Source organism: Lentzea kentuckyensis (assembly GCF_002150765.1).
Taxonomy (GTDB): Bacteria; Actinomycetota; Actinomycetes; order Mycobacteriales; family Pseudonocardiaceae; genus Lentzea; species Lentzea kentuckyensis.
On record NZ_MUYM01000101.1, the window covers coordinates 1 to 57,671 of the forward strand.

A 57,671-nucleotide genomic window follows, 5' to 3' on the forward strand; every position below is an offset into this window, starting at 1 on the left:
ATTACATCGGCTCGTAACTGCAACCAACTTACAGATGCAGCATCGTGAGAGCGCGACCACCGGGGTCGCCTGTGCCCGCTGTCGCGGAAGTCCGTCCCTCCGGACCCGACAAAGCACTACTAGTCACTTCGATCCGGCGGCCACCAGCTTCGCGCTGATGGGTTCGAGCACGGTGACCAGCTCGTCGAGCTCGGCGGGCGACAGGGTTTCGTACGGCGGGGCGGCGAGCTCGTCGGTGAGGGCTTCGATGCGTTGCTGGAGCTCGCGTCCGGCTTCGGTGAACCGGCCGTCGATGACGAGTCCGCTCTCGCGCAAGCCGTCCATGACCTCGGCCAGCCGCTTCTTCGGCAGGTGGTGGATGCGCCCGAACGACTCCGGCGGGTGGATGCCCATCGCGATCGCGGAGAACACGTGCGCCTCGGTGCCGCCGATGCCCGCGCTGACGAGGGCGGCGATGTGCCCGTCACCGCGGTGTTCGCGCAGCATGTTCGCCGAGTGCCACAGCCGCGCGACCGGATCGCCCGGGACCGGAAGGCTGCGCAGTCCGGAGTACATGATCCGGCCCGCTGTGGGGGCGCTCGTCGCGGCTTTGGCGGTGAGGTCGGCGGCGCGCACCAGACCGGGGGAGTCGGCCACTTCCTCGCCGACGATCCGCCGCACAGAGGCCGCGCTACCCCGTTCGCGTGCGGCGAGGGACGCTTCCGGCGTGATCTTCTCCCACGCGCTCGGGATGTGCCGCGCGGCCTCTCCGTCGGCGAAGTTGTAGAACGCGGCGTGCACCACCTCCGCCGGCACTCGTCCGAGCGACGCGGCTCGGCTCGCGAAGTAGCCGTCCCAGTAGTTCGGGTGGCCGAGCGCCGCCAGCTCGTCGTTGCACTCGTCGGCGAAGAAGGTGACCAGGCAGATCGGTTCCAGGAGCTCGAACATCCGGCGGGCGATGTGGGTCATGGTCCACATCATGCCCGCCGGCGCTGGCCATGAACGGCGCTTTCGTGGACCCCAGGTCCACAAAAGCGCCGTTCATGGCCAGCGTTAGAGGCTCCAGACCTGGGGCGCCACGGTCACCGCGGCGGCCTGGTACGGCGGCAGCAGCCTGCCCTCGACCACGACCTCCAGCGGCCACTTCTCCTGCAGCACCACCCACAACCGCCCGGAGAGCCCGGCGAACGCGCCCAGCAGGTTCGCGTTCTCGTGCGCCTGCAACACGTACACCCACTTCGCGACGTCCGGCGCGCCGTCCAGCGGCTCCCGCCAGGCCCGGCGCAACCGGCGGCCGCCGTGGCGTGCCGCGTCGGCGGACAGCACGACGTCCGCCTTGCTCGGGTCCGGCGCCGACGCGGGCGCCTGCGCGCTGAAGCGGTAGGGGACCGGTGGCACGTCGTCGATGCTCGGGACCGCGGCGAGGTCGTCGCTGTTCGGATCGTCCAAAGTGGACGCGATGAGGTCGCGTTCCTCGGCCGTGATGCCGATGTTCTCGTACGCCATGGAGAGCAGCAGCGTCGCCTCGGCCTGCGCGGGCTCGCCACCGAAGTAGTCCTCGCGCACCGAACGCAGGGTGTCGTCGGCCAACCGGCCGGCGAGCCGCGCGCACACGTCGGTGACCGTCGCGTAGGTCTTCACGTCCATGGTGATCATTACTTCTTGTACGGGCCGAGATCGGTTTTGGTGACGTTACCCTGATCGTCCTGGACGATCCTGACGACACGGTCGCCCTTCGGACCCTCCCAGGTCCAGCTGCCGTCACCACCGGCGGCGGGGTTGCTGTAGCGCGGCGGGTTGCCCTGCGGAATGCCCTGCGGAGCCGGGGTGGGAGCGGGCGGGTTCAGGATCACGCCGGGGTTCGTCGCGTCGGGCGGGAACGACGTGCGGATCTCGCCGTTGGACAGCACCGTGGTCCGGACGAGCACACCGTCGACCGTGCCCTCGTAGTTGTAGGCCCACGCCGGGTCGCCGTTGGCGTCCTTGGTGGGCATGGGGCCCGCCACCGGCTGTCCCGACTGGGTGACCTGGTGCGCGGCGTCGAGGATCTTGGCCTCGTCCCAGGACTTCGGGAACTCCGTCTTGTTCGAGAACCCGGTACCCGCGAGGTGGCCGCCCTGTTTGCCGCCGTTGCCGTGGATGATGTGCTCTTCGGACTTGTCGCTGTGGTGGATGTCGTCGGCTTTGGGCGGCGTGGTCGGTTTGGCCGGCAACGGTTTCTTGGCCGATGGGGTGGGCTTGTTGCCCGGCTTGTTCGCCCAGGATGCGTTCGTCCACGGCCGGAGTCTAGTGCCGCGTCGCGGCTTAGTTCTGGCGCTTGCCCCGTGGATGAAGGGACCCTTCATCGACCTGAGGTGGATGAAGGGTCCCTTCATCCACAACCGGGAGCACAACTGAGCCGTGACAACCTACTGGGCACGGAAATGATCAGTCGTGGGTGTAATGGGAGAGTCGGGCCAGGTGGACGCGCGGGCTGCCGAACAACTGGCCGCTTCCGTGCGCCCGCTTGAAGTAGAGGTGCGCGTCGTGTTCCCAGGTGATCGCGATCCCGCCGTGCAGCTGCACCATCTCGCTGGCGACCTTGAACAACGCCTCGGAGCAGTAGACCTTCGCCACCGCCGCGGACACCTCGTCGGTCGCGGCTCTTGACGCCGACCTGGCCGTTTCCACCAGGACGTGCATGTCGGCCATGCGGTGCTTGAGTGCCTGGAACGAGCCGATGGGTTTGCCGAACTGGACCCGCGTTTTGGTGTACTCGACGGTGAGTTCGAGCGCCCGCGCGGCGGTGCCGACCTGTTCCGCGCTCAGGAAGGCCAGCGCGATATCGCGGACCTGCGGGGACCAGCGGCCGAGGCGGAGTGCCGGGGCGTTGTCGAGGGTGATCGTGGCCAGGCGACGGGTCGGGTCCATCGTCGGGGTGTGCTCGCGGCTGACTCCCGCTCGGCCGACCTCGTAGAGATCCTTGCCGTCGGTGACCAGCAGAACGTCCGCCAGGTCGCCGTCGAGGACGTACCTGGCGGTACCGGTGAGGTAGTCGCTGTAAGCGTTGACCTCGGGGTAGTCGAAGGCCTCGGTCACCGCGATCTCGGTGGCGTCCCAGGCGAGAGTGGCGATGGCGCCGTCCGCGATCCGTCGCAGCAACCGGCCGCTGTCGGGGACGGCAAGAAGTGCCTGGGCGGCAATGGCCGACGAGAGCAGCGGACCGGGTGTGAGGGTGCGGCCGAGTTCTTCCAGCGCGACAGCGGTTTCCTGTACGCCCGCGCCGGATCCGCCGTACTGCTCGGGGATCGGCAGCACACCGATGTCGCACAGCCTGGCCCACAACGCCTTGTCGTAACCGTGCGGGGTCTCGATGGCCGAGCGGATGTCCGAGTGCTTGGCGAGCAGACTGCGGACGGCGTCGCGGAGGGCCTCTTGTTCCGGTGTCACAACGCCTCCAGCACGCGCGCTCGGTGCATCGACGGGCTGCCCCACGCGGTGCGCAGGGCACGGGTCTGCAGCAGGAACCGGCTCAACTCGTGCTCGGCGGTGTAGCCGATCGCGCCGTGCACCTGCAGAGCGGTGCGGGCAGCCTGCCAGGCGGCGTCCGAGGCGGCGACCTTGGCGGCCGAGACGTCGCGGGTCGTCATGGTCACGGCGGCGCCGAACACCAGCGGGCGGGCCAGTTCGAGGCCGATCAGGACGTTCGCGAGATGGTGCTTCACGGCCTGGAACGAGCCGATGGGCTTGCCGAACTGGGTGCGCGCCAGGGCGTGGGCCGTGGTCATCTCCAGCATGGCGCGGCCCAAGCCGAGGAGCTGGGCGGAGCAGGTGAGGACGCCGAGGTCGAAGGCGTGCGCGGCCGGGACGCCGGTGGCGATCACCGGGCCGGCGGTGAGTTCGACGAGACGGCGGGTGGGGTCGATGGAGGTGAGTTCGGTGGTGGGGGAGGCTTCGCGGACGGTGTCGCCGTCGATCAGGAAGTAGCGGTCGGCCTCGACGGCGTGCGGCACGACAGGCGGGAACGCGACAGAACCAGGACCAACGCCCAAAGCCGGTAGCACTGCCAGCGACTCGATCAGGGGCCCGGCAACCGCGTGATGCCCCAGCTCCTCGAACACCACCACGAGGTCGACCGGGTCGGTCACCTCGTCCACCCCGAGCGCGGCCAGGTCCCGTTTCCCCGCCCCGAGAAACCCGTGCAGGACCCCGGCGAGGTCGGTCTGTTCGGCGGACAGCGTGAACATCATCGCGGCAGCCCCAGGATCCGTTCGGCGATCACGTTGCGCTGGATCTCGTTGGTCCCCGCGTAGATCGGGCCCGAGAGCGAGAACAGAAACCCGTCCTGCCAGCCGGGAGCGGCTTCCCCGAGCAGGTCGAGCGCCGTCTCGTGGATCGACACGTCCAGCTCGGACCAGAACACCTTGGTGACGCTCGCGGCCGGTCCGGACGGCGGGTTCGCCAGCGCTCCGAACGTGTGCAGCCGGTAGGCCTGCGCGCCGATCCACGCGTCCACGACCCGATCGCGCAACGCCGGATCCGGGTTCTTCCGGTACAGCTCGACCAACCGGCCGGCGGCGGCCACGAACCGGCCAGGACTGCGCAACGTCAGCCCGCGCTCGTTGCCGGCGGTGCTCATCGCGACCCGCCAACCGTCACCGACCTCGCCCACGACGTCCTGGTCGGGCACGAACACGTCGTCCAGGAAGATCTCGGCGAAACCGGGCTCACCGTCGAGCTGGTCGATCGGGCGGACGGTGACGCCGGACGCTCGCAGGTCGAACAGCAGGTAGGTCAGGCCGCGGTGACGTTCGCCCGGACCGGTGCGGAACAGCCCGAACGCGCGGTCCGCGAACGCCGCCCGCGAGCTCCACGTCTTCTGACCCCGCAACAGCCAGCCGCCGTCGGTCCGCACCGCCGTGCTGCGCAACGACGCCAGGTCGGACCCGGCTTCGGGCTCGGACCACGCCTGCGCCCACACCTCGTCGCCGCGTGCCATCGCGGGCAGGATCCGTGCGCGCTGTTCGTCGGTGCCGTGCGCGAACAACGTTGGTGCCAGCAGGAAGATGCCGTTCTGCGAGACCCGGCCCGGCGCGCCCGCCGCGTGGTACTCCTCCTCGAACACCAGCCACTGCAGCAACGACGCCTCCCTGCCACCGAACTCCCGAGGCCACGAGACCACCGACAGCTGGACGGAAGCCAGCAGGCGTTCCCACCCGCGGTGTTCCTCGAAGCCCGGCGCGGTGTCCATTGAGGACAGCGGCCGCACGTGTGTGGCCAGCCACGACCGCACCTCGGCCTGGAACTCCAGCGTCTCCGCGTCCAGGGAGAGATCCATCAGCTGGAGGCCTTCTTCATCGAACGGGCGTCCATGCCGCCCAACGCGTCCGTGCTGACCTCGGCGTTGTGCGCGTGCGCGAAGTGGTGCAGCCCGAACACCGAGTCCATCCCGGCGCGCAGGCCCATCAGGTCCTCGGACTGGTTGACCGCCTTCTTGGCCAGCGCGAGCCCGAACCGCGGCATCGCCGAGATCCGCCCAGCCAGCTGGAAAGTCGACTCCTCCAACTCCGCACGCGGAACGACCCGCGACACCATGCCCCACTCGTAGGCGCGCTGGGCGGAGAACCGGTCGCCGGTGAACAGCACCTCCTTCGCGGCGCGCGGGCCGAGCACCCACGGGTGCGCGAAGTACTCGACGCCCGGAATCCCCATGCGCACCACGGGATCGGCGAAGAACGCGTCCTCGGCGGCCACGATCAGGTCGCACACCCAGGCCAGCATCAGGCCACCCGCGACGCACGCGCCCTGCACCATCGCGATCGTCGGCTTCGGGATCTCCCGCCACCGCCGGCACATCCCGAGGTAGACCTCCATCTCGCGGGCGAACCGGAGGTCGCCGCCCTCGCGATCGACGTGGTCCCACCACATCACGGCCTTGCGTTCGAAGGAGACGTCGACGTCCCGGCCGGGTGAGCCGATGTCGTGGCCGGCGGAGAAGTGGTCCCCGGCACCGGCCAGCACGATCACCTTGACCTCGTCGTCGTCGACCGCGCGCGTGAAGGCCTCGTCCAACGCGTAGGTCATCGCCGAGTTCTGCGCGTTGCGGTACTCGGGGCGGTTCATGGTCACGACGGCGACCGCGTCCCGCCGCTCATACGAGACTGTCACGCGTTCTCCTTGCGCAGTTGGTGTTTGAGGACCTTGCCGCCGGCGTTGCGGGGGAGCACGGGGTGGAACTCGACCGAGCGCGGCACCTTGTAGTTCGCGAGCCGTCCCCGGCAGAACTCGATGATCTGGTCCTCGGTCAGCTCGAAACCGGGCAGCGTCACGACGTGCGCGACGCCGACCTCGCCGAGCCGTGCGTCGGCGACCCCGACGACGGCGGACTCCGCGATGCCCGGCAGCCGGGCGAGCGCCTGTTCGATCTCGGCGGGGTAGACGTTGAAGCCGCCGCAGATGTACATGTCCTTGAGCCGGTCGGTGATCGAGAGGTAACCGCGTTCGTCCACCCGCCCGACGTCGCCGGTGTGCAGCCAGCCGTCGGCGTCGATCGCCGCGGCGGTCGCCTCCGGATCGTCGAGGTACCCGAGCATCACGTTGGGCCCGCGCAACAACACCTCGTCCTGCTCGCCCAGCCGGAGCTCGAACTCCGCCATCGGACGCCCGCACGTGTGCGCGACGGTCTCCGGCGAGTCGCCGGGGCGGCACATGGTCGCGACGACGGCCTCGGTCAGCCCGTACGCGGTGAGCACGGTCAGCGACAGCTCGGACTGCATCCGTTCGATCATCGCCACCGGCACCACCGCCGCGCCGGTCACCGCGAGCCGCAGGCTGGACAGGTCGAACGAGCCGCGGTCGGGATGGTCGAGCAACGTCTGGAAGATCGTCGGTGGGCCGGGCAGCACGGTGATCCGTTCCCGTTCGATCAGCCGCATGGTCTCCACGACGTCGAACACCGGTTGCGGCACGATCGTCGCGCCGGTCAGCAGGCAGGCCAGGATCCCCGCCTTGTAACCGAAGGTGTGGAAGAAGGGGTTGACGATCAGATACCGGTCAGCCGAGGTCAGTTCACCGCACGCGGCCCACGCCTGCGCCACCCCGAGCGACTGCCGGTGCGCGCTCATCGCTCCCTTGCTGCGCCCGGTCGTGCCCGACGTGAACATCACGTCGCAGAGCTGGTCCGGCACGAGCTCCGGCAGTTCCACGGCGGCCGCGACCCAGTCGACGGGCAGTCGCACGACCTCGGGCAGCTCCGGCGACAACGCCTCCAGTTCCGCGAGCCGGTCACGCCCGAGGAACTCGCCTTCCACGATCAAGACGCGGGCCGCACTGCGCTGCAAGATGTCCAGCGTCTCCGCGGCGGTGAACCGGGTGTTGATCGGCACCAAAGCAGCGCCCGCGTGCAACGCCCCGAGCGCGGCGATCACCCAGTGACAGGAGTTGGGTGCGCACAAAGCGACCCGATCGCCCGGCCGCACGCCCATCCCCACGAGCGCCCGCGCGGCTGTGCGCACAGCCGCGCGCAACTCGGTGTAGGTGAGGCGAACCTCCCCGTCCACCAACGCTTCCGCGTCGATGTACGAAGCAGCAGCCCGGTCGAGCACGGCTGAAACCGTTTGCCTGCTTGGATCGTTGGCCACAGCGACCTCCAGAAGGCCTCCAAAGCAAGTGCTTGGTAGGTTAGAGTATGGCGCATGGAGTCCTTCCGGCGCGAGGTGCGGGAATGGTTGTCCGCCAACCTCGTCGGTGAGTTCGCTGAGCTGCGCGGCCTGGGTGGACCGGGCCGCGAGCACGAGGCGCTCGAGGAGCGGCTGCGGTGGCACCGGCACCTGGCGGCTCACGGCTGGACGTGCCTCGGCTGGCCCGGCGAGCGCAGCGTCGCCGAGCAGGTGATCTTCCACGAGGAGTACGCGGAGGCCGACGCGCCCGCGAAGGTCGACATCGTCGGCGAGGGCCTGCTCGGCCCGACGCTCATCGCGTTCGGCACACCAGAGCAGAAGGAACGGTTCCTGCCCAGGATCCGCAGCCTCGACGAGCTGTGGTGCCAGGGCTACTCCGAACCGAACGCGGGCTCCGACCTCGCGAACGTCCAGACGAAGGCACACCTCGACGGCGACCGGTGGGTGATCAACGGCCAGAAGATCTGGACGTCGAACGCGCACTACTCGGACTGGATCTTCGTCCTGTGCCGGACCGAACCGGGGTCGGAAAGGCACCAGGGACTCTCGTACCTGCTCGTGCCGATGGACCAGCCCGGCGTCGAGGTGCGGCCGATCCGCCAGCTCACCGGCACGTCCGAGTTCAACGAGGTCTTCTTCGACGGCGCGGTCACGGCCGCGGAGAACGTCGTCGGGCAGCCCGGCGAAGGCTGGAAGATCGCGATGGCCACGCTCGGGTTCGAGCGCGGCACCGCGATGCTCGGCCACCAGGTGAGCTTCCGCCGCCAGCTCGACGCGATCATGGCGAAGGCGCCGGACGACGAACGGCTCACCAGGGCGTGGATGGAGCTGCACGTCATGCGCTCGCACACGGTGAGAACCTTGAACGACGAGCCGGGACCGGAGGCGTCCGTGCTGAAGCTGTTCTGGGGAGGCTGGCACCGCCGGCTCGGCGAGCTCGCGATGGACGCGCTCGGCCCCGAGTCGATGATCGACGGCGCGGAGTGGCAGCGGATGTTCCTGTTCAGCCGCGCGGAGACGATCTACGGCGGCTCGGACGAGATCCAGCGCGAGATCATCGCCCACCGCATCCTGGGGCTGCCGCGATGAACGGCCACGACCTGCTCAAAGGCAAGATCGTCGTCGTGACGGCGGCCGCGGGCACCGGCATCGGCTCGGCCACCGCGAAACGCTGCCTCGAAGAGGGCGCGACGGTGATCATCAGCGACTGGCACGAGCGCCGCCTGAAGGAAACCCACGAGGCGCTCGGCACCGACCACGCGATCCCGTGCGACGTCACCAACGAGCAGCAGGTGCAGGCGCTCATCGACGAGACGGTCGAGCGGCACGGCCGGATCGACGTGATGGTCAACAACGCCGGCCTCGGCGGGGAGAAGTCGGTGCTGGACATGACCGACGACGAGTGGTCACGGGTCCTCGACGTGACGCTGAACGGCACCTTCCGCTGCACCAGGGCCGCACTACGCCAAATGGTCGTCCAACGAAGCGGTGTCGTCGTTAACAACTCCAGTGTGATCGGCTGGCGTGCCCAGAAGGGTCAAGCCCATTACGCGGCAGCGAAAGCCGGAGTCATGGCGCTCACCAGATGCGCCGCGATGGACGTCGCCGAGCACGGCATCCGGGTGAACGCGGTCGCTCCGAGCTTGGCGGCGCACCCGTTCCTCGCCAAGGTCACCAGTGAGGAGTTGCTGACCGAGCTGGCGTCCCGAGAGGCTTTCGGGCGCGCCGCCGAGCCCTGGGAGGTCGCGAATGTGATCGTGTTCCTCGCCAGCGACTACTCGTCGTACCTGACGGGTGAGGTCGTCTCGGTGAGCAGTCAGCACCCTTGAGGAAAGCGGGACCGATGAGCGGGAGAAGGGCCGAGCTGCTGGAGCTCGCCGCGCGGATGTTCGCCGAACGTGGCTACGGACAGACCACGGTCAGGGACATCGCGGACGCGGCGGGCATCCTGTCCGGCAGCCTCTACCACCACTTCGACTCGAAGGAGTCGATGGTGGACGAGATCCTGCGGACGTTCCTGGACGAGCTGTTCACCCGCTACCAGGAGATCGTCGACGCGGGCCTGGAGCCCAAGCAGACGTTGAAAGCGCTGGTCGTGGCGTCGTTCGAGGCGATCGACACCCGGCACGCCGCGGTCGCGATCTACCAGAACGAGTCCAAGCACCTCATGCCGCTGGAGCGGTTCTCCTACCTGGAGGACCGCAGTGTGGAGTTCCGCAAGCTGTGGACGGTGCTGCTGGAGGACGGCATGGGCGCGGGTGTGTTCCGCGCCGATCTCGACGTGGATCTCGCTTATCGGTTCATCCGCGACACGGTGTGGGTGGCCGTGCGGTGGTACCGGCCGGACGGCGGGCTGTCAGCGGAGGCGGTCGCCGATCAGTACCTCGCGATCTTGCTCGATGGCATTGCCACGGGACGGCAGCCGAAAAGGAAACCAGCACGGCCGAAGAAGTAGAGGAGGGCCCCTCGTGGCCGAGGCGTACATCATCGAGGCTGTGCGGACTCCGGTGGGCAGGCGCGGTGGCGAGCTCAGCCGCGTGCATCCCGCCGATCTCGGCGCGCACGTGATCACGGCGTTGCTCAACCGCGTGGACGTCGATCCGACGGACGTGGACGACGTGATCTTCGGGTGCGTGGACACGGTCGGACCGCAGGCGGGTGACATCGCGCGCACGTCCTGGCTGGCCGCGGGTTTCCCGGAGCAGGTGCCGGGCGTGACGGTCGACCGGCAGTGCGGGTCGAGCCAGCAGGCGCTGCACTTCGCGGCACAGGCGGTCATGAGCGGCACGGCCGACGTCGTGGTCGCGGGCGGCGTGCAGAACATGTCGCAGGTGCCGATCGGGTCGGCGATGACGGCCATGCCAGGAACAGGGAGCCCGTTCGAGGGGTGCGAGGGCTGGCAGCACCGCTACGGCGACGAGGAGGTCAACCAGTTCCGGGCGGCCGACCTGATCGCCGTGCGGTGGGACCTCTCACGGCGGGAGATGGAGGAGTTCGCGCTGCAGAGCCATCTGCGGGCGATCACCGCGATCAAGGAGGGCCGGTTCGATCGTGAGATCGCGCCGGTCAACGGGGTCGCGGCCGACGAGTGCCCGCGTCCGGACACCTCGGCGGAGAAGATGGCGGCGCTGCAACCGTTGCGGCCGGGTGGGCGGACGACCGCCGCGTTGTCGTCGCAGATCTCCGACGGCGCGTCGGCGGTGCTGGTCGTGTCGGAACGGGCGGTGCGCGAGCACAAGCTGACGCCGCGGGCTCGGGTGCACCACATGTCCGCGCGCGGTTCGGACCCGATCTACATGCTGACCGCGCCGATCCGGGCCACCCGGTACGCGTTGGACCGCGCTGGAATGTCCATTTCGGACATCGACCTGTTCGAGATCAACGAGGCGTTCGCGTCCGTGGCGCTGGCCTGGGCCAAGGAGCTCAAGATCGACCTGGGCAGGGTGAACGTCAACGGGGGAGCGCTGGCGCTGGGACATCCGATCGGGGCGACCGGGACGAAGCTGTTCACGACGTTGCTGCACGAGCTGGAACGGTCCGGTGGCCGGTACGGGCTGCAGACGATGTGCGAGGGCGGCGGTCAGGCGAACGTGACGATCATCGAACGTCTTTGAGCCGGTCGATGGCCTTTTCGGCGTCCTCGATGATGGTGTTGATCAACTCCGCGCACGTGGGCAGGTCGCCGAGCAGGCCGGCGACCTGACCGGACGCGAGCACGCCCGCGTCGGTCCTGCCCTCGACCAGGCCGGCGCGCAGCAGCATCGGCGTGTTCGCGGCCATGATCACCTGGGACCAGGTGAGGTCCTTGCCGTGCCGCATGGCCAGGCCCTCCTTGATCATCGCGCGCCAGGACAGTCCGGTGTGCTGCCGGAACCTGGCCGCGTTGGTGACCGCCCTCGTCAGGCTGCTGAGGCTGCCCGACTTCTCCAGGTGATCGACGAGGTCGGTGCGCAACACCCGGTGCGGCAGGCCGTCGACGCGGGTGGTGACGACCGTGCCGTTGAGATCCCGTTGCAGGTAAGCCTGTTTGACCGCGTCCGGGACCGTGCTCTCCTGGGTGAGCAGGAACCTCGTCCCCATCGCGATTCCGGCCGCGCCGTACGCGAGCGCGGCGGCGAGACCTCGGCCGTCGAAGAAGCCACCCGCGGCGATCACCGGGATGTCCACGGCGTCGAGCACGCTCGGCAGCAGCAGGGTCGTCGCCACGCCGCCGGTGTGACCGCCGCCCTCGCCGCCCTGCACGATCACCGCGTGGGCGCCCCACTTCGCGACCTTCTCCGCGTGCCGCGCCGCGCCGATCGACGGGATGACGACGACCCCGGCGTCGTTCAGCTTGGCGATCATGTCGGGTTTCGGGGCCAGCGCGAAGGAAGCGACCTTCACCTGTTCGCGGATCAGCAGGTCGACGCGCTCCGGTGCGTCCTGGGCGTCCGCGCGCAGGTTCACGCCGAACGGTTGTGACGTGCGGGAACGGGTCTCCTTGATGGCGGCTTCGAGTTCGGCGTAGGTCATGGTGGCCGACGCGAGGATGCCGAGCCCGCCCGCCTCGGCGGTCGCCGACACCAGGCGTGGCCCGGCGACCCAGCCCATGCCGGTCTGCACCACCGGATGCCGGACGCCGACCAGGTCGGTCAGCGCGGTCCTCACGACGGGACTTCCTTGTCCCGCTTGCTGTCCGGGTCGAGTTTCGTGCGGAGCAGCTCGAGTTCCTCGTCGGTCGGCAGCCGGGTTTCGGTGACGTCGTCGGCGACCAGCGGGAACGACGTCTGCTTCTGCACCTCGTCGACCGAGACACCCGGATGCACCGAGAGGATCCGCATCGAGTGGTCCGGCGTGTCGAAGCCGAGCACGGCGAGGTTCGTGACGACGCGGTGGATGTCGTGGAACGGCCCGACGGCGTGGTCGTAGCCGACGCCGGAGATCACGTCGACGGCCTCGACCAGCACGCGCGGGCTGTGCCGCGGCACCCAGTAGCTGGTGCGGTGGTTGATGGTGTTGCCGGGCGCGCCGCGGAACCCGAGCAGCTGCCGGGTGGGCCGGGCGTGGTCGCCGATCGCGGAGATGTTCTGGTTGCCGAACCTGTCGACCTGGTTCGCGCCCATCACGACGTGCCGCCGGCCGTGCGCGACGACGTCGAACACCTTGCGGTACGGCAGCCAGCCCTCCACAGTGGACTCCGGCGTGAGCAGGAAGGCCTCGCCGTCGCTCAGCAGCAGGTCGGGTTCGGTGGTGAGGCGGGCGAGTTTCGCGCCGAGGGACGGGATGAGCCCCATCGGGCTGGCGAGCGTCTCACCGGCTCCGAGGAACAGGTCGGCGCAGGCGGTGACGCAGACCTCGGCTCTCGTGATGTCGCTCATCCCAGGAACCTCTCGTAGAAGTCCGGCCATTTCTCCAGGTCACCGGCCGCCTCGGCGTACTCGCGCTGGAGCTTCTCGTCGCGCGGGTAGTCCGGGACACAGCTCGTGAACCCCGCGCCACCCGGTGCTTCCACGACGCCGTCGACCATCATCCGGTTGAGCAGCAAGGTCTGCGGAGGTCCGTCGAACGACTCGACGATCTTTTCGCACGAGACGTAACGCCGGTCCGCGGCCAGGCAGAACAGGTCGTCGAAGTACGGGTCGGGCCCGAGGTACTGGGCGTTGCCGTGCTTGTCCGCGCGGTTGAGGTGCACCAACGCCACATCGAGTTTCAGCGCGGGCATGGCGACCAGCTCCTCGCCGTCGTCATAGGGCGAACGCACGGTCCTGAGCTGCGGCGCGTACTTGAGGACGTCCGAGCCGAGACCTGCCCTGATCGGCAGGAACGGCAACCGGTGGCCGGCGGCCCGGAGCCCGGTCTGGAACATGCCCTCGTCGAGTTCGAGGACCTCGATCGCACCGGTCTCCCTGGCCCGCTTGAACCACGGGTCGTACGGGATGGTGTCGAGCGAGACGAACCCGTAGACCAGCTTGCGCACCTTGCCCGCCGCACACAGCAGGCCGGCGTCCGGCCCGCCGTAGGTGACGATCGTCAGGTCTCTCAGCTCTGACCGGAGGATCGCCTTGACCAGCGCCATCGGTTTGCGCCGGGAGCCCCAGCCGCCGATGCCGACGGTCATGCCGTCCTTGATCCCGCCGACGACCTCGTCAGCTGTCGTTCGCTTGTCGCGCATGGTTTCCGTCCAGGAAGGCCTGCCGGGCGTGGTCCGACACACCGGTGAGGTTCAGCTCGAAGGTGAAGCCCTGCTCGAAGCGGTAACTGGTGTGCACTCGTTGCGGGTCGATGCCGTTGATGGCTTCTTTGGCCGCGCGGATCACCGTGGTGTCCTTCTTCGCGATCTCCATGGCGATCTCGCGGGCGGCGTCGTCGAGCAGCGCGCGCGGCACCACCTCGACCACGCTGCCGTGGTGGTGCAGGGTTTGCGCGCTGACGTGCCGGGCCGTGTAGTAGAGCGTCCGCATCAGGTGCTGCGGCACGAGCCGGGCCAGATGCGTCGCCGCGCCCAGCGCTCCTCGATCGACCTCGGGCAGGCCGAACGTCGCGTCGTCGGACGCGACGATGATGTCCGCGTTGCCGACCAGCCCGACGCCGCCGCCGAGGCAGAAGCCGTTCACCGCGGCGATCACCGGCACCTCGCAGTCGTACACGGCCGCGAAAGCCTTGGCGCACCCGCGGTTCGCGGCGATGAGCGCCTCGTGACCCGGCGTGCGCTGCATCTCCTTGATGTCGACGCCCGCGCAGAACCCGCGGTTCTCGGCCCGCAGGATCACGACCCGCGCGTCCCGGTCCTCGCCCGCGCGGGTGATCGTCTCGGCCAGCTCGAACCAGCCGCGCGAGGGGACGGCGTTGACCGGGGGATAGTCGATGGTGACTTCGATGATGCCGTTTTCGGTGTGGCTGCTGGAGATTCCCATCGCGCCGCCTTCCGAACCAAGCGATTGCTTGGTAATTTAGCAGTGCCGGAGCGACCGGGGTAGGTGCATGTGGAACTGGACCTCGACGGAGCAGTCGTCCTCGTGACGGGCGGGGTGCGGGGCGTCGGTCTCGGGATCACCCGCGCGTTCCTCGGCGCCGGGGCTGTCGTCGTGACCTGTGCTCGGCGGCCCGGCGAGGTCGCGGGTGCGTCGTTCGTGCCGTGCGATGTCCGGGATGCGGACCAGGTTTCCCAGCTGGTGAGCGGGATCGTGGCTGAACACGGCCGGTTGGACGTGGTGGTGAACAACGCCGGCGGTGCGCCGTTCGCGTTGGCGGACAAGGCCTCACCGCGCTTCCACCAGAAGATCGTGGAGCTGAACCTGCTGGCGCCGCTGCTGGTGTCACAGGCGGCGAACGCGGTGATGCAGAGCCAGCCGGCGGGCGGGTCGATCGTGAACGTGAGCAGTGTGTCCGGCCGCCGTCCGTCGCCTGGAACCGCCGCCTACGGCGCCGCGAAGGCCGGACTGGACAACCTGACCGCGTCCTTGGCCGTCGAATGGGCTCCGAAAGTGCGGGTCAACGCGTTGGCAGTGGGCATGGTGCGTACGGAGCAGTCGCACCTGCACTACGGCTCAGAGGCGGGCATCGAGGCCGTGGCGCGGACCGTGCCGTTGGGGCGTCTCGCGTCACCGGACGAGGTCGGCGCATGCGCGGTGTTCCTGGCTTCACCGTTGGCGTCCTACGTGAGTGGCGCGACTTTGGTCGTTCATGGCGGGGGAGAAGCGCCCGCGTTCCTGACCGCAGCCGATGGAGGTTCTTCATGAACCGGGTCGTGATCGTGACAGGGGCCGGGCGGGGCATCGGTCGTGCCCACGCGCTGGCGTTCGGTGCCACCGGGGCACGGGTCGTGGTGAACGACCTGTCCGCGGAAGTCGCCGGCGAGGTGGCCGAGCGGATCGGACCGCGAGCCGTCGTCAACACCGACGACGTCGGTACCTGGGCAGGCGCGCAACGGGTCGTCGAGACCGCGGTGTCCGAGTTCGGCGGACTGGACGTGCTCGTGAACAACGCCGGCATCGTGCGCGACCGCATGATCGTCGGCTGCAGCGAGGACGAGTGGGACGAGGTCGTCCGCGTTCACCTGAAGGGCCACTTCGCGACGCTGCACCACGCCGCCGCGCACTGGCGTGCCGTGCACAAGGCCGGCGGTGCGGTGAGCGGCCGGGTGATCAACACGTCGTCCGGCGCGGGACTCTTCGGCAGCGTCGGACAGGCGAACTACTCGGCGGCCAAGGCGGGCATCGCGTCGATGACACTGGTCGCCGCCGCCGAACTGGCCCGCTACGGGATCACGGTCAACGCCATCGCCCCGGCGGCCCGCACGAGAATGACCGAGGCGACGTTCGCGGACATGATGGCGGCGCCGGAGGAAGGGTTCGACGCGATGGCCCCCGAGAACATCTCACCGCTGGTCGTGTGGCTCGGCAGCGAGGAGGCCGGCGACGTGACCGGGCGGATGTTCGAGGTCGACGGCGGACGCGTTTGCGTCGTGCACGGCTGGCAGCGCGGGCCGGAGATCGACAAGGGCGCGCGGTGGTCACCGGACGAGCTGGGCGACGTCGTGCGCAAGCTGGTCGCCGGCGATCACCCGACGCCGGTGTACGGCGCCTGAGCAGGCTGCCGGAAGTTGTGTCCGTTACTCGCCCGCCGGACGTGCGTCCGGCCCCGATGGCGTCTGCAAGTACCACCAACTCAACATCAACAGGCACTTTGCTACTACCAACAAGCCTGTCCTGGACTGAGAGCACGGTGACGGGGTCGCAGGCTGGCGATGAACGGCGCATTCGTTCACCTCAGGTGGACAAATGCGCCGTTCATCCACAGTCCTTGCAGACGCCACTCGGCACCAGCTGGCACGGATGTTCCGGACAGCAGTTCTGGCCAGGCGCTTAGAGGCCCATCAAACCGCGAACCGGCGCCGGGGTGGATCACCCTCTGGCGCCGGTTCATTCACACGGGCTCAGCAGACCAGTGTCACGATGGGGCTGTACCGGTAGGACCAGCCGCCGCCGTTGTTCCGCGCGCTGATCATGGTGCGGTACTGGTAGTTCGACTTGTTGTCGCACATCTTCGTCAGCAGCACGGTCTTGTTGCCCGTCCAGCCCACGTCGTCGAGCCCGCTCCAGCCCCACACCGGGTGCTTGTGCTGCAGCACCCCTTTGAACGAACCGCCTTTACAGCCGGTCGAGTACGCCGTGCCCCGCAGTTCGTCCTGGTACTTGTACGGCCGGGTGGCACCCCAGTCGCACGCTGCCGCACTCACGTCCGCTGACGCGACCGCTGTTCCCGACAGCAGCAACGCCACCGCGCCGCCGATTCCCGCCAGAATCCTCGTCACCATCCTGCTCACCCCCAGCTCGAGCAGGTCCAGCCGACCGGCGCGACCTGGCGGTACGTGCACACCTGCAGATGCACGTCCTTCACGTGGGCGCCGCGGGACCACGACACCGGGTAGACCGACTTGCCGTTCTGCGCGGTGCCGAGCTTCGAGTACCGGTACTCGGGCTCCCACCGGACGCCGCCCTGGCAGTTGTCGTAGCCCTGGTGCCAGCGGATCTCGCCGACGCTGTACGACTTCGTGGAGGCCGCGTCGCTGATGCGGCCCGACCACAGCTCGGCCTCCACCGTGCCGGTCCAGTTCACCGTGCCGGAGAACCGGCCGCCGGCGCCGTTGGAGACGTTGGCTTCACGCGTGCCGAGCGCGCCGACCTCACTCGCCGTGACGCACGGCGCGGCGGCCGCAGCGGCGGGTGCGGCGGCTGCCAGTGCCCCCGCGACCGCGAATCCCAGCGCCAGTGCCACTGCGGCAATCCGTGTTCTCGCTGTTCGCAACGCAATTCCCCCTGTCGATCGAGCTGCCTTGTTCGAGCGACACCAGCGTGTCGTGGCGATCTGGCAGGAATCTGGGCCGGATCTGGTGCGGCCGATCCGGGGACACGGTCTTGCCCGCGACGCCCCGAGTCGTTATCCAGACTGACAAGGGGGAACGGGGTGTCAGTGATCTTCGGAATTCTCGGTGAGGTTCAGGCGCGGGTGGCGGGAGCGCCCGTCGACGTCGGACCCGCCCGTCAGCGTTGTGTGCTGGCCGCGTTGCTGGTGGACCGCGGCCGTCCGGTGCCGCTGGATCTGTTGTGCGAGCGGGTGTGGGGTGATCGGCCGCCCAAGCACGCGCGCGACACGTTGTACGCCTACCTCTACCGGCTCCGTCAGGTGTTCGCTGACCTCCCGGGCGTGCGCATTCACCGCACCCGAGCGGGTTACGTCCTGCCGGTGCCGGAAGAGTCGGTGGATCTGCACCGCTTCCGGGCTCTCGCGCGGTCGGACGACCTGGCGGTGGTGGAGGAAGCGCTCGCGTTGTGGCGCGGGCCGGCACTGGACGGGGTGGACGGCGAATGGGCCGAGTCGGTGCGCCGCTCGCTCGAGCGGCAGCGGTGGTCGGCGTTGTTGCGGCGCAACGACATCGCGCTGCGGCTGGGCGGACACGGCGCGCTGGTCGCTGAGCTGACGACGTTGGCGGAGGACCACCCGCTCGACGAACGGCTGGCGAGCCAGCTCGTGCTCGCGCTGCACGGCGACGGCAGGCAGGCGGACGCACTGCGGCACTACCAGCTGATGCGGCTACGGCTTGCCGAGGAACTGGGCACCGATCCGGGCGCGTTGCTGCAGGAGGCGCACCAGCAGGTGCTCACCGGTGACCCGCCGATCGAGCGCTCGGTGCCGACTCCACGGCAACTGCCCGCCGCGCCACGTCTGTTCGTCGGCCGGGCCGACGAGCTCGCCAGGATGGAGAAGTGCCTGGACGACTCCCCGGTGCTGGCCGTCGTGGGACCGTCCGGCATCGGGAAGACGACGCTCGCACTGCACTGGGCACATCGGGTCGCCGACCGCTACCCGGACGGCCAGCTCTACCAGGACCTGCACGGCTTCGATCCGTCGGCACCACCGGTGGCGCCGACGGCCGTGGTGCGGGGGTTCCTCGAAGCGCTCGGGGTGCCGAGCTCGTCCGTGCCCGCCGACCCGGACGCGCGAACAGCGTTGTACCGCAGTGTGGTCGCGGCCAAACGCCTGCTGATCGTGCTGGACAACGCCCGCGACGCCACCCAGCTCACCGGGCTGCTGCCGGGCACGGACCGCTGCACGGTCGTGATCACCAGCAGGCACCGGCTGACCGGGATGGCGGCTTCCCACGGCGTCCCGACGGTGCCACTGGACGTGCTGACCGAGGGCGAGATGCGTGACCTGCTGACCGGTTACCTGTCCTGGCAACGGCTCCACGACGAAACCGCGGCGGTCGACGAGTTGCTGCGGTGGTGCGCCGGCCTGCCGCTCGCGGTCGGTCTCGTCGGCGCTCGCGCGGCAGGCCAGCCCGGTTTCCCGCTCAGCTCGCTGGTGGACGAGCTGCGGGAGGCCGACAGCGTGGCCGCGCTGGACGAACCGGGCACCGGGCTGCGCGCCGTGTTCGAGACGTCCTACCGGGCGCTGCCGCCCGCCGAGGCGGAGGCGTTCCGCTTGCTGGGCCTCGCGCCCGGCCCGGACATCGGCACCGATGCGGCCGCCGCGTTGCTCGGGCTGCCCATCGCACGAGCCGGCGAAGTGTTGCGGCAGCTGGAATCCGGGCATCTGGTGCGGCGGCACAGCCCCGGTCGGTACCGGATGCACGACCTCGTCCGTGGTTACGCCGCGGAGTGCGCGCAGGAGGCTGATCGTGCGGCGTTGCACCGGGTGATCGATCACTACGTGCGCCGCGGGCTCGGCGCCGAACGGACTCTCTACCCGTACGGCACACCCAGCGGCATCGGCGGTCCGGTGCACGACGCCTTCGCGGACGAGTCGGAAGCGCTGGCGTGGCTGGAAGCCGAGTATCCGTGCCTGATGGCCGCCCAAAGCATCGCGGCCGGTCCCGCGGTGTGGCAGCTGGCGTGGGCGTTGGACAGCTTCCAACGGCGGCGCGGGTACATCCACGACCAGCTGGCCGTGTGGCAACGGGCCAGTGCCGCTGCTTCACAGGAGGCCATGCCGAGCGCGCGGGCCGTCTGCTTCTGGCGGCTCGGTGCGGCACTGGCCAGGGCCGGCAACCTGACCGAAGCCACGGACGAATTGCACAAGGCGTTGCGCGAACCGAACATGTCCGGGCAGGCCGACGCGCACCAGGCGTTGGCGTGGGTGTGGGAGCAGCGCGGCGACGACAGGATGGCGTTGCTACACGCCACCGACGCGTTGCGCATCCTGGGCGATCTCGACGTCCCGATGCGCCAGGCGCACGCGCTCAACCAGGCCGGGTGGTACGCGGCCCGGCTGGACCACCTGGAGCAGGCCCGCCGCCACTGCACCGCCGCGCTGCAGCTCGCCCGCGCACACACCGACCAGGACGCGCAGGCGCGGATCCTGGACAGCCTCGGCTACATCGAGCACCGCGCGGGCGAGTACGCGCTCGCCGTGCGGCACTTCGAGGAGGCCGTGGCGTTGTACGACGCCGCGGGTGCGCCGTACGACTGTGCCGACACGCTGGACCGGCTCGGGCTGAGCAGGTCCGCGGCCGGGCAGCACCGGGAGGCTCGTGCGGCGTGGCGGCGGGCGCGTGCCCTGTACGCGGGCCAGCACCGGCACGCCGACGTCGAGCGACTGGCCGGGCGACTGAACTCCACGTCCATGACCTCCGGTGGGTAACTTCGATCAGGTGACCCGCCTGACCACCCACGCCTCTGTCTCGGCCGCGTTGGCGCGGCTCAGCGATCACGAGTTGAGCGACCTGCTGGAACGGGCCGTGCCGAACGGATCAGGAATCGGCGGGCCCACGGCGTTGCTGGACGTCGCGGGCACTCGGGTGTTCGTGAAGCGGTTGCCGCTGACAGACCTGGAGTTGCGGCCGGAGAACGTCAGGTCGACCGCGAACCTCTACGACCTGCCGGTGCACCTGCACTACGGCGTCGGGTTGATCGGCTCAGCGGGCTTCGGGGCGTGGCGCGAACTGGCCGCGCACACCATGACGACGGACTGGGTGCTGAAGGGCGAGCACGACGGCTTCCCGCTGACGTACCACTGGCGCGTTCTGCCGCACCCAGGCCAGACGCTGTCGGAGGAACTGGACCAGGCCGTCGACTACTGGGGACCGGTGATCAGCCCCCGGCTCGAGGCGCTGCGAAACTCCACCGCGAGCATCGCGTTGTTCCTGGAGTACTTCCCGCACAACCTGCACGACTGGCTGAACGGCCAGGACGACCTCGAATCCGCCTGCGAGCTGGTCGAACGGGAGCTGCGCGACGGGGTGGAGTTCATGAACTCCCAGGGCCTGCTGCACTTCGACGGCCACTTCCAGAACGTGCTGACCGACGGCGAGCGCCTCTACTTCGCCGACTACGGCCTCGCGATCTCCTCCCAGTTCGACCTGTCCGAGGAGGAGATCGCGTTCTTCACCGAGAACCAGGACTACGACCGCCACTACACCGTCACGCACCTGGTCATGTGGTTCTCGTACGCCCTGCGCTCGCAGGGGGTTCCGCCGCGGGTCGCCGAGATCCTCCACCGCCACAACGACGTCGCCGCGGTCATGAAGGATTTCTACCGCAGGTTCCAGCACGAGAGCAGGCGGACCCCGTACCCGGCAGAGGACCTCAGATCCGTTCGATGATCGTGCCGGTGGCCAACGCGCCGCCGGCGCACATCGTGATCAACGCCGTGGTCGCGTCCCGCCGCTCCAGCTCGTGCAGCGCCGTGGTGATCAGCCGCGTCCCGGTGCTGCCCACCGGGTGACCGATCGCGATCGCCCCGCCGTTGACGTTGACCCGGTCGAGGTTCGGCCGATGCACCGCCGCCCACGACAGCACGACCGACGCGAACGCCTCGTTGACCTCGAACAGGTCGATGTCCGCCATCTTCATGCCGGACCGCGAAAGCAACCGCGCGGTCGCGTCCACCGGCCCGTCCAGGTGGTAGTACGGGTCCGACCCGACCAGGCACTGCGTCACGATCCGTGCGCGTGGCTTGAGTCCGTGCGCTCGCGCGAACTCCTCGTCCACGACCATCACGGCGGACGCGCCGTCGGAGATCTGCGAGGACGTGCCGGCGGTGTGCACGCCGTCGGGCACGACAGGCTTCAAGGCGGCCAACGCCTCCAGCGACGTCTCCCGCAGGCCCTGATCGGTGTCGACCAGGTCCTCGCCGACTTTGACCGGCACGACCTCGGCGGTGAACCGCCCGGCCGCCCACGCCGCCCGCGCCCGGTTCTGCGACTGCACGCCGAACCGGTCGACCTCCTCGCGGCCGATCCCACGCCGTGCCGCCACCCGTTCCGCGGCGACGAACTGGTTGGGCAGGTCGATGGTCCACGAGTCGGGGCGCGGCATGCCGGTCTCGCCGATGTTCGACCGCAGCGGAACGCGGCTCATCGCCTCGACCCCGCAGGCGATGCCGCAGTCGATCGCGCCCGCCGCGATCAGGCCGGCGATGAGGTGCGTGGACTGCTGGGCCGAGCCGCACTGGGCGTCGACGGTGGTGCAGCCGGTGGTCTGCGGCAGGCCCGCGTGCAGCCAGGACGTCCGGGTGATGTTGTTCGACTGCTCCCCGGCCTGCGTCACGGTGCCGCCGATGACCTGTTCGACGGTGGACGGATCGACGCCGGTCCGGTCGAGCAGTCCCCGTTGTGCCGCACCGAGGAGTTCGGCGGCGTGCAGGCCGGACAGCCAGCCGTTGCGCCTGCCGATGGGCGTGCGCACCGCTCCCACGATCACCGGACTGCCCACGCGAGCCTCCTCAGACCAGAAAACTAGAACACGTTCCTGTGAGCCTCCAGATTGGCCGCATGAGGGCTTCAACACAAGGCGCAACCGTGTTTGAATCAGATAGAACGCGTTCCACCTAGGAGGTTCCTGTGGGCAAGCCGCGCATTCCGGAAGGCTTCGACTTCACCGACCCCGACATGTACGCGAGCCGTCTGCCCGTCGAGGAGCTCGCCGAACTCCGCAAGACCGCGCCGATCTGGTGGAACTCCAAACCGCACGGCCAGGGCGGTTTTCCCGACGAGGGCTACTGGGTGGTGACCAGGCATCACGACGTGAAGGAGGTCTCGCGCAACAGCGAGGTCTTCTCCAGCCGGGAGAACACCGCGATCATCCGGTTCAAGGACGACATGCCGCGCGACAACATCGAGATGCAGCGGCTGCTCTTGCTGAACATGGACCCCCCGACGCACACGAAGCAGCGCGGCATCGTCTCCCGCGGCTTCACCCCGAGGGCGGTCAACGCCCTGCGCGAGGCCCTCACCGAGCGTGCCGAGCGGATCGTGGCGGAGGCGCTCGCGAAGGGAAGCGGCGACTTCGTCACCGACGTGGCGTGCGAGCTGCCGCTGCAGGCGATCGCGGAGCTGATCGGCATCCCGCAGGAGGACCGCCGCAAGATCTTCGACTGGTCGAACCAGATGATCGCCTACGACGACCCCGAGTTCGAGATCGAACCGCTCGCCGCGGCCACCGAACTGCTCGGCTACTCGTGGACGATGGCCGAGGACCGCCGCAAGTGCCCGCGCCAGGACATCGTCACCAAGCTCGTCCAGGCCGACGCGGACGGGGCGTTCCTCGCGTCGGAGGAGTTCGGCTTCTTCGTGCTGTTGCTCGCCGTCGCCGGCAACGAGACCACGCGCAACGCCATCACGCACGGCATGAAGGCGTTCTTCGACCACCCCGAGCAGTGGGAGCTGTTCAAGTCGCAGCGCCCCGCGACGGCCGGCGACGAGATCGTCCGGTTCGCCACGCCGGTGATGTCGTTCCAGCGCACCGCGATGTCGGACACCGTGCTGAGCGGCGTGGAGATCAAGCAGGGCCAGCGGGTCGGGATGTTCTACTCGTCCGCGAACTTCGACGAGGAGGTGTTCGCCGAACCGGAGAAGTTCGACATCCTCCGCGACCCCAACCCGCACCTCGGGTTCGGCGGCAGCGGCGCGCACTTCTGCATCGGCGCGAACCTCGCCCGGCTGGAGATCGACCTGATCTTCAACGCGATCGCCGACGCCATGCCCAACATCAGGCAGGTGGAGGAACCGCGGCGGCTGCGTTCGGGCTGGCTCAACGGCATCAAGGAGTTCCGCGTCCAGTACGCCTGAAAGCGATCTGGCCCCTCCCGTCTGGGAGGGGCCAGCGAGCCATCAGGGCGTTTTCAGAGTGGCGAGTGCTCGTTCGGTTTCCCAGAAGGCACGCATGGACCGGATCAGGCCGTCCTCGCCGACGTTGTAGACGAAGACACCTTCGGTGTCGACGCGAGCGCCGCCGGGCAGGAAAGCGCTGATCACGCCGACGTTCGCGCATTCGGAACCCGCCGCGAACGAATCGTGCATCGCGAACTCGAAGCGTTCGACGTTGGCGATCGCCAGGTCCCAGAACGCCGCGATCGCCTCCTTGCCGTGGTGGCCCTTGCCCTCGGCGTCGAACATCGACGGCCCCACCGGGTCCTCGACCACGGCGTCCTCGGCGAACAACGCCAGCCACTCGTCCTTGGCCCCACGCGTCACGGCGTCCATCGAACGCCAGGAAGCCACCCGCGCGGGCGTCTCGGTCTTCGAGGCCTTCCAGGTCACCGCGGTCATGCGAACTCTCCGATCACTTCGTCGGCGAAGCGCCGAAGTCCGTCCTTCTTGGCCTGCAAGCCGCCGTCGAACCCCACGCCGTAGAACAGCCAGGGCACCACGATCACGTCCGTCACGCCGATCTCGTCGAGCTGCCGGTAGCCGTCCAGCCCGAACCGGTCGATGCACACGGCCTGGATCTCGAACGGCCGCTCGAACGCGCCCAGGTCCGTGAGCTGCGCGATCACCGACTTCAGGTCCTCGAACTTGATCATCGCGGACGTCCACCCGTCACCGACCCTGGCGGCGCGCTTCAGCGCGGCGGGGGAGTGGCCGCCCACGTAGAACGGCACCGGTGAGGTGGGCGCCGGCGACATCTGCAGCCGGTCGAAGTCGAAGTAGTCGCCGTGGTACTCGACCATTCCGCCGCCCAGCACCAGCTTCAGCACATCGATCATCTCGTCGACCCGCGGGCCCCGGTTCTTGAACGGGGCGCCGCACCACTCGAACTCCTCCGGCGACCAGCCGAGCCCGACGCCCAGCCCGAAGCGGTTGCCGGTCAGGTGCGCGACCGAGCCGACCTGGCGCGCCAGCAGCAACGGGTTGCGGGAGCCCAGTTTCAGGACCTGGGTGTAGAAGTGGATGCGGGACGTCACGGCGCCCATCGCGGCCGCGGCGACGAACGGGTCCACCCACGGGGTGTCGGCGTTCCACATGCGGGAGCCGTCGGGGGTGTAGGGGTAGTCCGCGGAGACCTTCTCCGAGAAGAAGAGCGAGTCCGGCAGCGCGATCGACGAGTAGCCGCACTCCTCGGCACACTGGGCCAACTCGGTCAGCTGGTCGAGCGGGCTCATGGCGATACCGACGGTGAACTTCACGGCTTCTCCGATCCGACGACCCACATGGCGAAGAACTGCGAGCCACCGCCGTACGCGTGGCCCAGCGCGACTCGTGCGCCGTCGACCTGGTGGTCACCGGCGGTGCCCATGACCTGCATGGCGGCCTCGGCGAACCGCAGCAGGCCGGACGCGCCGATCGGGTTCGACGAGAGCACCCCGCCGCTGGGGTTGACCGGCAGCCTGCCGCCGATCTCGGTCTCGCCCGCCTCGGTGAGCTTCCAGCCCTGACCGACGTCGGTGAAGCCGAGGTTCTCCAGCCACATCGGCTCGAACCACGAGAACGGCACGTAGATCTCGGCGGCGTCCACTTCGGACAGCGGGTCGGTGATGCCGGCCTGCTTCCACAACGCACGGGCGGCGTCCCGGCCGGCCTGCGGGTTGACCTGGTCGCGTCCGGCGAACGTGGTGGGCTCGGTGCGCATCGCGGTCGCGCGGATCCACGCGAGCGGGCCGCTGGTCGGCTCGGCGGAGATCACCACCGCGCAGGCGCCGTCCGAGGAGGGACACGTTTCGTCGTACCGGATCGGGTCCCACAGCATCGTGGACGCTCGAACCGATTCAACGGTGATGTCCGGCTGTTTCAGGTGGGCATAAGGATTCAGCGAGCCGTTCCGACGATCCTTGGCCGCCACCATCGCGCCCACGTGCTCGGGAGCGCCCGCACGACGGATGTACGCACGCACGTGTGGTGCGAAGTAGCCACCCGCACCGGCGTGCACGGGCATCGTGAACGGCGTCGGCACGGACAGCGCCCACATCGCGTTGGACTCGGACTGCTTCTCGAACGCCACCGCGAGCACACGGTTGTGCACGCCGGACTGGACGAGCGACGCCGCGACGTTGCCCGTGCTGCCGCCGACCGAACCGGCGGTGTGCACGCGCAGCAACGGTTTGCCGACCGCGCCGAGAGCGTCGGCGAGGAACAGTTCGGGCATCATCACGCCCTCGAACAGGTCCGGTGCCTTGCCGAGCACCACGGCGTCGATGTCCGGCCAGTCCACGCCGGCGTCGGCCATCGCGCGGTCGATCGCCTCGCGGCACAGGCCCGCCATCGACACGTCGAGGCGCTTCGCGGCGTGGTGCGTCTGGCCGGTGCCGACCACAGCTGCCGGTCGCATCTACTCCCGTCCTTCCATGACGCAGACGAGGTTCTGTTGGAGCAACGGCCCGCTGGTCGCGTGCCCGAGCACCTTCGCGGCGCTGCCGTCGTGCACGCGCCGTGCCGCCTCGCCGATCCGCGCCAGCCCGGCCGCGAACATCGGGTTGCCGGCCAGCACGCCGCCGGACGGGTTGACGGTGATGTCGCCGAGCCCGAGTGCCTGGCGCAGCAGGATCTCCTGATGGCTGAACGGTGCGTGCAGCTCCGCGATCTCGACGCCGTCGGTACCGGCCGCCTTGCCCGCGGCCACGGTCGAGGGAGACGTCAGCAGGTCGCGCGCGCCGAACGACGGTGAGTCGACCCGGTGCTCGAACCCGGTGATCCACGCCGGCCGTTCGCACAGCTCGCGCGCACGGTCACCGGCCGCCAGCACGATCGTCGCGGCGCCGTCGGTGATCGGCGCGCAGTCGTGCCGCCGCAACGGATCCGCGACGTAGTCAGACGCCAGCAGTTCGTCGACGTCGACGTTGCCGGACAGCTGCGCCAGCGGGTTCGAGAGAGCCGCCGAACGACTTCGGGCCGCCACGGACGCCATCGCCCGCTCGTCCCACAGCCCGGCCTCGATGCCCATCCGCGCCTGAATTCCGGCGAGGCCGATGGAGTCCGGCCACAGCGGCGTCACGACGTAGGGATCGAGCTGCATCGCCATGACCCTGCGCAGGTCACCGGCGGACGACTTGCCGAAGCCGTAGACCAGCGCCGTGTCGACCTCGCCGCACAGCAGCTTCACCCAGGCTTCATAGAGCGCCCAGGCCGCGTCCATCTCGACGTGTGACTCGGCGATCGGCGGGAACGCGCCGATCGCGTCGACCGCGGAGACGAACGAGAAGGCGCGCCCGGCCAGGTAGTCCGACGAGCCGGAGCACCAGAACCCGATGTCGGACTTCGTCAGCCCCAGCGAGCCGAGCACCTCGTGGAAGATCGGCACCAGCATCTCGACACCGTTGGTGGTGCCGTCGGTCTCGCGCACGCAGGGCGTCTGCGCGAACCCCACTACCGCGACGTCACGCATGCGAGCCTCACAGGTGCTGGGAGTAGGAGTCGAACGGCGCGTCCGGCTCGCCGGAAGGCTTGAAGTGGTCGATGTTCTGCATCGTCGGACCCCACTGCTCACGCGGCTTCCACACCGCCTCCACGCGCATGCCCATCCGCACGTCCTCGGGTGCGACGCCGAGCAGCAGGTGCAGGAACGGGATGTCCGCGCCGTCCAGCAGCACGTAGGCCGAGACGTACGGCGGTGGGATCCGCTGGCCCAGGAACGGCACGTTGACCACGCAGAACGTCGTGATCGTGCCGCGGTCGGACAGCTCGATCTGATCCGTGGTCGGCACGCCGTCGGTGGGGCAGGCCGGCCGCGGCGGGAAGTAGACCTTCAAGCACGCCGGGCAGCGTTGGGCGATCAGCCGGCCGTCCATCAGGCCGCGCAGGAACGGGTCCTCGGTCGGTGACGCCGAGTGCGTGTAGTGGAGGTTCACCGGGGTGGTGACCATCGTGACGTCGTCGGCCTCCGCGGGGTCCGCCGGGGGGCCGTCGGAGAGTTCGAAGCACTCGATGTCGGTGATCGCCCCGACGCGGTCGTCGCGCCATCGCACCCGCACGCGCGCGCCCGTCGACATCTGGTCCGGCGAACCGGCGTCGACGGCGTGCAGCAGCGCGGTGTCGGCGCCGTCGAGCTGGATCAACGCCCACGCGAACGGCCGGTCGAGCGGCTGCCCTTCGAGCGGCGCGGGAATCCACGACCAGCCGCGCACGACGCCGGTGGCCGCCACGTCCACGAACTCCGACAACCGCTCGGCGGTCACCGGGTCGTACTCGAGCGGCGGCACGTGCACCCGGCCGTCGGAACCGCGGATCCCCGTCACCTTGCGGCGGCGCAGATCCGAGAGGAACCGGCCCAGTGTCGGGCCGGTCGAGCGCGTGTAGTCGAAGCCCACGTCGAGCGGAGCACTGAGTGGCTTCGTACTGGGCGGCCGAGTCACAGATCAAAGTGAAACAGGTTCTCGAAATGGTGGCAAGATGGGTCCATGAAGCTCGGTCTGCAGCTCGGCTACTGGGGTGCCGCGCCACCCCCGAACGCCCCCGAACTCGTGGCGGCGGCAGAGGAATTCGGCTTCGACGCGGTGTTCGCGGCCGAGGCGTGGGGATCGGACGCGTTCACCCCGTTGGCGTGGTGGGGATCCGACACCCGGCGGGTCCGGCTCGGCACGTCCGTCGTGCAGATGTCGGCCCGTACACCGGCGGCGTGCGCGATGCACGCACTGACGCTCGATCACCTCTCAGGTGGACGGTTCGTGCTCGGCCTGGGCGTGTCCGGGCCGCAGGTCGTGGAGGGCTGGTACGGCCGGCCGTTCGCCAAACCCCTTGCCAGGACCAGGGAATACGTCTCGATCCTGCGCAAGGTGCTGGCTCGCGAAGCCCCGGTCACCAACGACGGTCCGCACTTCCCGTTGCCCTACCAGGGACCGGGATCGATCGGGCTCGGCAAGCCGTTGAAGCCCATCACCCACCCGCTGCGCGCCGACCTGCCGATCTGGCTCGGCGCCGAAGGACCGAAGAACGTGGCGCTGACCTCGGAGATCGCCGACGGCTGGCTCGCGATCTACTACGCGCCCAGGCTCGCCGGCATGTACGACGAGTGGCTGGAGGAGGGGTTCGCCAAATCCAGCCGCAGCAGGGAGAACTTCGAGGTCGCGGCCACCTGCCAGGTCGTCGTGACGGACGATCCCGTCGGCGTGAGGGCCCAGCTCAAGCCGTTCGTCGCTTTGTACATCGGCGGAATGGGCGCGCCCGGCATGAACTTCCACGCCGAGGTCTTCACCCGGATGGGATACGGCGAGGCGGTGCAGGACATCGGCAGGCTGTTCCTCTCCGGACGCAAGGAGGAGGCCGTGCAAGCGGTTCCGGACGAGCTGGTGGCCGAGATCAGCATCGTCGGCAGTGCCGAGCACGTCCGCGAGGAGGTCGGCCGCTGGGAGAAGGCCGGCGTCACGATGCTGCTCGTCGGCTGCCGTGACGTTGCCTCGATCAAGGCGGTCGCTGAGGCTTGTCAGTAGGTGAAACGCGTTCTACTTTGAGGGTGTGGTCACAGGACTCTGGAACATCGCAGCCGATCAGCCGGACCTGACCGCGCTGGTCGATCCGAGTGGTCGCGAGATCACCTACCGAGAGCTTTCGGCGCAGGCCGACCGCTACGGGCGCGGGTTCCAGTCCCTGGGGCTGGAACCCGGCGACAGCATCGTGCTGATGCTGCCGAACAGCGCCGAACTGGTCGCGGTGTACTTCGCCGCGTACCAGACCGGCCTCTACGTCGTCATGGCGAACTGGCACCTGACCGGCGCCGAGGTCGCGTACCTCGTGCAGGACAGCGGCGCCAAGGCCTTCGTGTCGCACGAACGGTTCGCTGCCGCCGCGACGGAAGCCGCGGCCAGCCTGCCCGCCAACGCGAAGTACTCCGTCGGGGAAGTTCCCGGCTTCCTGCCGCTCGACGATCTCGGCGCGGGCGCGGAGGGACGGCCGGACGTTCGCACGGCCGGCTCGCCGATGCTTTACACGTCCGGTACGACCGGGCGGCCCAAGGGCGTGCGCAGGCCGCTGACCGGTGCCGACCCGGACGTTGTTCCGCCGTCCGCGCCCTGGTTCTTCGGCATCTTCGGGATCAAGCCGCACGACGGGCACGTGCACCTCTGCGGGTCGCCGCTCTACCACACCGCGGTGCTCAACTTCGTCGTCATCTCGATCCAGCTCGGCCACACCGCCGTGCTGATGGACCACTGGTCGCCGGAGGAGATGCTGCGGCTGATCGACCGGTACGCGGTCACCCACAGCCACATGGTGCCGACCCAGTTCCACCGCCTGCTGGCGCTGCCCGACGAGGTGAAGGCCAAGTACGACCTGAAGTCGTTGCGCGCGATGATCCACGGCGCCGCGCCGTGCCCGCTGGAGGTCAAGCGCCGGATGCTCGACTGGTGGGGGCCAGTGGTGATCGAGTACTACGCGGCCACCGAGGGTGGCGGCACCGCGATCACCGCGCAGGAATGGCTGCGCAAACCGGGATCCGTCGGCCTGCCGTGGCCGACGTCCGAGATCAAGATCCTCGGCGAGGACGGCAGCGAGCTGCCGGTGGGCGAGCGCGGCCTGGTCTACATGCGGATGGGCGACGCGACGTTCGAGTACCACAAGGACGCCGAGAAGACCCGTGCCGCGCGAGTGGGGCGGCTCTTCACGTTGCAGGACATCGGTTATCTGGACGAGGACGGCTACCTGTTCCTGTGCGACCGCAAGAACGACATGATCATCTCCGGTGGCGTGAACATCTACCCGGCGGAGATCGAGGGCGAGCTCGTGTGCCATCCCAAGGTGGCGGACGTGGCCGTGTTCGGCGTGCCGCACCCGGACTGGGGCGAGGAGATCAAGGCCGTCGTCCAGCCCGCGGACGGGGTGGTCGGTGATGACGCGCTGACCGAGGAACTGCTGGAGTTCGCCCGCACGCGGCTCGCGAAGTTCAAGCTGCCGCGCACGATCTCGTACCTGGACGAACTGCCGCGCGACCCGAACGGCAAGCTGTACAAGCGAAAGCTGAGGAGCCAAGAAGGAAGTTCAAGCAGTGCGTGATCTGATCAAGATGACGGACGCGGAAGTCGACACTTTCCTGAGTGAGCAGAAGACGTTGATCGTCGCCACCATCGGCCGCAACGGCCTGCCGCACCTCGCGCCGATGTGGTTCGCGGTACTGGACGGCGAGATCGTGTTCTGCACCGACCGCAAGTCGCAGAAGATCGTGAACCTGCAACGCGATCCGCGCTGCAGCGTGCTGGCGGAGGCGGGGGAGACCTACGACCAGCTGCGCGGCGTGCACATGGAGGGCGTCACCGAGTTCACCCCGGACCTCGGCCGGGTGGTGGACGCCGTGGTGGCACGCAACTTCGGTGAGGTGGGCGACGACCCCACCGCCCGTGAGGCCCTGCGCAAGGCGATGTCCCGGCGCGTGGCCGTGATCTTCCGTCCGACGCGCACAGCCAGCTGGGACCACCGGAAGACGATGTCGGGAGCGACCCCATGAACCTGAACCGCCGCCAGGTGCTCGCCGGAGCCGGTCTCGCGCTGGCCTCCGGACTCGTCAAACCCTCCTCTGCCTCCGCCGACCTCGGCGAGTTCGACGTCGTGGTGGTCGGCGCGGGCGCGGCCGGCATGACCGCCGCCCTCACCGCGGCCAAACGCGGCCTGAGCTGCGTGGTGCTGGAGAAAGCGCCGACCTACGGCGGCTCCGCGGCCAGATCTGGCGCCGGCATCTGGATCCCCAACAACGAGGTGATCCTCGCCGCCGGAGTCCCGGACACGCCCGCGAAGGCCGCGCAGTACATGGCGGCCGTCGTCGGTGACATCCCGTTGGTGCGGCAGCAGGCCTATCTGACGTACGGGCCGCAGATGATCTCGTTCGTCATGCGCAACAGCCCGCTGCGCTTCCGGCACATGGACGGCTACAGCGACTACTACCCGGAATACCCCGGAGGCATCGCCAAGGGTCGCTCGATCGAACCCGAGATGCTCGACGGCCGCATCCTCGGCGACGAGCTCGCTCACCTGAACGCGCCCTACCTCGCCACCCCGGCGGGCCTGGTCATCTACGGCGCCGACTACAAGTGGCTCGCCCTCGCCCTGGTCAACGCGAAGGGCGCCGCCACGGCCGCCGCCGCGCTGGCCCGCGGTACGGCCGCCGCGCTGGCGGGCCAGAAGCCGTTGACGATGGGCCAGGCGCTGGCCGGTGGTCTGCGGGCGGGCCTGATGCAGTCTCAGGTGCCCGTGTGGCTGAACACCGGGTTGGAAGACCTGCACCTGGTGAACGGCGCGGTTCGCGGCGTCGTCACGTCGCGCGGCCTCGTGCGCGCTCGCCGCGGCGTGATCATGGGTTCCGGCGGCTTCGAGCACAACGCGTCCATGCGCGCCCAGTACCAACGCCAGCCCATCGGCACGTCCTGGACGGTCGGCGCCAAGGAGAACACCGGCGACGGCCACCGCGCGGGCCTGCGCGCGGGCGCAGCGCTGGACCTGATGGACGACGCCTGGTGGGGCCCGGCCATCCCGACGCCCGGCTCACCGTACTTCTGCCTCGCCGAACGCACCCTGCCCGGCGGCCTGATGATCAACGCCGCGGGGCGGCGGTTCGTCAACGAGGCCGCGCCCTACAGCGACGTCGTGCACGTCATGTACGACAAGAACCCGACTTCACCGTGCATCCCGGCGTGGCTCGTCGTCGACCAGAACTACCGCAACAAGTACCTGTTCGCCGACATCGCCCCGGCCCTGCCGCTGCCCGACGGCTGGTACCAGTCCGGCGCGGTGGTGAAGAACTGGTCGCTCGACGGCCTGGCCTCGGCCATCGGCGTTCCCGGCGCCGCTCTGAAGGACACCGTCAGCCGGTTCAACAACCAGGCTTTCACCGGCCGCGACACGGATTTCGGGCGCGGCGAGTCCGCCTACGACCACTACTACACGGATCCGGCGGTGTTCCCGAACTCGTGCCTCGCGCCGTTGTGGGCACCGCCGTACTACGCCTTCAAGATCGTGCCGGGCGACCTCGGGACGAAGGGCGGGATGGTCACGGACGCGCGTGCGCGTGTGCTGCGGCCGGACGGTTCGGTGATTCCGGGGCTGTACGCGGCGGGCAACGTCAGCTCGGCCGTGATGGGGCGGAGTTACGCCGGGGCGGGGTCGACGATCGGGCCGGCCATGACGTTCGGGTACATCGCGGCCAACGACATCTAAGCAGGCTGCCAGAAGTTGTGTCCGTAACCCGATCGAGCACACCCCCGCCTTGCGTTGATGGCGTCTGCAAGTACCACCAACTCAACATCAACAGGCACTTACCTACTACCAACAGGGCAATCACGCCAGGCACGCCGGTCCGGCGCACGGCGACCAGGTTGAGCGTCGTATCGCGGTCATGGTCGACTCGGCGGCAAGCAGATGTGCATCTTCATGTGGCGCGGGCGGAGGCCACGCGGTTTCGGACAGGACTTCTGGCCAGTTGCTCAGGAGTTGGTCAGTTCCCACACGGTGACCTGGCCGGTGATCCCGGCCGGGTCCACCGTGGCGACCTCGATCAGGAAGATCCGGCCCTCGGGCGTGCTGCCGCACACGCGGCTGCCGGTGACCAGGTTCTCCGCGTCGCTCGTCGCCTCCTTGGCGAGGTGGGCGACGCACTCCGCTCGTCCTGGCACGCCGTCGCTGAGCCACTCCGCCAGCCAGTGACCGGGATCGCCGTGCAGCCGACCTGGGGTGAGCGGCCAGACGTTGTGCCCGTCCTTGCCGCGTGGCTCCTGGAAGTCGAGGTTGTAGCTGCCGAACGGCAACGTCCCGCTGAACCGCACGCCGGCGCCCGTGGCCGGTGGCGGGGCGGCCGCGGTGTCGAACGTGGTCGTGGGCACGGGTGGGACGGTGGTCGGGGCGCCTACGGGTGGGCGCGGCGCTGTGCCGACCGGCGCTGGACGGGCGGCCCTGGCAGCGGCCGAGGTCGTCGGCGAGTTGGAGGCGACTGGCGGCGTCGTGCCGGATTCCGCGGTCGTCGCGACGGCGGCGGCCACGGGCGTCTGCTTCGCGGACTCGTGCGGCCAGAACAGTGTCACCGCCAGCGCGGAGAGCCCAACCACTGCAACCGACACCGTCAGACACCAGAACACCTTGCCGCGCGGCAGTTTGCCGGGCGCGTTCACATAGACGTCGCCGATCGATCCTGCCTGGATCGACGGGCCGTTCACCACGCCGTCGACGTCGTTGCCAGTCGACTGGTCTTCCTCGGACATACGTGGCTGATCGGCGGGCCGCCGTCAGGTGTTACGGGTACGAACGATCTATCGGCCGTTGAAGTTCGGCTTCCGCTTCTCCGCGAACGCCCGAGGGCCCTCCTTCGCGTCCTCGCTGCGGAACACCTCCATGCCCAGTCGAGCGTCCACTTTGAACGCCTCGTTCTCGTGCATGCCCTCGGTCTCCCGCATGGTCCGCAGGATCGCCCGCACGGCCAGCGGCCCGTTGGCCGTGATCAACGCGGCCAGTTCCAGCGCCTTGGTCAACGCCTGCCCGTCCGGCACGACGTGCCCGATCAGGCCGATCTCCTTGGCCTCGGCGGCGAAGATGTGCCGTCCGGTCAGCAGCAGGTCGGCCGCCACGGTGTACGGGATCTGGCGCGGCAGCCGGACCGCGGAGCCGCCGAGCGGGAACAGGCCCCAGCGCGCCTCGGAGACGCCGAAGCGGGCGCTCTCGCCGGCCACGCGGATGTCCGTCGCCTGCAGGATTTCCGTGCCACCGGCGACCGCGGGACCTTCCACCGCAGCGATCAACGGTTTCGTCAATCGACGACCCTTCAGCAGCGGTTCGATGACCGAGAAGTCGTACTTTCCCGCCGATTCGCTGGGGTGATTGGAGGTCATGGCCTTCAGGTCGGCGCCCGCGCAGAAGGAGCCGCCGGCGCCGGTGAGGACGCAGACGCGGACGTCCGGGTCGTTGTCCACGCGGTCCCAGGCCTCGCGCATGATCGCCATCATCGGGCCCGACAACGCGTTGCGGACCTCCGGGCGGTTCATCGTGACGACCAGAACGTTGTCGACCAGGTCCACCAACGCGTGTGGCTCTGTCGTGGTGGTCATCGAGGCGCCTCCTGGATCGAGTTTGACCGCACGGGGGATTGTCCAGAACAGTAACACGTTCTACTTTCTCTGTTATGGCCCTCAACGTCGCAGACCTCGTTGAACACGCCGTCGACACCGTGCCCGACCGGACCGCGCTCGTCTGCGGCTCCAAGAGGGTCACCTACGCCGAACTTGAGTCGCGAGCCAACAAACTGGCTCACCACCTGGCAAAGAACGGTGTGACACAGGGTGCGCACGTGGGGCTCTACGCGCGCAACTCGATCGAGCTCGTCGAGTCCATGCTCGCGGTCTACAAGCTGCGCGCGGTGGTCATCAACGTGAACTACCGCTACACCAAGAACGAGTTGCAGTACTTGTTCGGCGAGTCGGATCTGGTCGCACTCATACACGAACGGCGGTACGCGCCGTTGGTGGCGGATGTCGGCGCGCCCGGACACACCGTCGTGATCGACGACGAGTCCGACGAGGACTTCGCCGGCGCCGACTACGAGACCGCGCTGGCCGAGGAGTCCGACGAACGCGACTTCGGGCCGCGCAGCCCCGACGATCTCTACATCCTCTTCACCGGCGGTACGACCGGCATGCCGAAGGGCGTGATGTGGCGGCACGAGGACGTGTGGCGCACACTCGGCGGCGGCATCGACTTCGTGACCGGCGAACGGCTCACCGACGAGTGGCAGCAGGCTCGCGCCGGCAAGGACTACGGGCTGGTCCGGCTCTGCCTGCCCCCGCTGATCCACGGCGCCGCGCAGTGGGCCGTGCTGGGCGCGTTGTTCTGCGGCAGCACGGTGGTGCTCGTGCCGAAGTTCGACCCCGCCGAGATCTGGCGGGCGATCGACCGGGAGAAGGTCCAGGTCGCCGCGATCACCGGGGACGCCATGGGCCGGCCGCTGATCGAGGAGTTCCAGCGCGGTGAGTACGACGGCTCGTCGTTGTTCATCATCAACAGCAGCGCCGCGTTGTTCTCCTTCACCGTGAAGAAGCAGTACCAGGAGCTCCTGCCGCACACGACGTTGCTGGAGTCGATCGGGTCGAGCGAGACCGGGTCCACCGGCATCGGCGCGGTGCCCAAGGAGATCGAGAAGACCGACGGCACCAAGGTGAAGCTCAACGAGGACACCATCGTCATCGACGAGGACGGCAACAAGCTCGAACCGGCGCCGGGTGTCATCGGCAAGCTGGCGCGCGGCGGGCACATCCCGCTCGGCTACTACAAGGACCCGGAGAAGACCGCGCGGATGTTCGTCGAGGTCGACGGCAAGCGGTTCACGGTGCCCGGCGACTACGCGCGGTTCGAGGCCGACGGCGACATCACGTTGCTGGGCCGGGGCAACACCTGCGTGAACACCGGCGGCGAGAAGGTGTTCCCGGAGGAGGTCGAGGCGGCGCTCAAGTCGCACCCGGACGTGTTCGACGCGCTCGTGATCGGCATTCCGGACGACCTGCTCGGCCAGCGCGTGGGCGCCATCGTGCATCCGCGTGACGGCGCGACGCCGACACTGTCCGAACTGGACGCTCACGTGCGCGAAACGCTCGCGGGCTACAAAGTGCCGCGGTCGCTGTGGCTGGTCGACGAGATCGGCCGCACCCCCAGCGGCAAACCCGACTACCAGTGGGCAAAGCGCCACGTGGAGGACCATGCGCACCAGCCTGTGTGACCAGTTGGGCATCGAACACCCGGTCTTCGGCTTCACGCCGTCGGAGCACGTCGCGGCGGCGATCAGCCGGGCCGGCGGGCTCGGTGTCCTCGGGTGCGTGCGGTTCAACGACGCGGAGGACCTCGACCGCGCGTTGACGTGGATGGACGAGAACACCGACGGCAAACCGTACGGTGTGGACATCGTGATGCCCGCCAAGGTGCCGACCGAGGGCAACCAGGTCGACCTCGCCGGACTCATCCCGCAGAGCCACAAGGACTTCGTGCAGCAGACGTTGCTGAAGCTCGGCGTGCCACCGCTGCCGGACGGCGAGGGCGGCGAGGGCGTGCTCGGCTGGCTGCACTCGGTCGCGCGATCCCACGTGGACGTCGCGCTGACACACCCGATCCGGCTCATCGCGAACGCCCTGGGCTCGCCGCCCACCGACGTCATCGAACGCGTGCACGCGGCAGGAGTTCCGGTCGCGGCGCTCGCGGGCAAGGCCGAACACGCCCGCAGGCACGTCCAGAACGGCGTGGACATCGTGGTGGCGCAAGGTTATGAAGCCGGTGGACACACCGGTGAGGTCGCCACGATGGTGCTCGTGCCGGAGATCGTGGACGCTGTCGACGTGCCGGTGCTGGCGGCGGGTGGCATCGGTTCGGGACGGCAAGCCGCCGCGGCGATGGCTCTCGGCGCGTCGGGGGTGTGGATGGGCTCGTACTGGCTGACGACGGCCGAGTACACCCAGAGTCCGCTGACGCAGAAGGCGTTGCTGGCGGCCACTTCGAGCGACACGGTGAGGACGCGCATCTACACCGGCAAACCGGCGCGGTTGCTGAAGACCCGGTGGACCGAGGCGTGGGCCGAACCGGGCGCGCCCGAGCCGTTGCCGATGCCGTTGCAGAACCTGTTGGTCAGCGAGGCACACCTGCGCATCGCCCGGTCCGACGACCCGTCCGTGGTGTCGATGCCGGTCGGTCAGGTCGTCGGGCGGATGAACGAGGTGCGCCCGGTCGCCGAGGTGATGGCCGACCTGCTGAGGGAGTTCGGCGAGACGGTCGATCGGCTCACCAAGCTGCGCTGAGTTTCAGGAGCTGGGCGGTCGCCCCGCCCAGCTCGAACTCGTTGCGCTTGGCCGCGGTGAAGTACTTGTGCACCTCGTGGCTCATGTCGATGCCCGTCCCGCCGTGGACGTGCACGGCGGTGTGTGCCACGCGGTGCCCCGCATCCGCGGCCCAGAACTTCGCGGTCGCCACCTCAGCGTCGGCCGGCAGTCCTTCGGAGAGCCGCCAAGCCGCCTGCCAGAGCGTCAGACGGATGGCCGCGACGTCGATGTACGCATCGGCGAGTCGTTGTGCCACGGCCTGGAAGCTGCCGATCGGCCGGTCGAACTGCACCCGAGTCCGCGCGTACTCCGCCGTCAGCTCCAACGCCCGTTCGGTCACGCCGAGCTGCAACGCGCACAGCCCCAACGTGTACCGCGCGACGAGCCACTCAGGGGTGAGACCCTCGATCAGCCGGCCGCCGGCGAACTCGAAGGTTCCCGCGACCGAGCCGTCGACCAGCTCCTGTTCGGCGATGTCGACGTCATCGGCGTCCACGAGGAAGACCTGGCCGTTGTGCGCCACCAGGAAGGCCGAGGCGGTGGTGGCGAACGGGACAGTCGTCTTCCTGCCGTTCTGGTCCTCGGCGAGTGCGAGGGAAAGCACGGTTCCCGGACGTGGCGTACCGAACTGCGCCAGCGCCTGTTGGGCGAGCACGGTCGGCAGGTAGGGGACGGCGGAGACCGCGCGACCCAGCTCGATCAGCACCGAGCACTGTTCGAGGACACCGAACTCGTCCGGGGACTCGGGCACGACGCCGGACTTGACCAGGTCGAGCCACGGCGTGTCGGACGAGTCGAGGATCTTGCGGGTCAGCGCGGCCAGCTCGCGCTGCGCCTCGGTCAGCGTGAAGTCCACGAAGTCTCCTTACCGAGGTACGGCGGGCAGCCCGAGGCCGGCCCGCGCGATGATGTCCCGCTGGATCTCGTTGGTGCCGCCGCCGAACGTCAGGATCAGCGACGAACGGTGCATGCGCTCGATCCGGCCGTGCAGCAAGGCCCCTGGCGAGCCGGTCCGCACGATTCCGTTGGCGCCCAGCACCTCCATCAGCAGCCGGTAGCCCTCGGTGGCGAACTCGGTGCCGAACACCTTGGTGGCGGAGGCCTCGGCGGGGGAGGGCGCCTCGTCACCGCCGGACGCGATCCGCCAGTTGATCAGCTTGAGGAACTCGGTCTTGGCGTGCACGCGGGCCAGGTGCAGCCGCACCCACTCGTGGTCGGCGGCACCGGTCTCATCGGCCCATTGGCGAACCTCGCGCAGCGCGGTCTGCAGCGGCGCGGCCGAGCACAACGCGACGCGTTCGTGGTTGAGCTGGTTGGTGATGAGCTTCCAGCCCTTGTGCTCCTCGCCGATCAGGTTCGCCGCCGGCACGCGCACGTTGTCGTAGAAGGTCGCGCTGGTCGTCGGGCCGGACATCGTCGGCACCGGCGTCCAGGAGAAGCCCGGATCCGTCGTCGGCACGATGATGATGCTCAAACCCCGGTGCCGCTGCGATTCCTGGTCGGTGCGGCAGGCCAGCCAGACGTAGTCGGCGTACTGGATGAGGCTGGTCCACATCTTCTGGCCGTTGATGACGTAGTCGGCGCCGTCCCGCACCGCCCGCGTGCGCAACCCCGCCAGGTCGGTGCCGGCTTCCGGTTCCGAGTAGCCGATCGCGAAGTGGATCTCGCCGGAAGCGATTTTCGGGAGGTAGAACGCCTTCTGCTCGGGAGTGCCGTACGCCATGATCGTCGGCCCGATCGAGTTCAGCGTCAGGAACGGCACCGGCGCACCTGCCGCGGAGGCCTCGTCCAGGAAGATCAGCTGCTCGATCATCGGGCGGTCGCGGCCGCCGTACTCCTCGGGCCAGCCGATGGTCAGCCACCCGTCGAGACCCATCTGGCGGACGGTGTCCTTGTACACCTCGGCGTCGCCGTAGTCGCTGCCTCCGGCGAGGCCCGCACGGCGTTCGGGCGTCATGAGCGCGGCGAAGTACGCCCGCAACTCCTGGCGCAACTGGTCCTGTTCGGGCGTGAAACCGATGCGCATGACCGCTACTCTAGAACAAGTTCTACTTCATGTCAGGAGGCCGGGATGAAGGTCGTCGTCGACCCTGCGCTGTGCGAGGCGCACGGCGAGTGCGTGTCGATCCTGCCCGAGGTGTTTGACCTTGACGACGACGAGGTTCTGCAGATCCGGGAGGGTGAGCTGGCCAATGGAGAGGTGGCCTCGGCTGAGCGCGCGGTCGCGGCCTGCCCGATGGGCGCGCTACGCCTCTCACGCTGATGGGCCTTGTCATGAACAGGAACAGATTCTAGTGTGCGACGAGTATCTCGGCCGTGAGCTCAACGAGGAGTGATCCCGGTGAAGGCAGCCGTGCTCAACCAGGTAGGCGACGACAAGCTTGAGCTCCGAGACGACGTGACGACCACCGCGCCGGGGCCGCAGGAAGTAAAGATCAAGATCAAGGCCTGCGGGGTGTGCCACAGCGATCTGTCCGCAATGGACGGAACGCTCCCGGCGCTGGCACCCGGCGTCATCGGCCACGAAGGCGCCGGTGAGGTCGTCGAGATCGGCAGTGCCGTGACATCGCTGGCGGTCGGCGACCACGTGGCGATCACCTTCGTGCCGCCGTGCGGGAAATGCGCTCAATGCGTGACCGGACAGGCACATCTGTGTCTCACGCACACCATCTCGGCCTTCACGTCACCGAGGTTCGTCGTCGGTGGCAACCCGGCCTTCGGGTACGCGGGTCTCGGCGCGTTCGCCGAGGAGATGGTCGTGCCCGCCGACGCCGCGATGAAGGTCGACGACGACGTGCCGTGGGAGATCGCGGCACTGCTGTCCTGCGGCATCCTGACCGGTGTCGGCGCCGTGCTGAACACCGCGAAGGTCGAGGCGGGCTCCAGCGTCGCGGTGATCGGCTGCGGTGGTGTCGGCGTCGCGGTGATCCAGGGCGCGCGGCTGGCCGCCGCGGCGCGGATCGTGGCCGTGGACCCGGTCCTGGAGAAGCACGAGGTGGCGCAGAAGTTCGGCGCGACGCACGCGACGACGCCCGACGGCGTCGCGGATCTCAACAACCAGCTGAACATGGGCATGGGCTTCGACTACGTGTTCGACGTGGTCGGCATCCCGGCGACCATCCGCCAGGCGTGGGACCTGACCCGGCGTGGCGGCCACACCGTCGTCGTCGGAGCGGGACGGGCGGACGCGATGGTCTCGTTCAGCGCGCAGGAACTCTTCCTGCACGACAAGACCCTGCACGGGTCGTTCTACGGGACGGCGAACTTCCGCCGGGACGTGCCGCGCATGATCGCGCTGTGGCGGCAGGGCCGGCTCGACCTCGAGGGCATGATCAGCAAGCGGATCAGGCTCGAAGAGGTCAACGAGGGACTTCAGGCCTTGCGCGGCGGTGGATCACTGATCCGCCAGGTGATTCTCTTCGACTGAACCATTTCTCTTTGGGAGTCTTCTGTGGACCTTGCGGGGAAGGTCGCCGTCGTCACCGGCGCGGGTGCGGGACTCGGCCGGGCGGAAGCACTGGAGCTCGCGCGGGCCGGTGCGTCGCTGGTGCTGAACGACCTGCCGGGGTCGGCCGACGCCGCCGCGGCCGAGATCGAGGAGCTGGGCGCGAAGTGCGTGGTGGTCGAGGGTGACGTGGGGGAGCGGAGCACCGCGGACGCCCTCGTCACCGCGGCCGTCGAACAGTTCGGCGGGCTGCATGTCGTCGTGAACAACGCCGGTGTGCTGCGCGACCGGATGCTGTTCAACATGTCCGACGAGGAGTGGGACCTGGTCGTACGGGTGCACCTGCGCGGCCACTTCCTGTTGTCACGCAACGCTGTCTCGTTGTGGAAGCAGCAGTCGAAGGCAGCGGGCGCACCCGTCTACGGACGGATCGTGAACACGTCCTCCGAGGCGTTCCTGCTCGGTTCCGAAGGTCAGGCCAACTACGCGGCGGCCAAGGCCGGCATCGCCGCGCTGACGGTCGCGACCGCGCGGGGCACGTCCCGCTACGGCGTGCGCGCCAACGCGATCTGCCCGCGCGCCCGCACCGGCATGACCGCGCACGTGTTCGGTGACGCACCCGAGGGCGACGACTCGCTGGCACCCGAGCACGTCGCGAAGTTCGTGGCGCACCTGGCGGGACCGTCCGGCGACAAGATCAACGGGCAGGTCTTCGTGGTGCACGGCGGCATGGTCGCGCTGATGGCGCCACCGACCGTCGAGCAGAAGTTCGACGCGCTGAGCGATCTCGACGGCTACTTCGCCGATCGCGATCCACAGAGGACGTTCGCCTGTACGGAAACGATGAGTCTCTAATCGGGGCACTGTAGGAGGAGCTGTGGCGCTCACCGTCCAACCACACCGCGAGACGCTGGGTCTGAAGGACGGCCGGCTCCTCATCGGTGGCGAGTTCCGCGAGTCCGACGAGACCTGGACGCACCACCACCCCGCGACACAGGAGGAGATCGGCAGCTTCGCCGTCGCGTCCGAGAAGGACGTCGACACGGCCGTCCGCGCGGCCCGCAAAGCCTTCGACGAAGGCACGTGGCCGCGGTCCAAGGCCGGTGAACGCATCAGGATCCTGCGCCGGTACAGCGATCTGCTGCGGGAGCACGCCGATGAGCTCAAGGGCCTGCAGGCGCTGGACAACGGGGTGCCGCTGACGTTCGGCCAGATCTACGCGACCTCGGTCGGCATCGCGGCGGACATCTTCGACCACCACGCGGGCTGGATCGACAAGGTCGGCGGCCAGACCCTGCCGCCGTACCAGGGCGGCGACCACCTGGCGATGACGTTCCGCGAACCGGTCGGTGTGGTCGCGGCGATCCTGCCGTGGAACGCGCCGTTCGTGCTGTTCGCCCAGAAACTCGCACCGGCGCTCGCGGCCGGGTGCACGGTGGTCGTGAAGCCGTCGGAGTACGCGTCGTTCTGCGTGATCCGCATGGTCGAGCTGCTGATCGAGGCGGGACTCCCGGAGGGCGTCGTCAACCTCGTCACCGGCCCCGGCAACCCGACCGGCGAGGCACTGATCACGCACCCCGGCGTCGACAAGATCAGCTTCACCGGCAGCCGCACGGTCGGCCGCCGGATCGTCGAGGCCTCCGCGGGCACGATGAAGCGCGTTTCCCTGGAGCTGGGCGGAAAGTCGCCGGCGATCGTGTTCGCGGACGCCCCGAACGTCGGCCTCGCCGCGATGACCTGCATGGGCATGGTGACGATGGGCCTGTCCGGGCAGGCCTGCGTGGCGCACACGCGGGCGCTGGTCGCCAGGGAGGCACAGGACGAGTTCGTGAACATGGCGACGATGCTCGCCGGCGCGGTGACGTTCGGCGACCCGTTCGACCCGGCCGTGCTGGCCAGCCCGCTGATCAACGGCAAACAGCTCGAACGCGTCCTCGGCTACATCGAACGCGGCCAGGAGGACGGCGCGCGCCTGGTCACCGGCGGCACCCGGCTCGAAGGCGACCTCGCGGCCGGGAACTTCGTCGCACCGACGATCTTCGCCGATGCCAGCAACGACATGACGATCGCCCGGGAGGAGATCTTCGGCCCGGTGCTCACCGTGGTGCCGTTCGACGACGAAGAGGAAGCCATCCGGATGGCGAACGACACCGAGTACGGCCTGGGCGCGGGCGTCTACACGAACGACGTGCGCCGCGCGTTCCGCGTCTCGAAGCAGTTGCGCGTCGGAATGGTCGGCATCAACGGGTTCCAGCTCGAACCACATGTGCCGTTCGGCGGCTACAAGCAGTCCGGCCTCGGCCGTGAGGGCGGCCAGAGCGCCTTCGAGGCCTACACCGAGCTCAAGACCGTGATGATGCCGCTGACCGACGAGCTGATGTAGATGCGGCTGGACGGCAAGATCGCCCTGATCACCGGCGCCGCCCGAGGTCAGGGTGCGGCCGCGGCCCGCCGGTTCGTCGAGGAGGGCGCGCGGGTGGTGCTCACCGACGTGCTCGACGACCAGGGCAAGGAACTCGCCGCCGAGCTGAGCGCCGAGTACTACCACCTCGACGTGTCGTCGGAGGAGGACTGGGCGGCGGCCGTCGCGTTCACCGAGGAAACGTTCGGCGACATCACGGTTCTCGTGAACAACGCGGGCATCCTGCACTTCTCCGCGCTGGCCGAGACCACGCTCGCCGACTACCAGCGGGTGATCGGCATCAACCAGGTCGGCACGTTCCTCGGCATGCGCGCGGTCGTGGCGTCCATGACCAGGGCCGGCGGCGGATCGATCGTCAACGTGTCGTCCGTCGAGGGCCTGGCCGGAATGCCTTACCTGGTCGCGTACACGGCGTCGAAGTTCGCGATCCGCGGCATGACCAAGGTCGCCGCGCTGGAACTGGGCAAGCACGGCATCCGGGTCAACTCGGTGCACCCCGGCGCCATCGACACCTCGATGGTGAGCGAGACGCTGGGGCACCCGATCGACATCTCCCCGATCGGGAAGAAGGTGGCGCTGCGCCGGGTCGGTCAGCCCGAGGACGTCGCTGGCGTCGTCCTCTTCCTGGCCAGCGACGACAGCGCCTACTGCACGGGTGCGGAGATCGCGGTGGACGGAGGGGCCACCGCGACCCACGCGCTCAGCCGCTGAACTGCCGTCAGTCTCCCCGGGAAAGCGATTGCCCGACGTGGGCAACCTCCCGAGCCCCAGTGGCGTCTTGATGATCGAGAGGTCAGACCTGGGGAGCTGTATTTGAAATCAATATTGGTGACGGCCGCGTTGTTGATCGGGCTGGCGCCGGCCGCACTCGCCGCGGAAGAGGCGCAGACACCCGTCCTGAGCTGGCAGGACTGTCAGGACGGGTTCCAGTGCTCGACCGCGAAGGTGCCGCTCGACTACGACCAGCCGTACGGCACGAAGATCGACCTCGCGTTGATCAGGCTGCCCGCGACCGATCCGGCCAAGAAGATCGGCTCGCTGTTCGTGAACTTCGGCGGGCCCGGCGCGTCCGGTGTGGACCGGCTGCGGGGGCGCGGCAAGTGGGAGTGGCTGTTCTCGCCGGAGCTGCGGGCGCGGTTCGACGTGGTGTCGTGGGATCCCCGCGGCATCGGCCGTTCCGCGACGGTTCGCTGCTTCGACAGCGTTGAGGAGCAGCAGTCGTTCCTCAACGCCATCCCGGTGTATCCGAACACGGCGGCGGACGAGGCCTCGTTCTACGACTCGTACCGCGAGTTCGCCCGCCGTTGTCAGGAGAAGTCCGGCGATCTGCTGAACCACGTCTCGTCCGCGAACACGGCACGCGACCTGGATCTGCTGCGCAAGGCCGTCGGCGACAAGAAGCTGACGTACCACGGCATCTCGTACGGCACGCATCTCGGCGCGATCTACGCGAACATGTTCCCGGACAAGGTTCGCGCGCTCGCGTTCGACGGCTCGCTCGACTTCGTGGGCAACGCCACCGGGCACGGCGACCAGGGCACGACCGTGCCGCTGGACACGCGCCAGGACGTGCCGCGCGGTGTGGCCGAGACGTTCGACCAGTTCCTGAAGCTCTGTGCGGCACCGGGCGCGAAGTGTGCGTTCGCGGGCGGCGACCTGAAGCAGAAGTGGGCGGACCTGGTGGCCAAGGTGACGGCTTCCCCCGTCACGACGCCGGACGGCCGGTTCGACCGCGTCGCGCTGATCAGCCTCCTGTGGGACGCGCTGGCGCAGCCGGACACCTGGCAGGACACCGCCCGGATCATGCAGGGGGTGTGGGAGGCCCAGCCGTCGCTGACGGCGTCGGCCGACTACATCTCGAACCGGACGGAGGCGTTCAACGCGATTCAGTGCGCGGACAGCGACTTCCCGCGCGACACCGCCGCGTACACCAAGTACGGCAAGAGCGAGGACGAGCGCGTTCCGTACTGGGGCCGTGCCGTGGTCTACGACATGATGGCCTGCGCGTTCTGGCAGGGTCGTGACAACGACCGCTTCACCGGCCCGTGGAACCGCTCGACGTCGGCGCCGATCCTGTTCATCAACAACAGGTTCGACCCGTCCACGCCGCTGCACGGTGCGCACGACGGTGCCGCGGAGATGGCCCGCACCGGGTTCCTGACGGTCGAGGGCTACGGGCACACCAGCATGTACGTGCGCAGCACGTGCGCGGAGAAGGTGAAGCGGGAGTACCTCTTCACCGGTGTCCTGCCGGCGCAGAAGACGTGCGGCATCGACAAGGGGCCGTTCGCCTGACCGTTTTGTTCCGCTGAGAGGGGCTCCACCGTTGCCGGTGGGGTCCCTCTTGCTTTCGGCTCGTTCTCGTGGCTACGGTAACGAAACTGAATTGGTAAGAAAACTGAACCAGGAGGAACTGTGCTGGCTGCCGTGCGGACAGTGGCCGACCTGGCCCGTGAGGTCGCGCCGAAGACCGAGGCCGGGCGTGCGCTCGCCCCCGAGCTGCTGGCCGCGATCCGCGACGCGGGACTGTTCGGGCTGGGGGTTCCGCGTGCGCTGGGCGGTGCCGAGGCTGATCCCGCCGCGATCCTGGCCGCCGCGGAGACGATCGCCCGTGGTGACGCCTCTGCCGGGTGGTGCGTGTCGATCGCGGCGACGAGCGGGTTGCTGGCTGCCTATCTGCCAGAGGCCGGTGCTCAGGAGGTGTTCGGGGATCCGCGATCGGTGGCCGCCGGGGTGTGGGCGCCCAAGGGACGCGGGGTCGCGGTCGACGGCGGGGTGGTGGTGTCGGGGCAGTGGTCGTTCTGCTCGGGGATCGGGCACGCCGACTGGTTGTTCGCCGGGTTCGTGCACCCGGCCGGGGTGCTGAAGGTGGCCGCGTTGCCGAAGTCGTCGCTGGAGGTGCTCGACACCTGGCACACGACGGGGTTGCGCGGTACCGGAAGTCACGACTCGGTGGCGCATGACGTGTTCGTCCCGGATCACCGGATTCTGTCCGTGCTGGACGGACCTCCGGCTGGTTCGCCCGCGCTGTACCGCTTTCCGGTGTTCGGGTTCTTCGCTCTGTCGGTCGCCGCGGCGGCGTTGGGCAACGCGTTCGGCGCACTGGAGGACTTCGTGACGCTGGCCGGTCACCGCAGTCCGCTCGGGTCCAGCCGCACGCTGGCGGAACGAACGTCCACTCAGGCGGCGGTCGCCGCGGCGGAGGCGTCGCTGCGGGCGGCGCGGGCGTTCTTCTACGAGGCCGTCGGTGAGGCCTGGCAGGCGGCGCAGGGCGAGTCGGTGCCGGTGGAGGCGCGGGCGGCGGTGCGGCTGGCCGCCACCCATGCGACGCGTACCGCCCGAGTGGTCGTGGCTGATCTCTACGACCTGGCCGGTGGTGGCGCGATCTACGACGGCGCGCCATTGCAGCGGCGGTTCCGTGACGCGCACACCGCCACCGCGCACTTCCAGGTCAACGCCGCGTCGTACGAGCTGCCGGGCAAGGTGCTGCTCGGCGTGCCCGCGCAGACGGAGCAGCTGTGACGTCGGTCGGCGTGGTGACGCCGTTCTGGCTGGACCGGCCGCCGTCGGAGGCGCTCGACATCGCGGTGGCGGCGGACGAGGCCGGGTTCGGGACGCTGTGGATCGGCGAGATGGCGACGTTCGACGCGTTCGCGCTGGCGACCGCCGTGGGCCTGCGGACGTCCGGCATCACGGTGAAGATCGGCCCGCTCGCGGTGGGGGTGCGGAGCCCGGTGGCGCTCGCGCTGGGACTGTCCACTGTGGTCGCCACGACCGGACGACGGGCCGGCTTGGCCCTGGGCGCTTCGAGTCCGCGGATCGTGTCGGAGTGGCACGGCCGGACGTGGGAGCCCGTTCGAGTCATGAAGCGGACCATCCGGGACACGCGGGCGATTCTGGACGGCAACCGCGTGTCCGGCTTCCGTCTGCGGCAACCGGTTCCGGGCACCGCGATCTCGGTGGCGGCGTTCGGCCCGGCCATGACCAGGGTGGCAGCCGCCGAGGGCGACGAGCTGGTCCTGAACCTCGTCAGCACCGACCACGTGGCCCACGTCCGCAAGACACTTGACGGCTCCGCTCATCCGCCGCCGATCGCCGTCTGGATCCCCGCCGCCCTCGGCGCCGGCCAGGAGACGCTCCGGCAACTGCGGTCCCAGCTCGCCGTCTACCTGGCCCCGCCCGGCTACGGCGAGATGTTCACCGCCCTGGGCCACGGCGACCTGGTCGAACGGGCCCGAGCCGGGACCCCGCGTGCCGAACTGGCACAGGACATCCCCGTCGACCTGATCGAGGCCGTCGGCGCGATCGGCTCGGCCGAGCACATCGCCCGGCGGGTCGGCGAGTACTTCGAGGCGGGCGCCGAGCACGTCGGCCTGGTGCCCGCGACGGCAGCGGACCCGGCCGCCCGGCGGCTGCTGACTACGCTCTCCCCACTGTTGACGAAGGGACGCAGATGATCGACTCCGACGCCCTCGGCCGCCGCTTCCGGGGTGAATCCGTCGGGCGAGCGCTCGATCTGGTGGGGGAGCGCTGGACGTTGCTCATCCTGCGCGAGGCCTTCTTCGGCGTGAAGCGGTACGGGCAGTTCGTGCGGAACCTCGGCATTCCGCGCCCGACCCTGTCCGCCCGGCTGAAGTCCCTCGTGGACGCCGGCCTGCTGCAGCGCGTGCCGTACGCCGAGGACCGCGACGAGTACCGCCTCACCCAGGCGGGCCTGGACCTGTTCCCCGCCATCGTGATCCTCATGAAGTGGGGCGACACCTACGTGCCGGACCCCGACGGCCCGCCGGTCGTGCTCGAACACAGCACGTGCGGCAAGCCGGCCGACGCGTACCTCGCGTGCCGGTGCTGCGGCGAGGAGATCACCGCGCACAACGTCACCGCACACGCCTAGGCAACTGGCCAGAAGTCCTGTCCGAAACCGCGTGGCCTCCGTTGGTGCCATGAGCCCTGCGGGGACTCTGTTGGCTGATCGCGCTCGACCTGGAGCTGGAGCCGGGATTGTCCAGCATGTCCGACAGATGGGCACCGCCCGGTATGTCCGATCCCCGCCCGCGCCACATGAAGATGCACATCTGCTTGCCGCCGAGTCGGCCATGACCGCGATACGACGCTCAACCTGGTCGCCGTGCGCCGGACGGGCGTGCCTGGCGTGATTGCCCTGTTGGTTGTAGGTAAGTGCCTGTTGATGTTGAGTTGGTGGTACTTGCAGACGCCATCAAGGCCAGGTGGGGGATCCTCTTGGGCGAGTATCGGACACAACTTCTGGCAGCCTGCCCAGCGTCGCGACCGGCACCCGTCTGAGCGCCGAATACGGGGCGAAGGCTGCCAGTCGTGGCGCTAGCTTGGCTTCATGATGAACCCGCTGAGCCAGGTGCCGCTCGAACGGTTACGGCGCCGCACGAGCGTGAAGTGGCGTCGCTACCCGGAGGACGTGCTGCCGCTGTGGGTGGCCGAGCTGGACGTCGACCTGGCCGAACCGGTCGCGCGGGCGATCACCGAAGCGGTGCGCGACGGCGACACGGGCTACCCGGCCGGCACCGCCTACGCCGGGGCACTCGCCGGGTTCGCGCGGTCCCGCTGGAACCACGAGATCGACGTGGAGCACACGGCGATCGTCCCGGACGTGATGCTCGGCGTCGTCGAGATGATCAAACTGGTCGGCGGTGATCTCGTCGTCGTCAGTCCGCCGGTGTACCCGCCGTTCTACCTGTTCGTGCGGAGCATGGGCCTGCCGATCGTGGAGGCACCGCTCACCGACGACCGCCTCGACCTCGAAGTGCTGGAACGGACCTTCCAGCTCATCCACGCCGAACAGCCGGTGTTCCTGTTGTGCAGCCCGCACAACCCGACGGGCACCGTCCACACCGCTGACGAGCTCGCTGGTCTCGCCGACCTCGCCCGGACCTACGGCGTCCGCGTGATCGCCGACGAGATCCACGCGCCGATCGTCTCGAAGAGCACGACCTTCGTGCCGTACCTGAGCGTCGACGAGCACGGGCTGTCGCTGATGTCCGCGTCCAAGGGCTGGAACCTCTCCGGGCTCAAGTCCGCGGTCGCGATCGCCGGCCCGGCCGCGGCGGGTGACCTCGCCCGGTTGCCCGAGGAGGTCAGCCACGGCCCCAGCCACGTCGGCTCGATCGCGCACACCGCGGCGCTCAGCGAGGGCGGCGAGTGGCTCGACGCCGTGATCGACGGCCTCGACGACAACCGGAAACTGCTGGCCGGCCTGCTCGAGGAACACCTGCCCGAGATCGGTTATCGGCCGTCGCCCGCGACCTTCCTGGCGTGGCTGGACTGCCGGAACCTGGGGTTCGACGATCCGGCTGCGGTCTTCCTCGAACGCGGCCGCGTGGCGTTCACCTCGGGAAACGACTTCGGCACCGGCGGCGCGGGGTTCGTGCGGTTCAACATCGGGACGAACCCGGAGATCATCGCCGAAGCCGTGCGCAGGATGGCTGCCAGCCGCTGACAGCCCGCTGTGCGCGCGCTGTCAGCGGCCGCGCGCACAGTTCTCCCGACACAGGGAGGAAAGAACGATGTCGCTGGCCATCAGGGCGGAAGGCCTGGTCAAGCACTACGGGGAGACCAAAGCCCTGGACGGGGTGGACCTCGAGGTGCCGGAGGGGAAGGTCGTGGGGGTGCTCGGGCCGAACGGCGCGGGCAAGACCACGGCGGTGCGGGTGCTGGCCACGTTGCTGCGCCCGGACGCGGGACACGCCACGGTGCACGGGCACGACGTGGTGAAGGACCCACGGGCGGTCCGGTCGCTGATCGGGCTGACGGGGCAGTACGCGTCGGTGGACGAGGACCTGTCCGGTACGGAGAACCTCGTGCTGCTGGCGCGGTTGCTGGACTTCTCCCGTGCGGGGGCGCGGGCGAAGGCGGCCGCGCTGCTGGAGCAGTTCGAACTCACCGACGCCGCGGGGCGGGCCGCCAAGACGTATTCAGGGGGTATGCGTCGGCGGCTCGACCTCGCGGCGAGCCTCGTCGGCAACCCGTCCGTGCTGTACCTGGACGAGCCGACCACCGGGCTGGACCCGCACGCGCGCAACGAGGTGTGGGCCGTGGTCCGCAAGCTCGTCGCGAACGGCGTGACGGTCCTGCTCACCACGCAGTACCTGGAGGAGGCCGACCAGCTCGCGGACACGATCACGGTGTTCGACCACGGGCGGGTGGTGGCCGAGGGACGGCCCGACGAGCTCAAGCGGCGGGTCGGCGGTCAGACGTTGCAGGTGCGGCCGACGTCGGCGCGCGACATCGACGTGGTTCACCGGATTCTCGGTGACCTCACCGGGGTCCGGCCGACGCGTGACGACGACACCGGGTTGTTGACGGCGCCGGTGAACGATCCGGTGCTGCTGTCCACTTTGGTCCGCAAGCTCGACGAGGCCGGGATCACCGCGGACGAACTGGCGCTGCGGCTGCCCTCGCTCGACGAGGTCTTCCTGGCGCTGACCGGCAAGCGAGAAGGGAGCCTGGTGTGAGCACGATCGCGTTGGACAGGGGCGTGCGGCACGGGTTCTCGCTGGCCTGGCGCGGCATCCTGAAGATCCGCAAGAACCCCGAACAGCTCGCGGACGTGACGATCGCGCCGATCGTGTTCCTGGTGATGTTCACCTACCTGTTCGGCGGGGCGCTCGCCGGGAACACCGACGCGTACCTGCAGATGCTCGTGCCGGGCATCCTGGTGATGAACATCCTGCAGGCCAGCATGACGTCGGGCGTGCAGCTGAACACGGATGTGTCCAAGGGCGTGTTCGACAGGTTCCGCGCCATGCCGATCGCCCGGTCCGCGCCGTTGATCGGGGCGGTGCTCGCGGACATCGTGCGGTACGTGGTGTGCATCCTGGTGTTGCTGGTGGTCGCGACGATCATGGGCTTCCGGGTGCAGACCGGCCCGGCGGAGCTGCTGATCGCGGTGGGGCTGGCGCTGGCGTTCGGGCTGTGCTTCTGCTGGGCGTCGGTGTTCGTGGGCATGCTGCTCAAGACCCCGCAGGCGGTGCAGGGCCTGATGTTCGTGCTGATCATGCCGTTGACGTTCGGCAGCAACGTGTTCGTCGGCACCTCGACGATGCCGGGCTGGCTGAAGGCGTGGGCGGACATCAGCCCGGTCTCGCTGCTGGCGGACGCGCTGCGCGGGTTGCTGAACGGCGGTGCGATCGCGGGACCGCTGACCGGGTCGCTGATCTGGATGGTGGCCGCGGTCGCGGTGTTCTTCCCGCTCGCGATGTGGGCTTACCGCAGGCGGGTCTGAGATGAGGCGGGCATCAGTCGCTGATGCCCGCCTCCTCGCGTACTTCCCGCAGCGCCTCGGCTTTGGTGATCCGCAACGGTGCCGGCTCGCCGAGTTCGCCGACCAGCCGGCGCACGTCCGGGTCTCCCAGGTCGAGCCGCCCGCGGATGAGCTGGGCGAGAGCGAGCAGCCGGGCCGCCGAGTCGCGGCGGCCACCGGCGAACCGCACCCTGGCGAGCAGTTCCACGACGGTCGCCAGGTCCGGCATGTCGCTGCGCTCCGCCGTCCTGCCGACCGCGACCGCGATGCGCGCCTCGGCCTCGGCGGGATTGCCCTCGGCGATGGCGATGCGGCTTTCGAGCACGGCCGACCACTCCGTGACGAACGCACCGAGCACGGCCGAGGTGGTGGCACGCCGCCGGAAGCGGGCACTCAGCTCGCGTGCCTCCGCCAACCGGCCCGCGCGCAGCAGGACCTCGGCCTTCGCGTAGTCGATCATGATGGACATCTGGTCGTTGCCGATGGCCTGGACGTACCGCTCGGCCTCGATCACCTCGCGCTCGGCCGCGGCGTGGTCGCCGAGCCGGGCGTACTCGACCGCGAGCCGCCACCGCTGTTGCACGGCGTCGTCCTGCGACCGCAGTTCCAACGCCACCTCGAGACCGCGTTCGAACAGTTCGATCGCCGCCCGGTTGTCGCCGGTGTGCGAGACGAACGTGGCCTTCATGCCGAGCGTCATCGCCGAGCCCCACCGGTCGCCCACTGCCATGAACTGCTCGTACGCGCGGTCGCGGGCCTCCTCGGCGCGGTCGAGGTCGCCCTCGTCGACCAGGATGAAGCTCAGTGCCCAGTCGGCCGCCGCACGCGCCCAGGCGTCCTCGCTCGCGGCCGCCCGCTTCACCTCGCGGCGCGCGAGTTCGTGGTTCTGGCTGAGGAACGCGAGCATCGGCAGCGCGATCGCCAGCGGCGGCCACTTCTGGGTGGCACCGGTGTTCACGCAGTCCTCGATGACCTGCGCGGCCTCGGCCGTGGCGGGCAGGCCGGGCATCGCCGCCATGATCAGCTGCATCGCCCGGAACGTGGCGTGGACGTCGTCCGGCAGCTGGTCGCCGAGCGCGAGCACGTCGCGCACGGACAGTTGCGCGCGATCGTTGTCGCCCTTGACCATCCAGTACCAGAACACCCCGCCGAGCAGGGCCGCCGCCAGGTCGACGTCGCGGTCGTCGATCGCGCCGCGCAACGCCGCCGCGATGTTGTCCTGCTCGGCCTCGTAGACCGCGATCGCCTCCAGTTGCCTGGCCGTGCGGTTGAGCGGTTCCCACCGGTCGGTCAGCTCGCGGTAGTACCGGCGGAACCGGCCGACGATCTCCCGCTGCTCGCCGGACGCCTCCAACTGCTCGGCCGCGTAGACCCGGATCGTCTCCAGCATCCGGTAGCGCGGCTCGGCGTCGAGCTCGATGACGTCCACAATGGACTTCTCGACCAGTGACGTCAGCACGTACAACGGGTCCTCGAAGCAGACCTGCTCGATCGCGTCGAGGTCGGCACCGGCGGGGAACACCGAGATCCGTCTGGCGAGGCGGCGTTCCTCCTCGGTCAGCAGGTCCCAGCTCCACTCCACGACCGCGCGCAGCGTGCGCTGGCGGGGGAGCGCGGTGCGGCTGCCCGAGGTGAGCAACCGGAACCTGTCGTCGAGGCGCTGGGTGATCTGCCGGACCGTCATGGACCGCAGCCGCGCGGCCGCCAGTTCCAGCGCGAGCGGCATGCCGTCGAGCCGGTGGCAGATCTGCCGCACGTAGTCCACAGTGGACTCGTCCAGCCGGAAGCCCGGCTTCACCGCGCTCGCCCGGTCCAGGAACAACCGCACCGCGCCGAACCCCGACACGTCGGCCTGACCGTCGGGCACGCTGAGCGGACCGACCGGGTACAGCGACTCGCCGTCGATCGCGAGCGACTCCCGGCTGGTCGCGAGCACGCGCAGGTTCGGCACCCGGCGCAGCAGCTCGGTGGTGAACTCCGCCGCCGAGCTGATGAGGTGCTCGCAGTTGTCCAGCACCAGCAACGACTCCCCGGCGCCGAGCACCTCGGCGATCCGGTCCATGCCGTCGCTCGCCCGCCGCAACGGATCACCGCCGACCCTCAGGTCGAACGCGCCGAGCACCGCACCCGCCAGGTCCTCGGCCGCGCGCACGCCGGCCAGCGCGGCGAACCACACGCGTCCCTTGGCGTGCACCGGATGCCGGGCCGCCGCCTCCGTGGCGAGGCGGGTCTTGCCCGCGCCGCCCGGTCCGACCAGCGTCACCAGCCGGGCCTGGCCGAGCAGTCCCGCGATCTCCGCGAGCTCGTCGTCACGCCCGACGAAGCTGGTGAGCCGCACGGGCAACCGGTCGGCCACCGGACGCGGCCCCAGCTCGCCGCGCAACGCCGCGACGTGGATCTGCTGCAGCTCGGCCGACGGGTCGACGCCCAGCTCGTCCGCGAGCCTGCCGCGGACCTGCTCGTAGACGTGCAGCGCCTCGGACTGCCGCCCCTGCTGACACAGTGCGCGCATCAGCAGTCCGGCCAGGCGTTCCCGCAGCGGGTGCTGTTCGTACATGGCGGTGAGCGTGGCGACGTCGAGCTCGCCGGTGCGGAACCGGTCCTCCTCGGCGGCGATCCGCGCTTCGTCCAGCCTGATGACCGCGACCTGCGCGAACGGCGCCTCCCGCACGTCGGCCAGCGCTTCTCCGCGCCACAGGGCGAGTGCCTCGTCCGGCCGTCCGGCGGCCCGCAGCCGGTCGAACTGGAAGACGTCGACGTCCTCGGGCGCGATGCCGAGCCGGTACCCGCCCGGTTCGAGCGTCACGTCCGGGCAGACCTTGCGCAGCCGCGACACGAGCGACTGCAGCGCGTTCGCCGCGTCAGCGGGCGGCTGAACGCCCCACAGGTCGTCGATCAGGGTCGCGGTCGGCACCGGGCGGCCGGGGTCGAGCGCGAGCCTGGCCAGCAACATCCGGACGCGGGCACCACCGATGTCGACCGGTGTGCCGTCCTCGGCCACCACGGTCGTCGGTCCCAGCAACGCCACACGCACGGTTCCAGCTTCCCAGATCAGTTGAGGCGATCAGGCGAGAACGCCGAGTGCGCCGGTGAGCGCAGCCGGTCGGTCCGGTGGCGGCGAGAATCCGCTGCACGGTCACCCCCGCCAATGTAATGATCGACGCATGACGAAGTACTGGGGGACCGCCGAGGCTGCTTGGCGATGGGTTCTTGATCAAGTTCGGTACGACGACGCGGTCTGGATGCCGGTGGCCGTCGGCGAGGATCCGGTCGCCGACGTGCGCGACGGCATGCACGCGGGCATCGGCGGACTGGCGCACACGCTGGCCGAGATCCGGCTGAGCCGCGACTGGACGGCCGAGGAACAGCGGCTCGCGGATGCGATCGCCGGTCAGGTCCGGGCGGGCATCGCGACGCTCACCGAAGTCAACTACTTCAGCGGCCTGGTCAACTCGATCGGCGTGCTGACGGCCCTGGACGCACCCGGATCCGACGAGGCCGTCACCCGGCTCCTCGAACTGTCCACACCGGACGGATGGCCGAACGCGAGGCTGGTGCCGCCCAACTTCGTGGAGGGTGCCCGGAACCACGACCTCACGCTGGGCACGGCGGGAGTCCTGCTGGCCGCGGTGTGGGCGAAGCGGCACGGGGTGGCGGGCGCGGAGGAGCTCGCCAAGCTGTCCGCCGACATCCTGCTGGCCGAGCGCGAGGAGACACCGACCGGCCTGAACTGGCAGGGGGTGCCAAAACGCTTCTGCGTCGTGCAACGCGAAACCCCCAACTTCTCGCACGGCCTGTCGGGCATCGCGACCGCGCTCGCCCTGGCCGGTGCGGAGTTCGGCCGCCCTGACCTCGTCGACGCCGCTGCCGCGGGCGCCGAGCACCTGGTGGCGTTGTCCGACCAGAGCGACGGAGGCTTCCGGGTCCAGCTGCGTATTCCGCACCTGGAGGACTTCGAGCGGTTCAGCTACGGCTGGTGCCACGGCCCGACCGGCACGTCGTTGCTGTGGCCGGCTCTGCGCCGTGCGGGCGTGCGAGAAGTGGCGGACACACCGGTGATGGACTGGCACAGCCGTTGCCTGCACAGCGTCCGTGTGTCCGGTCTGCCTGAAAGGCGTTATCCGGGTTTCTGGGACAACGACGGCCGCTGCTGCGGGACCGCGGGCGTGGGCGACGTCCTGCTGGACGCGGGGGAGCGGGAGTTCGCGCTGCACCTCGCCGACGTGATCGTCGACCGGGCGATTCCGGACGGCGACGGCGTGTGCTGGCGGTTCATCGAGCACCGCGACGACGAGCCGCTGCTGCCCGCCGCTCTCGGCTGGATGCAGGGCGCGGCAGGCATTGCCGGGTTCCTGTTCCACGCCGGTCGTGCCGCCGAGGGGGACGCGACCGTGGTGCCGCGCCTGGACACCTGGTGGGCGCAGGTGGCGTGACCGGTCAGCGCGGCACCGACTGGGCGAACGCGAACACCCGGTCCGGGTCGTACTTCGCGGCGACCTCCCGCAACCGCGCGAGGTTGCCGCCGTAGTACGCCTGCGCCCAGTCCGGCAGCCGCGGATCGATGTAGTTGACGTACCCGGCGTCGCCGACCAGCGCGCCGAGCCCGTCCCGCGCCTGTCCCATCACCTTGGCCGCCTCGCCCGCGGCCTCGGGCGGAGTCTTGAAGTAGAGCTGGGCGCAGGCGAGCGCGGTGCGGTGGGGGAACGCGGTGGCGTCCGGCGCGACGTCGGACACCGCGCCGCCGAGGCTGTCGAAGATCAGGTACGACTCGTCGGACTGACCGGCCAGCAGGTTCGCGGCCCGGCCGGGGTCGGCGATCGGCGAGCGCACGACGCGTGACGACGCCACGAACGACTCGCGGTCGATCGGGGCGCCCGCGAAGTACCGGGTGGCCTCGGGGAAGCTCCTCGGCTGGACGAACCGCTCGGGCGCGGCGGGCAGTGCGGTCAGCAGGCCGGCCAGCGCGCCGGCGGACCCGAGGAAGCAGCCGCCCACCCGGCAGGTCGGCTCCGGACCGCCGCGCACCACGACGTTCGACCAGAGTTCGCGAGGTGCCTGCGCGATCCAGCCCTGCCACGCGCCCAGCACGTCCGCGGCGGCGCCGGCGGGGTACTGCAGCGAGAAGACCGTCACGTCGGGGGCCGGCAGGGTGTCGAACACGAACGACGTGACGATCCCGAAGTTGCCGCCGCCACCGCCGCGCAGCGCCCAGAACAGGTCGGGCTCCTCCTGCGCGGAGGCCGTGAGCTGCCGGCCGTCCGCGGTCACGACGGTCGCGGAGACGAGATGATCGCAGGTCAGGCCGTACTTGCGGGCAAGCACACCGATGCCGCCGCCGAGCGTGAGCCCCGCGACGCCGACTGACGGACACGTGCCGGTCGGCAGACAGCGGCCGGATCGCGCGAGCACCTCGGCCACCTCGCCGAGCCGGGCACCGGCGCCGATCCGGACCTGGTCACCGGGCAGCAGCTCGGTTCCGGCCAGGCCGCGCAGGTCGATCTGCAGGCCGTTCTCCGGCGAGGAGTACCCGGCGTAGCTGTGGCCACCGCTACGGGCGGCGACGGGTACCCGTGATCGTGCCGCCGTGACGCAGGCCTGGACGTCGGCCACGGAGGTGCACCGGGCGACGGCGGCCGGCTTGCGGGCGTCCCACACGGGGTTGAAGCCCTGGTAGGTGAAGCCGTCGTCGGTGGGCAGCAGCAGCTGACCCGAAAGCTTCGAGCGCAACGCGGCCCAGTCCGGCGGTCCACTCGGAACGGACGAACTGGACGGAGGTGCCGACGGGCCCCCGGAGGTGGTGGTGCAGGCGGAGAGCGCCATCCCGGCACCCGCCAGTCCCGCGACCTGGAGAAACCTGCGGCGGTCCACGCCGGCAATGGTGGCACAAGATCGGCTCACGCCGGGGGAGGCCGTATTGGTGGAACTTGGGCAAATGGCTTC

The 57,671-nt window shown here is 69.4% G+C and carries 54 protein-coding genes; 28 read left to right on the plus strand and 26 right to left on the minus strand.

Translation table 11 applies throughout. The annotated features are described in order from the left end of the window. Positions 1–123: 123 nt before the first annotated feature. From B0F77_RS37600 to B0F77_RS37635, 8 genes are all read right to left on the minus strand, one after another. Entirely contained in the window at positions 124–948 is an 825-nt protein-coding gene (locus B0F77_RS37600; protein ID WP_086667868.1) for an SCO6745 family protein, read from the minus strand. Between the two features lie 84 nt (positions 949–1,032). Beyond that, a complete protein-coding gene (locus tag B0F77_RS37605; protein WP_245849158.1) occupies positions 1,033–1,635 on the minus strand; it encodes a hypothetical protein in 603 nt (200 codons plus the stop codon). Next, positions 1,635–2,192, minus strand: coding sequence for an EndoU domain-containing protein (locus tag B0F77_RS37610; protein WP_158102929.1), 558 nt, complete (start codon positions 2,190–2,192; stop codon positions 1,635–1,637). The genes B0F77_RS37605 and B0F77_RS37610 overlap by 1 nt, the downstream gene beginning before the upstream one ends. 214 nt (positions 2,193–2,406) lie before the next feature. Next, entirely contained in the window at positions 2,407–3,408 is a 1,002-nt protein-coding gene (locus B0F77_RS37615; RefSeq protein ID WP_086667819.1) for an acyl-CoA dehydrogenase family protein, read from the minus strand. Continuing rightward, positions 3,405–4,208 (minus strand): acyl-CoA dehydrogenase family protein, encoded by an 804-nt coding sequence (locus B0F77_RS37620; RefSeq protein ID WP_086667820.1) that lies wholly within the window; start codon positions 4,206–4,208, stop codon positions 3,405–3,407. The genes B0F77_RS37615 and B0F77_RS37620 overlap by 4 nt, the downstream gene beginning before the upstream one ends. After that, positions 4,205–5,296, minus strand: coding sequence for an acyl-CoA dehydrogenase family protein (locus tag B0F77_RS37625; protein ID WP_086667821.1), 1,092 nt, complete (start codon positions 5,294–5,296; stop codon positions 4,205–4,207). The genes B0F77_RS37620 and B0F77_RS37625 overlap by 4 nt, the downstream gene beginning before the upstream one ends. Further along, a complete protein-coding gene (locus tag B0F77_RS37630; RefSeq protein ID WP_086667822.1) occupies positions 5,296–6,126 on the minus strand; it encodes an enoyl-CoA hydratase in 831 nt (276 codons plus the stop codon). Before B0F77_RS37630 ends, B0F77_RS37625 begins: the two co-directional genes overlap by 1 nt. Next, on the minus strand, positions 6,123–7,598 hold the full coding sequence (locus B0F77_RS37635; protein WP_086667823.1) for a FadD3 family acyl-CoA ligase: 1,476 nt from the start codon (positions 7,596–7,598) through the stop codon (positions 6,123–6,125). Before B0F77_RS37635 ends, B0F77_RS37630 begins: the two co-directional genes overlap by 4 nt. 54 nt (positions 7,599–7,652) lie before the next feature. Here B0F77_RS37635 and B0F77_RS37640 point away from each other — a divergent pair, with 54 nt between their 5' ends. Genes B0F77_RS37640 through B0F77_RS37655 form a run of 4 tightly spaced genes read left to right on the plus strand, consistent with a single transcriptional unit; the run spans position 7,653 to position 11,251 of the window. Next, positions 7,653–8,726 carry an acyl-CoA dehydrogenase family protein gene (locus tag B0F77_RS37640; protein ID WP_086667824.1) on the plus strand — a complete coding sequence of 358 codons (1,074 nt, stop codon included), beginning with the start codon at positions 7,653–7,655 and terminating at the stop codon, positions 8,724–8,726. Further along, the gene (locus B0F77_RS37645; protein ID WP_086667825.1) at positions 8,723–9,466 is read left to right on the plus strand and encodes an SDR family oxidoreductase; all 744 of its coding nucleotides are present in this window, start codon (positions 8,723–8,725) and stop codon (positions 9,464–9,466) included. The genes B0F77_RS37640 and B0F77_RS37645 overlap by 4 nt, the downstream gene beginning before the upstream one ends. Positions 9,467–9,480: 14 nt before the next feature. Then, positions 9,481–10,092: a TetR/AcrR family transcriptional regulator gene (locus tag B0F77_RS37650; protein ID WP_086667826.1), complete on the plus strand. Its 612-nt coding sequence runs from the start codon at positions 9,481–9,483 to the stop codon at positions 10,090–10,092. A 13-nt stretch (positions 10,093–10,105) separates the two neighbouring features. Then, entirely contained in the window at positions 10,106–11,251 is a 1,146-nt protein-coding gene (locus B0F77_RS37655) for an acetyl-CoA C-acetyltransferase (RefSeq protein WP_086667827.1), read from the plus strand. Here B0F77_RS37655 and B0F77_RS37660 read toward each other — a convergent pair. From B0F77_RS37660 to B0F77_RS37675, 4 genes are read right to left on the minus strand one after another with little or no spacing between them, the layout of a single operon-like run. Next, positions 11,235–12,284, minus strand: coding sequence for an NAD(P)H-dependent flavin oxidoreductase (locus B0F77_RS37660; protein WP_086667828.1), 1,050 nt, complete (start codon positions 12,282–12,284; stop codon positions 11,235–11,237). The two genes, B0F77_RS37655 and B0F77_RS37660, sit on opposite strands and share 17 nt — an antisense overlap. After that, positions 12,281–12,994: a CoA-transferase subunit beta gene (locus tag B0F77_RS37665; RefSeq protein WP_086667829.1), complete on the minus strand. Its 714-nt coding sequence runs from the start codon at positions 12,992–12,994 to the stop codon at positions 12,281–12,283. Before B0F77_RS37665 ends, B0F77_RS37660 begins: the two co-directional genes overlap by 4 nt. Continuing rightward, positions 12,991–13,788 carry a CoA transferase subunit A gene (locus tag B0F77_RS37670; RefSeq protein ID WP_086667830.1) on the minus strand — a complete coding sequence of 266 codons (798 nt, stop codon included), beginning with the start codon at positions 13,786–13,788 and terminating at the stop codon, positions 12,991–12,993. The genes B0F77_RS37665 and B0F77_RS37670 overlap by 4 nt, the downstream gene beginning before the upstream one ends. Then, complete coding sequence (locus B0F77_RS37675) at positions 13,763–14,530, minus strand: enoyl-CoA hydratase family protein (RefSeq protein ID WP_086667831.1); 768 nt, start codon at positions 14,528–14,530, stop codon at positions 13,763–13,765. The genes B0F77_RS37670 and B0F77_RS37675 overlap by 26 nt, the downstream gene beginning before the upstream one ends. A 63-nt stretch (positions 14,531–14,593) precedes the next feature. On the opposite strand from B0F77_RS37675, the gene B0F77_RS37680 reads away from it, so the two are divergent. Continuing rightward, positions 14,594–15,355 (plus strand): SDR family oxidoreductase, encoded by a 762-nt coding sequence (locus B0F77_RS37680; RefSeq protein WP_211294228.1) that lies wholly within the window; start codon positions 14,594–14,596, stop codon positions 15,353–15,355. Further along, the gene (locus B0F77_RS37685) at positions 15,352–16,203 is read left to right on the plus strand and encodes an SDR family oxidoreductase (RefSeq protein WP_086667833.1); all 852 of its coding nucleotides are present in this window, start codon (positions 15,352–15,354) and stop codon (positions 16,201–16,203) included. The genes B0F77_RS37680 and B0F77_RS37685 overlap by 4 nt, the downstream gene beginning before the upstream one ends. A 348-nt stretch (positions 16,204–16,551) precedes the next feature. Here B0F77_RS37685 and B0F77_RS37690 read toward each other — a convergent pair whose 3' ends face one another. Beyond that, entirely contained in the window at positions 16,552–16,932 is a 381-nt protein-coding gene (locus tag B0F77_RS37690; protein WP_143467120.1) for a hypothetical protein, read from the minus strand. Positions 16,933–16,937: 5 nt separating this feature from the next. Then, positions 16,938–17,393 (minus strand): hypothetical protein, encoded by a 456-nt coding sequence (locus B0F77_RS48240; protein ID WP_158102930.1) that lies wholly within the window; start codon positions 17,391–17,393, stop codon positions 16,938–16,940. 189 nt (positions 17,394–17,582) lie between these two features. On the opposite strand from B0F77_RS48240, the gene B0F77_RS37695 reads away from it, so the two are divergent. Continuing rightward, complete coding sequence (locus tag B0F77_RS37695; RefSeq protein WP_158102931.1) at positions 17,583–20,258, plus strand: AfsR/SARP family transcriptional regulator; 2,676 nt, start codon at positions 17,583–17,585, stop codon at positions 20,256–20,258. Between the two features lie 10 nt (positions 20,259–20,268). Next, a complete protein-coding gene (locus tag B0F77_RS37700; protein WP_211294229.1) occupies positions 20,269–21,219 on the plus strand; it encodes a protein kinase family protein in 951 nt (316 codons plus the stop codon). On the opposite strand, the gene B0F77_RS37705 is transcribed toward B0F77_RS37700, so the two are convergent. Continuing rightward, positions 21,203–22,330, minus strand: coding sequence for a steroid 3-ketoacyl-CoA thiolase (locus B0F77_RS37705; protein WP_086667837.1), 1,128 nt, complete (start codon positions 22,328–22,330; stop codon positions 21,203–21,205). The two genes, B0F77_RS37700 and B0F77_RS37705, sit on opposite strands and share 17 nt — an antisense overlap. Before the next feature lie 128 nt (positions 22,331–22,458). On the opposite strand from B0F77_RS37705, the gene B0F77_RS37710 reads away from it, so the two are divergent. Beyond that, positions 22,459–23,685 (plus strand): cytochrome P450, encoded by a 1,227-nt coding sequence (locus B0F77_RS37710; protein WP_086667838.1) that lies wholly within the window; start codon positions 22,459–22,461, stop codon positions 23,683–23,685. A 42-nt stretch (positions 23,686–23,727) separates the two neighbouring features. Here the strand turns inward: B0F77_RS37710 and B0F77_RS37715 are convergent, their stop codons facing one another. From B0F77_RS37715 to B0F77_RS37735, 5 genes are read right to left on the minus strand one after another with little or no spacing between them, the layout of a single operon-like run. After that, positions 23,728–24,165, minus strand: a complete 438-nt coding sequence (locus B0F77_RS37715) for a nuclear transport factor 2 family protein (protein WP_086667839.1) — start codon at positions 24,163–24,165, stop codon at positions 23,728–23,730. Further along, positions 24,162–25,022: a TIGR03619 family F420-dependent LLM class oxidoreductase gene (locus B0F77_RS37720; protein WP_086667840.1), complete on the minus strand. Its 861-nt coding sequence runs from the start codon at positions 25,020–25,022 to the stop codon at positions 24,162–24,164. Before B0F77_RS37720 ends, B0F77_RS37715 begins: the two co-directional genes overlap by 4 nt. Next, on the minus strand, positions 25,019–26,161 hold the full coding sequence (locus tag B0F77_RS37725) for a thiolase domain-containing protein (protein ID WP_086667841.1): 1,143 nt from the start codon (positions 26,159–26,161) through the stop codon (positions 25,019–25,021). Before B0F77_RS37725 ends, B0F77_RS37720 begins: the two co-directional genes overlap by 4 nt. After that, positions 26,162–27,214 (minus strand): thiolase domain-containing protein, encoded by a 1,053-nt coding sequence (locus tag B0F77_RS37730; protein ID WP_086667842.1) that lies wholly within the window; start codon positions 27,212–27,214, stop codon positions 26,162–26,164. 7 nt (positions 27,215–27,221) lie between these two features. Continuing rightward, complete coding sequence (locus B0F77_RS37735; protein WP_245849162.1) at positions 27,222–28,136, minus strand: OB-fold nucleic acid binding domain-containing protein; 915 nt, start codon at positions 28,134–28,136, stop codon at positions 27,222–27,224. A gap of 90 nt (positions 28,137–28,226) precedes the next feature. Here B0F77_RS37735 and B0F77_RS37740 point away from each other — a divergent pair, with 90 nt between their 5' ends. The 4 genes from B0F77_RS37740 to kstD are packed head-to-tail and all read left to right on the plus strand — an operon-like array spanning position 28,227 to position 32,964. Then, positions 28,227–29,255 (plus strand): LLM class F420-dependent oxidoreductase, encoded by a 1,029-nt coding sequence (locus tag B0F77_RS37740; protein ID WP_086667844.1) that lies wholly within the window; start codon positions 28,227–28,229, stop codon positions 29,253–29,255. A 25-nt stretch (positions 29,256–29,280) separates the two neighbouring features. Continuing rightward, positions 29,281–30,813, plus strand: coding sequence for an acyl-CoA synthetase (locus tag B0F77_RS37745; RefSeq protein ID WP_086667845.1), 1,533 nt, complete (start codon positions 29,281–29,283; stop codon positions 30,811–30,813). After that, positions 30,806–31,261: a pyridoxamine 5'-phosphate oxidase family protein gene (locus tag B0F77_RS37750; protein ID WP_211294230.1), complete on the plus strand. Its 456-nt coding sequence runs from the start codon at positions 30,806–30,808 to the stop codon at positions 31,259–31,261. The genes B0F77_RS37745 and B0F77_RS37750 overlap by 8 nt, the downstream gene beginning before the upstream one ends. Continuing rightward, positions 31,258–32,964 carry a 3-oxosteroid 1-dehydrogenase gene (gene kstD / locus B0F77_RS37755; RefSeq protein ID WP_086667846.1) on the plus strand — a complete coding sequence of 569 codons (1,707 nt, stop codon included), beginning with the start codon at positions 31,258–31,260 and terminating at the stop codon, positions 32,962–32,964. The genes B0F77_RS37750 and kstD overlap by 4 nt, the downstream gene beginning before the upstream one ends. Before the next feature lie 266 nt (positions 32,965–33,230). Here the strand turns inward: kstD and B0F77_RS37760 are convergent, their stop codons facing one another. Beyond that, positions 33,231–34,001 carry a hypothetical protein gene (locus B0F77_RS37760; RefSeq protein ID WP_086667847.1) on the minus strand — a complete coding sequence of 257 codons (771 nt, stop codon included), beginning with the start codon at positions 33,999–34,001 and terminating at the stop codon, positions 33,231–33,233. Positions 34,002–34,049: 48 nt separating this feature from the next. Next, positions 34,050–34,841: a crotonase/enoyl-CoA hydratase family protein gene (locus B0F77_RS37765; RefSeq protein WP_086667848.1), complete on the minus strand. Its 792-nt coding sequence runs from the start codon at positions 34,839–34,841 to the stop codon at positions 34,050–34,052. A 74-nt stretch (positions 34,842–34,915) separates the two neighbouring features. Here B0F77_RS37765 and B0F77_RS37770 point away from each other — a divergent pair, with 74 nt between their 5' ends. Further along, a complete protein-coding gene (locus B0F77_RS37770; RefSeq protein ID WP_086667849.1) occupies positions 34,916–36,502 on the plus strand; it encodes an acyl-CoA synthetase in 1,587 nt (528 codons plus the stop codon). After that, positions 36,483–37,568: an NAD(P)H-dependent flavin oxidoreductase gene (locus tag B0F77_RS37775; RefSeq protein ID WP_086667850.1), complete on the plus strand. Its 1,086-nt coding sequence runs from the start codon at positions 36,483–36,485 to the stop codon at positions 37,566–37,568. Before B0F77_RS37770 ends, B0F77_RS37775 begins: the two co-directional genes overlap by 20 nt. Here B0F77_RS37775 and B0F77_RS37780 read toward each other — a convergent pair. Both B0F77_RS37780 and B0F77_RS37785 read right to left on the minus strand, forming a co-directional pair. Then, complete coding sequence (locus B0F77_RS37780; protein ID WP_086667851.1) at positions 37,552–38,445, minus strand: acyl-CoA dehydrogenase family protein; 894 nt, start codon at positions 38,443–38,445, stop codon at positions 37,552–37,554. The genes B0F77_RS37775 and B0F77_RS37780 overlap by 17 nt on opposite strands. A 9-nt stretch (positions 38,446–38,454) precedes the next feature. After that, positions 38,455–39,615, minus strand: coding sequence for an acyl-CoA dehydrogenase family protein (locus tag B0F77_RS37785; protein ID WP_086667852.1), 1,161 nt, complete (start codon positions 39,613–39,615; stop codon positions 38,455–38,457). A 45-nt stretch (positions 39,616–39,660) separates the two neighbouring features. On the opposite strand from B0F77_RS37785, the gene B0F77_RS37790 reads away from it, so the two are divergent. The 12 genes from B0F77_RS37790 (at position 39,661) to B0F77_RS37845 (ending at position 51,713) form a co-directional block, all read left to right on the plus strand. Next, positions 39,661–39,852, plus strand: a complete 192-nt coding sequence (locus B0F77_RS37790; RefSeq protein WP_086667853.1) for a ferredoxin — start codon at positions 39,661–39,663, stop codon at positions 39,850–39,852. A 78-nt stretch (positions 39,853–39,930) separates the two neighbouring features. Beyond that, positions 39,931–41,016 carry a Zn-dependent alcohol dehydrogenase gene (locus B0F77_RS37795; RefSeq protein ID WP_086667871.1) on the plus strand — a complete coding sequence of 362 codons (1,086 nt, stop codon included), beginning with the start codon at positions 39,931–39,933 and terminating at the stop codon, positions 41,014–41,016. Positions 41,017–41,040: 24 nt separating this feature from the next. After that, on the plus strand, positions 41,041–41,889 hold the full coding sequence (locus B0F77_RS37800) for a 3-oxoacyl-ACP reductase (RefSeq protein ID WP_086667854.1): 849 nt from the start codon (positions 41,041–41,043) through the stop codon (positions 41,887–41,889). 22 nt (positions 41,890–41,911) lie between these two features. Continuing rightward, on the plus strand, positions 41,912–43,417 hold the full coding sequence (locus B0F77_RS37805) for an aldehyde dehydrogenase family protein (protein ID WP_086667855.1): 1,506 nt from the start codon (positions 41,912–41,914) through the stop codon (positions 43,415–43,417). Then, a complete protein-coding gene (locus tag B0F77_RS37810) occupies positions 43,418–44,167 on the plus strand; it encodes a glucose 1-dehydrogenase (protein ID WP_086667856.1) in 750 nt (249 codons plus the stop codon). A 102-nt stretch (positions 44,168–44,269) separates the two neighbouring features. Beyond that, positions 44,270–45,751: an alpha/beta hydrolase gene (locus B0F77_RS37815; RefSeq protein WP_245849164.1), complete on the plus strand. Its 1,482-nt coding sequence runs from the start codon at positions 44,270–44,272 to the stop codon at positions 45,749–45,751. A gap of 120 nt (positions 45,752–45,871) precedes the next feature. Beyond that, positions 45,872–46,978 carry an acyl-CoA dehydrogenase family protein gene (locus tag B0F77_RS37820; RefSeq protein ID WP_086667857.1) on the plus strand — a complete coding sequence of 369 codons (1,107 nt, stop codon included), beginning with the start codon at positions 45,872–45,874 and terminating at the stop codon, positions 46,976–46,978. After that, positions 46,975–47,913 (plus strand): LLM class F420-dependent oxidoreductase, encoded by a 939-nt coding sequence (locus B0F77_RS37825; protein ID WP_086667858.1) that lies wholly within the window; start codon positions 46,975–46,977, stop codon positions 47,911–47,913. The genes B0F77_RS37820 and B0F77_RS37825 overlap by 4 nt, the downstream gene beginning before the upstream one ends. After that, entirely contained in the window at positions 47,910–48,350 is a 441-nt protein-coding gene (locus B0F77_RS37830; RefSeq protein ID WP_086667859.1) for a winged helix-turn-helix transcriptional regulator, read from the plus strand. Before B0F77_RS37825 ends, B0F77_RS37830 begins: the two co-directional genes overlap by 4 nt. Before the next feature lie 459 nt (positions 48,351–48,809). After that, a complete protein-coding gene (locus B0F77_RS37835; protein ID WP_086667860.1) occupies positions 48,810–49,928 on the plus strand; it encodes a MalY/PatB family protein in 1,119 nt (372 codons plus the stop codon). Between the two features lie 67 nt (positions 49,929–49,995). Continuing rightward, on the plus strand, positions 49,996–50,943 hold the full coding sequence (locus B0F77_RS37840) for an ATP-binding cassette domain-containing protein (protein ID WP_086667861.1): 948 nt from the start codon (positions 49,996–49,998) through the stop codon (positions 50,941–50,943). Then, a complete protein-coding gene (locus tag B0F77_RS37845; RefSeq protein WP_086667862.1) occupies positions 50,940–51,713 on the plus strand; it encodes an ABC transporter permease in 774 nt (257 codons plus the stop codon). The genes B0F77_RS37840 and B0F77_RS37845 overlap by 4 nt, the downstream gene beginning before the upstream one ends. A 13-nt stretch (positions 51,714–51,726) precedes the next feature. Here the strand turns inward: B0F77_RS37845 and B0F77_RS37850 are convergent, their stop codons facing one another. After that, positions 51,727–54,765 (minus strand): AfsR/SARP family transcriptional regulator, encoded by a 3,039-nt coding sequence (locus tag B0F77_RS37850; RefSeq protein ID WP_086667863.1) that lies wholly within the window; start codon positions 54,763–54,765, stop codon positions 51,727–51,729. Between the two features lie 130 nt (positions 54,766–54,895). Here B0F77_RS37850 and B0F77_RS37855 point away from each other — a divergent pair, with 130 nt between their 5' ends. Continuing rightward, complete coding sequence (locus B0F77_RS37855) at positions 54,896–56,164, plus strand: lanthionine synthetase LanC family protein (RefSeq protein WP_086667864.1); 1,269 nt, start codon at positions 54,896–54,898, stop codon at positions 56,162–56,164. 4 nt (positions 56,165–56,168) lie between these two features. On the opposite strand, the gene B0F77_RS37860 is transcribed toward B0F77_RS37855, so the two are convergent. Continuing rightward, entirely contained in the window at positions 56,169–57,599 is a 1,431-nt protein-coding gene (locus B0F77_RS37860; protein WP_342746884.1) for an FAD-binding oxidoreductase, read from the minus strand. Between the last annotated feature and the right edge of the window lie 72 nt (positions 57,600–57,671).

Excerpts from the sequence above, each read along its gene's own strand:
- B0F77_RS37830 (WP_086667859.1), top strand. The coding sequence starts at position 47,910 with ATGATCGACTCCGACGCCCTCGGCCGCCGCTTCCGGGGTGAATCCGTC.
- B0F77_RS37620 (WP_086667820.1), bottom strand. The coding sequence starts at position 4,208 with ATGATGTTCACGCTGTCCGCCGAACAGACCGACCTCGCCGGGGTCCTG.
- B0F77_RS37775 (WP_086667850.1), top strand. The coding sequence starts at position 36,483 with ATGCGCACCAGCCTGTGTGACCAGTTGGGCATCGAACACCCGGTCTTC.
- B0F77_RS37690 (WP_143467120.1), bottom strand. The coding sequence starts at position 16,932 with ATGGTGACGAGGATTCTGGCGGGAATCGGCGGCGCGGTGGCGTTGCTG.
- B0F77_RS37665 (WP_086667829.1), bottom strand. The coding sequence starts at position 12,994 with ATGAGCGACATCACGAGAGCCGAGGTCTGCGTCACCGCCTGCGCCGAC.
- B0F77_RS37835 (WP_086667860.1), top strand. The coding sequence starts at position 48,810 with ATGATGAACCCGCTGAGCCAGGTGCCGCTCGAACGGTTACGGCGCCGC.
- B0F77_RS37810 (WP_086667856.1), top strand. The coding sequence starts at position 43,418 with ATGCGGCTGGACGGCAAGATCGCCCTGATCACCGGCGCCGCCCGAGGT.
- B0F77_RS37855 (WP_086667864.1), top strand. The coding sequence starts at position 54,896 with ATGACGAAGTACTGGGGGACCGCCGAGGCTGCTTGGCGATGGGTTCTT.
- B0F77_RS37770 (WP_086667849.1), top strand. The coding sequence starts at position 34,916 with ATGGCCCTCAACGTCGCAGACCTCGTTGAACACGCCGTCGACACCGTG.
- B0F77_RS37625 (WP_086667821.1), bottom strand. The coding sequence starts at position 5,296 with ATGGATCTCTCCCTGGACGCGGAGACGCTGGAGTTCCAGGCCGAGGTG.
- kstD (WP_086667846.1), top strand. The coding sequence starts at position 31,258 with ATGAACCTGAACCGCCGCCAGGTGCTCGCCGGAGCCGGTCTCGCGCTG.
- B0F77_RS37650 (WP_086667826.1), top strand. The coding sequence starts at position 9,481 with ATGAGCGGGAGAAGGGCCGAGCTGCTGGAGCTCGCCGCGCGGATGTTC.
- B0F77_RS37640 (WP_086667824.1), top strand. The coding sequence starts at position 7,653 with ATGGAGTCCTTCCGGCGCGAGGTGCGGGAATGGTTGTCCGCCAACCTC.
- B0F77_RS37725 (WP_086667841.1), bottom strand. The coding sequence starts at position 26,161 with ATGCGACCGGCAGCTGTGGTCGGCACCGGCCAGACGCACCACGCCGCG.
- B0F77_RS37715 (WP_086667839.1), bottom strand. The coding sequence starts at position 24,165 with ATGACCGCGGTGACCTGGAAGGCCTCGAAGACCGAGACGCCCGCGCGG.
- B0F77_RS37760 (WP_086667847.1), bottom strand. The coding sequence starts at position 34,001 with ATGTCCGAGGAAGACCAGTCGACTGGCAACGACGTCGACGGCGTGGTG.
- B0F77_RS37675 (WP_086667831.1), bottom strand. The coding sequence starts at position 14,530 with ATGGGAATCTCCAGCAGCCACACCGAAAACGGCATCATCGAAGTCACC.
- B0F77_RS37840 (WP_086667861.1), top strand. The coding sequence starts at position 49,996 with ATGTCGCTGGCCATCAGGGCGGAAGGCCTGGTCAAGCACTACGGGGAG.
- B0F77_RS37765 (WP_086667848.1), bottom strand. The coding sequence starts at position 34,841 with ATGACCACCACGACAGAGCCACACGCGTTGGTGGACCTGGTCGACAAC.
- B0F77_RS37600 (WP_086667868.1), bottom strand. The coding sequence starts at position 948 with ATGACCCACATCGCCCGCCGGATGTTCGAGCTCCTGGAACCGATCTGC.
- B0F77_RS37605 (WP_245849158.1), bottom strand. The coding sequence starts at position 1,635 with ATGATCACCATGGACGTGAAGACCTACGCGACGGTCACCGACGTGTGC.
- B0F77_RS37670 (WP_086667830.1), bottom strand. The coding sequence starts at position 13,788 with ATGCGCGACAAGCGAACGACAGCTGACGAGGTCGTCGGCGGGATCAAG.
- B0F77_RS37645 (WP_086667825.1), top strand. The coding sequence starts at position 8,723 with ATGAACGGCCACGACCTGCTCAAAGGCAAGATCGTCGTCGTGACGGCG.
- B0F77_RS37685 (WP_086667833.1), top strand. The coding sequence starts at position 15,352 with ATGAACCGGGTCGTGATCGTGACAGGGGCCGGGCGGGGCATCGGTCGT.
- B0F77_RS37730 (WP_086667842.1), bottom strand. The coding sequence starts at position 27,214 with ATGCGTGACGTCGCGGTAGTGGGGTTCGCGCAGACGCCCTGCGTGCGC.
- B0F77_RS37740 (WP_086667844.1), top strand. The coding sequence starts at position 28,227 with ATGAAGCTCGGTCTGCAGCTCGGCTACTGGGGTGCCGCGCCACCCCCG.
- B0F77_RS37790 (WP_086667853.1), top strand. The coding sequence starts at position 39,661 with ATGAAGGTCGTCGTCGACCCTGCGCTGTGCGAGGCGCACGGCGAGTGC.
- B0F77_RS37785 (WP_086667852.1), bottom strand. The coding sequence starts at position 39,615 with ATGCGCATCGGTTTCACGCCCGAACAGGACCAGTTGCGCCAGGAGTTG.